General features: G+C 45.4%; 41 protein-coding genes (2 of these 41 cut by a window edge). 2 read left to right on the plus strand and 39 right to left on the minus strand.

The genetic code is table 11. The features are described 5' to 3' along the window. The 21 genes from ACX9NY_RS08780 to ACX9NY_RS08880 all read right to left on the minus strand — a co-directional run. On the minus strand, positions 1-1,556 hold the 5' portion of the coding sequence (locus ACX9NY_RS08780) for a glycoside hydrolase family 3 N-terminal domain-containing protein (protein WP_472478177.1). The gene continues 706 nt to the left of window position 1, outside the view; only the first 1,556 of its 2,262 coding nucleotides appear in the window; it begins with the start codon at positions 1,554-1,556; its stop codon lies off the left edge, out of view. A 98-nt stretch (positions 1,557-1,654) separates the two neighbouring features. After that, positions 1,655-2,575: a carbohydrate ABC transporter permease gene (locus tag ACX9NY_RS08785; RefSeq protein ID WP_215077816.1), complete on the minus strand. Its 921-nt coding sequence runs from the start codon at positions 2,573-2,575 to the stop codon at positions 1,655-1,657. Between the two features lie 15 nt (positions 2,576-2,590). Further along, positions 2,591-3,532: an ABC transporter permease gene (locus ACX9NY_RS08790; RefSeq protein WP_339243073.1), complete on the minus strand. Its 942-nt coding sequence runs from the start codon at positions 3,530-3,532 to the stop codon at positions 2,591-2,593. Between the two features lie 177 nt (positions 3,533-3,709). Continuing rightward, positions 3,710-5,383: an ABC transporter substrate-binding protein gene (locus tag ACX9NY_RS08795; RefSeq protein WP_472478179.1), complete on the minus strand. Its 1,674-nt coding sequence runs from the start codon at positions 5,381-5,383 to the stop codon at positions 3,710-3,712. Positions 5,384-5,423: 40 nt separating this feature from the next. Further along, entirely contained in the window at positions 5,424-7,085 is a 1,662-nt protein-coding gene (locus ACX9NY_RS08800; RefSeq protein ID WP_472478181.1) for an ABC transporter substrate-binding protein, read from the minus strand. A 121-nt stretch (positions 7,086-7,206) separates the two neighbouring features. Further along, complete coding sequence (locus tag ACX9NY_RS08805; RefSeq protein WP_472478183.1) at positions 7,207-8,946, minus strand: sensor histidine kinase; 1,740 nt, start codon at positions 8,944-8,946, stop codon at positions 7,207-7,209. After that, complete coding sequence (locus tag ACX9NY_RS08810) at positions 8,928-10,514, minus strand: response regulator (RefSeq protein WP_472478185.1); 1,587 nt, start codon at positions 10,512-10,514, stop codon at positions 8,928-8,930. The genes ACX9NY_RS08805 and ACX9NY_RS08810 overlap by 19 nt, the downstream gene beginning before the upstream one ends. Before the next feature lie 322 nt (positions 10,515-10,836). Next, on the minus strand, positions 10,837-13,149 hold the full coding sequence (locus ACX9NY_RS08815; RefSeq protein ID WP_472478187.1) for a glycoside hydrolase family 95 protein: 2,313 nt from the start codon (positions 13,147-13,149) through the stop codon (positions 10,837-10,839). A gap of 304 nt (positions 13,150-13,453) precedes the next feature. After that, positions 13,454-14,425, minus strand: a complete 972-nt coding sequence (locus tag ACX9NY_RS08820) for a sensor domain-containing diguanylate cyclase (protein WP_339261198.1) — start codon at positions 14,423-14,425, stop codon at positions 13,454-13,456. Further along, positions 14,418-15,050, minus strand: a complete 633-nt coding sequence (locus ACX9NY_RS08825; protein ID WP_339242714.1) for a chemotaxis protein CheC — start codon at positions 15,048-15,050, stop codon at positions 14,418-14,420. The genes ACX9NY_RS08820 and ACX9NY_RS08825 overlap by 8 nt, the downstream gene beginning before the upstream one ends. Then, positions 15,040-15,414, minus strand: a complete 375-nt coding sequence (locus ACX9NY_RS08830; RefSeq protein WP_339261196.1) for a response regulator transcription factor — start codon at positions 15,412-15,414, stop codon at positions 15,040-15,042. The genes ACX9NY_RS08825 and ACX9NY_RS08830 overlap by 11 nt, the downstream gene beginning before the upstream one ends. Positions 15,415-15,706: 292 nt before the next feature. After that, positions 15,707-16,609 (minus strand): carbohydrate ABC transporter permease, encoded by a 903-nt coding sequence (locus tag ACX9NY_RS08835; protein ID WP_339242711.1) that lies wholly within the window; start codon positions 16,607-16,609, stop codon positions 15,707-15,709. A gap of 12 nt (positions 16,610-16,621) precedes the next feature. Next, a complete protein-coding gene (locus ACX9NY_RS08840) occupies positions 16,622-17,524 on the minus strand; it encodes an ABC transporter permease (RefSeq protein WP_339243071.1) in 903 nt (300 codons plus the stop codon). A 174-nt stretch (positions 17,525-17,698) separates the two neighbouring features. Then, positions 17,699-19,354, minus strand: a complete 1,656-nt coding sequence (locus tag ACX9NY_RS08845; protein WP_339242710.1) for an ABC transporter substrate-binding protein — start codon at positions 19,352-19,354, stop codon at positions 17,699-17,701. Between the two features lie 139 nt (positions 19,355-19,493). Further along, positions 19,494-21,035, minus strand: coding sequence for a response regulator transcription factor (locus ACX9NY_RS08850; RefSeq protein ID WP_472478190.1), 1,542 nt, complete (start codon positions 21,033-21,035; stop codon positions 19,494-19,496). Positions 21,036-21,048: 13 nt separating this feature from the next. Next, the gene (locus ACX9NY_RS08855) at positions 21,049-22,830 is read right to left on the minus strand and encodes a sensor histidine kinase (protein WP_472478192.1); all 1,782 of its coding nucleotides are present in this window, start codon (positions 22,828-22,830) and stop codon (positions 21,049-21,051) included. A gap of 4 nt (positions 22,831-22,834) precedes the next feature. Next, a complete protein-coding gene (locus tag ACX9NY_RS08860) occupies positions 22,835-23,950 on the minus strand; it encodes a response regulator transcription factor (RefSeq protein ID WP_339242705.1) in 1,116 nt (371 codons plus the stop codon). A 383-nt stretch (positions 23,951-24,333) separates the two neighbouring features. Then, a complete protein-coding gene (locus ACX9NY_RS08865; RefSeq protein ID WP_472478195.1) occupies positions 24,334-25,173 on the minus strand; it encodes a formylglycine-generating enzyme family protein in 840 nt (279 codons plus the stop codon). 134 nt (positions 25,174-25,307) lie between these two features. After that, positions 25,308-25,943: a glycoside hydrolase family 11 protein gene (locus ACX9NY_RS08870; protein ID WP_339242701.1), complete on the minus strand. Its 636-nt coding sequence runs from the start codon at positions 25,941-25,943 to the stop codon at positions 25,308-25,310. 73 nt (positions 25,944-26,016) lie between these two features. After that, entirely contained in the window at positions 26,017-26,790 is a 774-nt protein-coding gene (locus ACX9NY_RS08875; protein ID WP_472478198.1) for an alpha/beta hydrolase, read from the minus strand. A gap of 40 nt (positions 26,791-26,830) precedes the next feature. Next, positions 26,831-28,114, minus strand: a complete 1,284-nt coding sequence (locus ACX9NY_RS08880) for an SGNH/GDSL hydrolase family protein (RefSeq protein ID WP_472478200.1) — start codon at positions 28,112-28,114, stop codon at positions 26,831-26,833. A gap of 291 nt (positions 28,115-28,405) precedes the next feature. On the opposite strand from ACX9NY_RS08880, the gene ACX9NY_RS08885 reads away from it, so the two are divergent. Beyond that, a complete protein-coding gene (locus ACX9NY_RS08885) occupies positions 28,406-29,548 on the plus strand; it encodes a glycosyl hydrolase family 8 (protein WP_472478202.1) in 1,143 nt (380 codons plus the stop codon). A gap of 299 nt (positions 29,549-29,847) precedes the next feature. Here ACX9NY_RS08885 and ACX9NY_RS08890 read toward each other — a convergent pair whose 3' ends face one another. The 15 genes from ACX9NY_RS08890 to ACX9NY_RS08960 form a co-directional block, all read right to left on the minus strand. Continuing rightward, positions 29,848-31,740, minus strand: coding sequence for a beta-L-arabinofuranosidase domain-containing protein (locus tag ACX9NY_RS08890; RefSeq protein WP_339261182.1), 1,893 nt, complete (start codon positions 31,738-31,740; stop codon positions 29,848-29,850). Between the two features lie 17 nt (positions 31,741-31,757). Beyond that, positions 31,758-33,365, minus strand: a complete 1,608-nt coding sequence (locus ACX9NY_RS08895; protein WP_445252974.1) for an ABC transporter substrate-binding protein — start codon at positions 33,363-33,365, stop codon at positions 31,758-31,760. Between the two features lie 67 nt (positions 33,366-33,432). Further along, positions 33,433-34,362, minus strand: a complete 930-nt coding sequence (locus tag ACX9NY_RS08900) for a carbohydrate ABC transporter permease (protein ID WP_253435665.1) — start codon at positions 34,360-34,362, stop codon at positions 33,433-33,435. A 27-nt stretch (positions 34,363-34,389) separates the two neighbouring features. Further along, positions 34,390-35,364 (minus strand): ABC transporter permease, encoded by a 975-nt coding sequence (locus ACX9NY_RS08905; protein WP_253435662.1) that lies wholly within the window; start codon positions 35,362-35,364, stop codon positions 34,390-34,392. Positions 35,365-35,519: 155 nt separating this feature from the next. Further along, the gene (locus ACX9NY_RS08910; RefSeq protein ID WP_472478205.1) at positions 35,520-37,889 is read right to left on the minus strand and encodes a helix-turn-helix domain-containing protein; all 2,370 of its coding nucleotides are present in this window, start codon (positions 37,887-37,889) and stop codon (positions 35,520-35,522) included. Positions 37,890-38,183: 294 nt separating this feature from the next. Next, the gene (locus tag ACX9NY_RS08915; protein ID WP_339261176.1) at positions 38,184-39,887 is read right to left on the minus strand and encodes an RICIN domain-containing protein; all 1,704 of its coding nucleotides are present in this window, start codon (positions 39,885-39,887) and stop codon (positions 38,184-38,186) included. A gap of 275 nt (positions 39,888-40,162) precedes the next feature. Further along, the gene (locus ACX9NY_RS08920; protein WP_339242688.1) at positions 40,163-41,110 is read right to left on the minus strand and encodes a carbohydrate ABC transporter permease; all 948 of its coding nucleotides are present in this window, start codon (positions 41,108-41,110) and stop codon (positions 40,163-40,165) included. A 17-nt stretch (positions 41,111-41,127) separates the two neighbouring features. Continuing rightward, positions 41,128-41,973, minus strand: coding sequence for a carbohydrate ABC transporter permease (locus ACX9NY_RS08925; protein WP_253435651.1), 846 nt, complete (start codon positions 41,971-41,973; stop codon positions 41,128-41,130). Between the two features lie 53 nt (positions 41,974-42,026). Beyond that, positions 42,027-44,603 carry a DUF5696 domain-containing protein gene (locus ACX9NY_RS08930; RefSeq protein WP_472478208.1) on the minus strand — a complete coding sequence of 859 codons (2,577 nt, stop codon included), beginning with the start codon at positions 44,601-44,603 and terminating at the stop codon, positions 42,027-42,029. Positions 44,604-44,620: 17 nt separating this feature from the next. Next, on the minus strand, positions 44,621-45,256 hold the full coding sequence (locus tag ACX9NY_RS08935; protein WP_339261173.1) for a YIP1 family protein: 636 nt from the start codon (positions 45,254-45,256) through the stop codon (positions 44,621-44,623). Next, positions 45,240-46,703, minus strand: a complete 1,464-nt coding sequence (locus tag ACX9NY_RS08940; protein WP_339261171.1) for a hypothetical protein — start codon at positions 46,701-46,703, stop codon at positions 45,240-45,242. Before ACX9NY_RS08940 ends, ACX9NY_RS08935 begins: the two co-directional genes overlap by 17 nt. Before the next feature lie 15 nt (positions 46,704-46,718). Continuing rightward, positions 46,719-47,594 (minus strand): carbohydrate ABC transporter permease, encoded by an 876-nt coding sequence (locus ACX9NY_RS08945; protein WP_278295182.1) that lies wholly within the window; start codon positions 47,592-47,594, stop codon positions 46,719-46,721. Positions 47,595-47,596: 2 nt separating this feature from the next. Then, positions 47,597-48,553, minus strand: a complete 957-nt coding sequence (locus ACX9NY_RS08950; RefSeq protein ID WP_339242679.1) for a carbohydrate ABC transporter permease — start codon at positions 48,551-48,553, stop codon at positions 47,597-47,599. A gap of 19 nt (positions 48,554-48,572) precedes the next feature. After that, positions 48,573-51,470, minus strand: a complete 2,898-nt coding sequence (locus ACX9NY_RS08955) for an extracellular solute-binding protein (RefSeq protein ID WP_472478211.1) — start codon at positions 51,468-51,470, stop codon at positions 48,573-48,575. A gap of 104 nt (positions 51,471-51,574) precedes the next feature. Next, positions 51,575-52,930 (minus strand): ABC transporter substrate-binding protein, encoded by a 1,356-nt coding sequence (locus ACX9NY_RS08960; RefSeq protein WP_339242676.1) that lies wholly within the window; start codon positions 52,928-52,930, stop codon positions 51,575-51,577. Between the two features lie 275 nt (positions 52,931-53,205). Between ACX9NY_RS08960 and ACX9NY_RS08965 the strand changes: the two genes are divergently transcribed. Next, positions 53,206-53,973: a response regulator transcription factor gene (locus ACX9NY_RS08965; RefSeq protein ID WP_472478213.1), complete on the plus strand. Its 768-nt coding sequence runs from the start codon at positions 53,206-53,208 to the stop codon at positions 53,971-53,973. 112 nt (positions 53,974-54,085) lie between these two features. On the opposite strand, the gene ACX9NY_RS08970 is transcribed toward ACX9NY_RS08965, so the two are convergent. The 3 genes in view from ACX9NY_RS08970 to ACX9NY_RS08980 are tightly spaced (at most 48 nt apart) and all read right to left on the minus strand, a layout consistent with a single transcriptional unit that may run on beyond the window. Continuing rightward, positions 54,086-55,711, minus strand: coding sequence for a response regulator (locus ACX9NY_RS08970; protein ID WP_339242673.1), 1,626 nt, complete (start codon positions 55,709-55,711; stop codon positions 54,086-54,088). Then, positions 55,696-57,462 carry a sensor histidine kinase gene (locus tag ACX9NY_RS08975; RefSeq protein ID WP_339243067.1) on the minus strand — a complete coding sequence of 589 codons (1,767 nt, stop codon included), beginning with the start codon at positions 57,460-57,462 and terminating at the stop codon, positions 55,696-55,698. Before ACX9NY_RS08975 ends, ACX9NY_RS08970 begins: the two co-directional genes overlap by 16 nt. A 48-nt stretch (positions 57,463-57,510) precedes the next feature. Further along, positions 57,511-57,671, minus strand: the 3' portion of a protein-coding gene (locus ACX9NY_RS08980) for an extracellular solute-binding protein (protein WP_472478215.1). Its footprint extends 1,519 nt past the window's final position; 161 of the gene's 1,680 nt are visible here — the last part of the coding sequence; the start codon falls outside the window, past its right edge — the gene reads right to left on this strand; its stop codon occupies positions 57,511-57,513.

The raw sequence follows: 57,671 nt of genomic DNA on the forward strand, positions 1-57,671 counted from the left end.
AGGATGATATCAACACCTGCGGAAACGGCGCGTTCTACCGATGTATTCTCCCCAAAATGCTCCGCAATGGCATTCATGGTGAATGCATCGGAAATGATGAGACCTTTATATCCCAGTTCTTCGCGAAGAAGTCCTGTCAGTACTTTTTTCGATAAGGTAGCTGGAATCGGCACACGTTCACCGTCTTTGAGCGAAGTGACATGTTCGTTATCGATGGCAGGAAAAGCAATATGCGCGGTCATAATCATCTCTACCCCGTTTTCAATCGCAGCTCGAAATGGTTTTAATTCAACCGCATCCAATCGCTCGCGATGATGAGTTAGTACAGGCATTCCGAGATGGGAGTCTACCTGCGTATCTCCGTGACCCGGAAAATGCTTCACTGCCGCCATCACCCCGGATTGCTGCAAGCCCTTTATCGTTGCGAGACCTAGCCGCGTTACCAAATCTGGCTCCGAGCCAAACGAGCGTATACCAATAATGGGGTTATCCGGATTACTGTTGATATCCAGCACTGGCGCAAAGTTAATCTGAATTCCCAGTGCCTTCAGTTCCTCCCCAGTCAGCTGACCAGCCGCTTCGGCAAGCGCTGCATCTCCAGTTGCGCCCAACGCCATCTGACCTGGCAGATTCGTACCGCCTGGTATTCGCTTAATCACACCACCTTCTTGGTCGATACTAAGAAATAGCGGAATGTCACCTGCTTCTCTTTGCATATCATGTGTGAACGTTGTAAGCTGCCTTGCGTCAACAATATTTTTGTCAAAAAGAATAAGTCCGCCCAAGTCTTGATCATGGATACTGCGTTTCAGCCCCTCATTAACGCTCGTCGTCGCTTTACCATTCCATTGCCTAACATCGGGCATAAGCATCTGACCCACTTGCTCACTTACCGTCATATAAGATATCAGCTTATCCCAATCTTGCGCCCGAATGGCTGCTTCGCGTTCGAAGCGAATGACTCTCGCCATGAATACGGCATATTCAGCGCGCGTGAGTGCTTGATTTGGACGGAAAGTGGCATCCGAATAACCACCGACCAAGCCGTTGGAACTCATAATAAGAATAGGCGCTGCCGCCCAATGCTTGTCCGTATCGGTCCATTTTGCGGGCTTCTTACCTTCCGAGAGTGAATATGCCCTTGTAAGGAAGGCCGCAGTCTCTGCGCGGCTAAGCGGTGCATCCGGACGGAAGGTTCCGTTAGGGAAACCACTCGCAAGTCCATTTTTAGCAGCTATCATGATTTCTCGATGGAAAGGGTGTGTCGTTGGAACATCCGAATAGGTTGTGCCATCCACTGCTCTCTGAAGCTGATCTGGATAAAGCTCCCGTACCATAAAAGTGACGGCTTGTGCCCGTGTCACAAGTGCCTCAGGCTTGAAGATCCCATTACCATATCCGGCTACTGTTCCCCGTTTCGCCATATACGTGATGCCATCCTCTGCCCACTTTGAATACTTAAGATCAACAAAATTTTCTTCCGCAGCTGCCGTCCCCACCCCTATAAGCACAGTTCCGAGGACGGCACCAATCATCGTCATCCATTTTACATGCATTTGTTTCACTCCTGTTGTTATTCTATGGATGAATAGACGCGAATACGGTATCGTTTGTTGCGTTGACATAATTCAATGAAATGATATGCAGATCATGACTATCCCTTCACGCCACCAATCGTCATGCCCTGTACAAAGTATTTCTGCAAGAACGGATACACCATCAGAATAGGAACACTCGCAATAATGGTCATCGTCGCTCGAATTGATGTTGGCGTAACCGCCGTTGCATTGCTCTCGGCAGACTGATAAGCATCACTTGCTGATGAAGTCGCTGAGGTCGTTGAAGTTTGCAGAATCTTCATTAATTCGTATTGCAACGTGCTTAATTCTTTATTGGAAGAGTTGTAGAGGAATACATCGAACCAGGAATTCCATTGCCCAACGGCTACAAAGAGTGATACGGTTGCCATTGCGGGAATCGTTAGTGGCAGGACAACACGGATAAATGTCGTGAACTCCCCTGCCCCATCTATACGGGCTGACTCCAGAATGCCTTCCGGAAGACCTTCAATAAAAGAACGGATGACGATCATATTGAATACACCGATTACACCCGGAATGATATACACCCAGAAAGAACCGATCAATCCAAGGTCTCGAATCAGCAGATAACCGGGGATCAAGCCCCCGCTGAAGTACATGGTGAACACAAAAAACATTGTAACGAACTTACGAAGCACAAATTCCTGACGACTAACCGTATAAGCAAGCATGGCTGTACAGAAGACGGAGACCACGGTTCCAATGACCGTACGCAGGGCCGAGATCAGCGTTGCGTGATAGATATCGGATTCGCCAAAAATGTATTTGTAATTGTCCAGTGTCCATACACGGGGCCATAGATATATTCCCCCCCGAATGGCATCGTTCGCATTATTGAAGGATACCGCAATCATATTAACAAAGGGATAGATCGTCACAATCATCAGACATACCATGAAGATCATGTTAATGGTGTCAAACGCTCGATCCCCGGTGCTGCTATTCCGCAAGCGGGATGTGTTTCCTTTTCGCATGGTATAGGCCTCCTTTTAGAATAGTCTGCTCTCTCCCATTTTTTTCGCTATATAGTTCGCAGAGAAAAGGAAGACAAAACTGACCACAGTTTTGAATATGCCGGCTGCTGTACCCAAGGAAAAGTTCCCCATCCCTAATCCATATTTCAGTACAAAGATGTCCAGATTCTCCGAATAATCCATGTTCATCCCGTTACCTAGCAGATATTGCGGCTCGAATCCGGATTCCAGAATACTTCCCATGTTCATGATCAACAAGATCACAATAACCGGTTTCAAACCAGGCAGCGTGATATATAACATCCGTTTGAAGCGACTGGCTCCATCGATCTCGGCAGCTTCATATTGCGCTGGATCAATTGCCGTAATCGCTGCCAGATAGATAATAGTGTTCCACCCGACATCCTTCCACACCTCGGTTGCCCCAAGAATACCCCAGAAGTATTCACCTTTTCCCATCCATAGTACCGGACTATCAATCAGGTGAAGCTTCATCAGGAGCAGGTTGATAATTCCGTCTGGTGACAGTACGGTTAATACAATGCTGGAGGCAACAACCCACGAGATAAAGTGAGGCAGATAACTAACGGTTTGCACAAAGCGTTTAAATATGACATTTTTCAGTTCATTCAACAAGAGGGCCAGTGTAATTGCTGTCACAAATCCCAATACCAGTTTAATGGAACTCATGACAAGTGTGTTGCGCAGCACCCGGTAGAAGGTATTGTCTTCAAATAACGTACTAAAATGCTGCCAGCCTACCCACTGCTGATCCGAGAAGGATCTCGCCGGTTTGAAATTCTGAAAAGCCATGGTCCATCCCCATAACGGCAGGTACTTGAAGATAAAAGCCCAGATGACAAAAGGTATACACATCCAGGCCAGTGTTCGTTGTTGCACAAGACGTTTGAAGAATGAATGTGCTCTGGTTCCCTTCGGATTCGAGGCTGGCGGCATCGAGTTAAGGGAGACATTAGGTTTCTCCACGGTGAACCTGCTCCTTTCCTATGCTGTTCATCATGCGAGGAGAAACCGGAGTTTATGTTCTTTCGTCTTCTCCTGCGCATGTACAGTTTGTTTTAACGAGTTTGTTCAAAAAAAGGAATTCTTGAACACGTACTTAAAGTGTTCGTATCACCATTTTCCTGCGACTCGATCCTTCACAACTTTGGTAATGGTCGCTTCATAACCAGCTTTGTCCAATTTGTTCAATTCAGCCATATAGGCATCCCACAGCTTATCAAAATTCGAGGGTGCTCCCAAGATCATTTCCGGCAAGTATTTACGTTGCAAATCATCCGATTTGGTCGTGAAGATCTGTTCAGGTGATCCTTGCTCCAATGCGATGGACCAAGCCGGGAACCAAGGCCGCTCTTCCGGTTTGTTGAACAATTCACTAAAAGTTTGGATACCGTAGGCTTCAAGGAATTTCTTGTCTCCCTCGGTGTAAGATGCAGCGGCCACTTCCGGCTGGTTGCCAGGGCTATAAGCGTTACCATCGGTTAGTGTAGATTCACCGCCATATTTCGGCCAATCTGTACCAAAGTAGGTGAACCCGAATTTACGGCTGAGCTCCAGATCATCATGAGCCTTGCGTTGATCTTCATTTGCATAATAAAAGCGACCCTTTTCATCCACACTGTACGTCTCGTCCTTGATGCCCCATTGCACCAGAACCTGATTCTCTTCCTTCAGCAAATTATCAAAGTATTTGATGATACGAACAGGGTCTTTGGCGTTCACCGAGATACCGGTTGCATAGTTGTTAACGAAGCCGGGAGGATCAACATATTGATCCTTAATTCCTTCATCAAACACGATCGGAAGTGGTGCATAGCGCTTCTCATCAATGCCTGCCGAGAGCAGGTTTTTCGACGCATCCCCAATCTGCCAGCCATAATTGAAGTATCCTAACACACGACCCGAAGTCAGTTTGGCCAAATACTGGTCTTTGTTCATCGTAAAGGATTCCGGATCCAGCATCCCTTGAGCATTAATCTCATTTAACTTCTGAATCCATTTTTTCTGAGCATCTGTTCCGGCGACGACTTTCGCCTCATGGGTAGTCATGTCCACCATGACACTGCCATCGTTCGGATAACCGGCGAGATGCATCGCTGGATTCTGCAAGGTGAAGAAGTTATTGGCCACACCTGCAAGTGACACAAATCCGATCGTCTCTGCACCATCAACTGTTGGATGTTTTTCCTTGTAATCCTGAATCAGATCAAAATATTCATCCAGTGTAGTGATCTTAGGATAATTAAACTCTTTGAGCACAGAGCGCTGAATCCAGAAGGCTCCCCCACCAACATTTGGACTACCTGAATACTCACCCTGATTAGCCGTATAAGGCAGCGCATAGATTTTTCCGTCTTCTGCATTTTTCATTTTATCGAAGTATGGTCCATATACCCGTTTGATATTAGGGCCGTATTCCTCAATCAGATCATCCAGCGGAATATAGGCCCCGGCATCCAATAACTTGGACATCTCACCACTGGAGCTAATGACATCAGGATAGTCTCCACTGGCGATCATGACACCGGCTTTTGTCGCACTATCACCTACCAGATATTCCAACTTCCAGTCCACACCTGTTTGTTCTTGCAACACTTTACCGATTGTTGTTTCGCTTGCCAGAGTATCCTTCTTGCCTGGAGAGAACATGTAATACGAGAACGTGACTGGACTGTTCTCATCATCACCTGTGGCTGAAGGTGATGACGAATTGTTCTGATTGCACCCAGCCAGCAAAACGGTCACTAATACAGCTAAACTTGCTATTCTAACTTTCGTTTTTAACATGTGAATATCCCCCGTTCCTTATCGTCTCTATGGATTGCACTCACCATTTGCCAGCTACACGATCCTTCACTGCCTGTGTTATCGTAGCTTCGTATGTTTTCTTGTCCAGTTGATTCAATTGACTCATATACTCATTCCATGTGTTCTCGAAAGTGGAAGGCGCATCCATAATCATTTTGGGTAAATATTTCTTCTGGAGATCTTCTGCCTTGGTGATGAAAATCTGTTCAGGAGAACCTTGCTCCAGTGCAATGGACCATGCAGGAGACCAAGGACGCTCATCCGGCGTGCTGAATAGTTCTGTGAATGTCTCCACACCATATTTCTCTAACAACAGCTTGTCACCGTCCGTGTAACTAAAGGTAGCCACTTCTGGTTGATTGCCTGGTCCATAGGCGTTGCCATCCTCCAGTACAGAGTTATTGCCGTAACGAGGCCAGCTGTAATTAAAATAGTCAAAGCCGAACTTACGACTTAATTCGGGATCTTCATGTGCCTTGCGTTGGTCATCATTTTTGAAATAAAAGCGACCTTCGTCATTCACACTATACGTCTCGTCCTCAATGCCCCATTGCACCAGAATCTGGTTTTCTTCCTTGAGCAAATTATCAAAATATTTAATAATTCGCACGGGATCTTTGGCATTGACGGTAATTCCAACACCATAATTGTTCACAAAACCTGGCGGGTCCACATACTGGTCTTTGACACTGTCATCAAATACGATCGGTAGAGATACGTAACGTTTTTCGTCAATACCAGCCTTCTTGAGGTTGTTCGTTGCGTCTCCAACCTGCCAGGAGTAACTGAAATATCCCAGAACCCGACCTGACGTCAACTTGGCGAGATACTGATCCTGGTTCATTGTGAAGGATTCGGGATCAAACATCCCCTGTGCGTTAACCTCGCTCAGCTTCTGAATCCATTGTTTCTGATAATCAGATCCGGCTACCAGTTTGGCTTCATGGCTCTGCATATCCACCATGACACTGCCATCGTTTGGATATCCAGCCAGATGCATGGCCGGATTTAGCAGGGTGAAGAAGCTGCCCGACTCACCCGCAAGTGTGGCGAAGCCGATGGTTTCTTTTCCATCGATCTGCGGATGCTTTTGCTTGTATTGCTCAATCAAGTCAAAATATTCGTCCAGCGTTTTGATCTTGGGATAGTTAAACTCTTTGAGCACAGCCCGCTGAATGTAGAAGCCGGTCTGGAAGTTAGGCTCTGACACATAACCAATGTTGGCTGTGTATGGCAAGAAATAGATCTTTCCATCCTCCTGTCTGAATTTGTCCATATAAGGCCCGTATACCCGCTTGATGTTAGGCCCGTATTGATCGATCAGTTCATCCAGTGGGATAAAAGATCCTGCATCCATCAACTTGGCCATTTCACCACTGGAGTCGATGATGTCGGGGTAATCCCCACTCGCAATCATGACACCTGCCTTGGTTGCACCGTCGCCGACCAGATATTCCATCTTCCAGTCAACACCTGTTTGTTCCTGTAACTTCTTGCCAATGGTCGTGCTGCTTGCCAGAATATCCTTCTTGCCACCGCCAAACGTGAAATATTTAAAGGTGACCGGGGTGTTGTCATTACTATCAGGATAAGAGGCTTCCGGACTGGCTTTATTGCAACCTCCCAGCGTTACAGCCAGTAAAATGGCCAGACCTGTTATAATGTTTCTTTTTCTAAACATGTAGCAATTGCCCCCTTCAAGTATTGTTTGTGTCTTTAAGCCTTCTCAATATATCAAGATAGCGCTTTCAAAGTTACCCATGAAAGTGTACCTCCTACTTTGAAAAGTATATCCCTCATATTTAGTCGCCTGGCATGGCTGATGGATCAAGTGGAAGCTTAATTTGGATACGTGTCCCTTCTCCTTCCCCTGTCTGGATGTCAAATGTAAAGTGATTTTTATAACAAAGTTTTAAGCGACTATACGCATTTTTCATGCCAACATGCTCTCCCATATCCGTGTTCTGATTCAGATAGCTCAGCAATTCTTCCAATCTAGCTTGTGACATCCCTATTCCGTTATCCGTTAGTCGGATAAGTAGGTGGTCAATTTCAGTTGAAACGAAGAGTTGAATGATGCCTACACCCGGAGATGATTCAATACCATGAATACTTGCATTTTCCACAAAGGGGAGAATTACCATCTTGGGGATTCGGTACATCAGTACCGCAGGATCAGCTTCAATGCTGTATTGGAGTTTGTCGCCAAAGCGATATTTCTGGATTTGCAAAAAACTCTCGATGAGTTCGAGTTCTTCCTTCACTGTCACATCATTCTGATTCCAACTGATCGACTTGCGAAACATCTTGGCCATGTTATGCACAATTTTGGCGGTCTCTTTCTCGCCCTTAATGAGGCTCCGCATCCGTACCGACTCCAGGGTATTGAACAAAAAATGAGGGTTGATCTGGCTATGGAGTGCATGAAGCTGAGCTTGCTGCTGTTTTAACTCTAGGTCTTTCTTCTGAATGTCAGCTAGATATACCTCATGAATCAAGTTATGGATCGTCTCGGTCATTCGATTGAATTCCATCGTGAGCTGACCGATCTCATCTCTTGCATCTTCAGGAGGAATCGTTTGAAAATTCTGTGTTTTCACTTTTTTCATATGTTTTAGAATCCGCACCAGTCTGACATGGATGGATCTGGACATGGCCGCGATGATGATGGAAGGCAAGACAAAATTAATGCAAGCAAGCCAAACCACGAAGGAACGGGACTTCCGTACCTCCTTCAGCACAATTTCTTCATCCATAACGCCATGCAGGGACCACCCTTCCAGATAGTTAATGCTTGTATACGTAAGTTCAAAGGGAATCATTTTGTTCGGAAACTGGATCTCACTGTAACGTTTCCCTATCAGAGATGCTTCTGCTGTATAATCATTTGAAAATTGGATGTGTCCTCCTGGATCAACTAAATACACTTTTCCGTCGAATCCGCTGTTGTGAAAATACTGCTTGATCGTCTCCATGTTGAGGTCAATTTTAAGTAACTGCTCTCTCCCCCCAGTGTCCAGATTGTCGAGCCTTTGTACCAGACTTAACATTTGATCAGATGAGATCAGAGCCGGATAAGGAGCGGAATATGTCTGAAATTGAACGTACCACTTAGAGCTTCGGACCACGTCATTTAAACGATCAATATAACCGGAAGATAGAATAGTAGGATTATCGGTATACACTTGATACCAGCGAATCCCCTGATTCAATTGACCGGAGAATTGCCCTTTCAGGTACGAATTATAAGCGTCAATGTACTCAAAATGACTTCGAAACGAACGCGAGATGGTGTCATTGAACACAGGATCCGTATATAACGAATAAGAGAGACCGACGCCCTGATCAATGGTTACACGCAGGTCGTTCTTCAGATTGTTCAAGGCCATGCCGGCATCACGAGTTTTCTGACTACGAATATTGGCGGATGTAACATTGTAGAACACCACATTGGTAACAACAATGGGAATAAACACGGACAGGACATACATCAGCAGTAGCTTATCTCGAAGCTTCATGTAATTCAGGTTCCATCTTGGCATTGTGCACCTCGCTGTTCATTTCCCATAAGAAGATTGCGATACTCTGTAGGCGATAACTTAACGAGCTTCTCAAACTGGGTTACAAAATAATCTGCATTCTGAAATCCCACGCGTGCAGCGACCTCGTACATTCTCAGATCCGTCTGCCGCAGTAACTTCTTCGCCTCATGAATCCGCAGGTTCAGCAGATAGTCATTGAAGTACTGATTGTAGCTTTTGCGGAATAACCGCCCAAGATAAACGGGATTCATGTAGAAGAGCGCAGCAATGCTTTTGAGATTGATGTTCTCGGTATAATTAGCATCAATATACCGTTTGATCCTGCTGATATCCCCTTTGGATCGCTCCATTCGCAAATGAGACACATAATGCTCGGCTTCCTCCAGCGCCATGAGAAAAGCATTCTTCAGTAGTCTTAAATTCCACCCTTCATGACTTTGTTGTGCCAGCTCCTTTAGCTGTTGCAGCCCTTCATCAGTACCATCCATTTCGTGGACTACAGCGAGAATACCCGTTATATAATGCAACAGAGAACCAGCTACAGCCTGAGGAGAAAATCGATTCATATGAAACAATTTGAATTTCTCTTCTACAATGTTTTGGTAAGCTGCCCTATCCCCCTCTTCCAGGCTCAAGATTAATTGATCTACCTCCTCCTGGTATACATTAAAAACAAACAGTGGTTTGTCTTTGATCTCCGTATAGCGCACGACACCACCAGTTTCTGCATATTTATGCTTGGCTGCTTCTTTAGCCGCCATAAGGGATTGTGGGATATCTCCAATCTCTTTGACGAGTGTTCCTGCGTAAAGACCGATGTCCAGATTAAGCTTTTTGCTCAGTGTTATATGAATAGAATGCAGCTTATCCTGTAACGCCATGCCACCTTGATCAGGTTTAGACCACAACATTAATAATGCAAACATGCCGTGCTGTTGCTCACTGATGAACATTTGGCATAAGTTACTCTCGAGAGATTGTACTGCTTCACGTACCTGTTCAATGGTAATTTTAATTTCATCTAATCCGGTCTGAAGTTCAATCAAAGTCATGAGCAGATTGGAATTATGATTGATTCCGAGCATCTCGGCATATCGAGGTTCATCCTGCTTCTGTACATGACCTTTGATCAGATCCTCCAACATGATGTTACTGGCCTGCCCCTCGGCCATGAGTATATGTTTTCTTTTGTTGCAAATGAGATTAGCCGACTTCTGCAACGTCGCCGTCAGTTCTTCATCATCAATAGGCTTCAGAATATAGTCATGAACACCGTACCTGATTGCCTGCTGTGCATATTTGAAGTCATGATAACCACTGATGATAATGAACACAGGTTCCAGATGAGGCATTTTCTCTACGGCACGAATAAGTTCCAGTCCATCCAGAATCGGCATACGAATATCGGTTATAATCACATCTGGCTGCAGGCGTTCAATCAGATCCAGTGCCTCTAGACCGTTCTCTGCCTCTCCGATAATCTCCATATCAAGATCATTCCAGCTTATGAGCTCATACAGCCCTTTTCGTACATACATCTCGTCATCTACCAGTAGTACTGATAACATCCTTTTGTCCCCTTTCTTCCAACGAAAATACCCCCGCCAGAAACTACTCTCCTCCCATCTGGAAGCGGTTTCATTAATTATACTCAAATATGTAATATGCTTACATTTTATAGGTTGCAATCTGTAATTTCATTGCATAGATCGCTATATTTATTGCGCGAAAGGACTATTAAAAACATCGATTTCACACCAAAAAGCCGTTGATTCGGCTTGAATCACTGGCTTTATCTTAGCTCAGAAAAGAAAAAGAGCGAATTCACCCGACAATTCTGTCGGGCGATATTCGCTCATGTAAATCGGTAACTTATTAATGATCATTCTATTAAATCCAGGTGTTTCCTTTCAATTCAATGATAGAATTGGGGCCAGGAAAGTTTAATTCTATCTTTTGGTCCAGATAGGACACGGTTACTCTTGTCTCTTCAATAGAACGAATTCTGGTATTTAACAGACGACCATTTTCCCATTCCAGATCTAATTCAAATCCGCCACGAGCCCGAATACCATGAATATATCCTGTTGGCCAGGCTGCGGGCAAAGCAGGTAACAATCGGAGTACTCCGTCATGGCTCTGGAGAAGCATCTCTGCTATACCTGCAGTACCTCCAAAGTTCCCATCAATTTGGAATGGAGGATGATCACAAAACAGATTGGGTAACGTGGAGGAACGTAGAAGTTCCACGATGTTATCGTGTGCAAGTTCCGACTCCTCTAATCGTGCCCACATGTTGAGAATCCACGCCCTGCTCCATCCGGTGTGTCCACCACCGTGTTCCAATCTTCTGTCGAGTGTTACGCGAGCTGCCTTAGCCAGATCAGGCGTGGCTTGCGCCGTAATTTGCGTTCCCGGATGCAAAGCGAATAAATGGGAAATATGTCTGTGGCCAGGTTCCAATTCATCATAATCGTTACTCCACTCTTGGATTTGGCCATGTTTTCCAATGGAGGTTTCCGGTATTTTGGTTAGCGCATTACGGAGCTGTTCTCCGAATTCCTGATCTTCTTGCAATATCCGGGTGCTCTCAATGCAGCGCGTGAAGAGTTCTCTAATAATCTGATTGTCCATCGAAGCACCAAAGCATAAAGCCCCCGATTCTCCATTATCTAAGATATAGCGATTCTCCGGTGAGGAGGAAGGACATATTACCCAATTGCCGGAAGGATCTTCTATCAGATAATCCAGAATAAACATAGCCGCATCTTTCATCGTGGCGTAAACTTTTTGAAGAAACTGAACATCCTGATTGTATTCATAATGGTCCCACAGATGTAATGAAAGCCACGCTCCTCCCATGGTCCAAAACGTCGATGTCATGCATACATCCTGCGGAGCAGCGTCAGCCCAAATATCCGAATTGTGGTGGGCGACGAACCCCCTGCATCCGTACATGATTCTAGCAGTTTCCTTTCCTCGAACATGCAGTCGCTCTATAAAATCAAACAAGGGAACGTGACATTCAGAAAGATTACAGCTCTCTGCGAGCCAGTAGTTCATCTGTGCATTAATATTAATCGTATATTTGCTATCCCATACAGGAAGCATGTCTTTGTTCCATATCCCTTGGAGATTTGCCGGTAAAGAACCTGGACGGCTGCTTGAGATAAGCAGATAACGACCAAATTGAAAGTATAGACTTATCAGTTCCGGATCATGTTTACCAGTTCTAAGCCGTTCAAGGCGCTGATCGATTGGAAGTTCGGAACAGATAACATCTGTATGATCATCTTCAAGATGTATATCCATCTTTTCGAATAAGGATTGATAATCCGAGACATGATCGGCGAGCAGTTCGTTATATGACTTTGTGGAAGCGGATTCAATTCTTCGGAGGCACTCTGCTTCGAGTTGTTCCTTGGGTATTCGGAAATCTGTGCAGGCCGAGATTAGAATAGTCGCTGAGTTACCATCCTTAAGAGAAAGCTGTCCGCTTGAATAATGAACCTGCCCCCCTTCAGATATAAGGCGAATCCCGCAACAAAATCGAATTCCTTCTTCTCCCCCACTTCTTCCTCGGATAATCAAGTTATTCGTTCCACGCTTCTCGATCCGATCCAGATAGGATTGGAAACCAACAGGATGTTTGAGAATATTGGACCATGATGATGATTCCAGAACAGTTCCCCTGCCAAAAATAGTGGAGAAAGATAACTTTCCAGGTACGCTGGATTTGAGATGAACAACGAGCACTTGATCCGGGTAGCTAGCAAAATAATCACGGCTGTATATGGATTGATCTACGGTATAATGCACGTTTACCTTACCATGTTCCAGATCGAGATGTCTTTGATAATCATTCGCTTCTTGTCCACTGTGATCCATAGCGATGTAAAAGTCGCCTAATGGCTCGTAATGTCTTTGCCCGTCAGGAACACCTACCAGAGTATCTGCTGCGAGTTCTTCTGCTTCACTAATCTTGCCATCAAAAATCAGGTTTCTGATCTGAGATAAAGATTCAAGGGCTTGAGGATTATTCCGCTGCATCGGGCCACCATACCACAGGCTATCCTCATTAAGCTGAATTCTCTCGATCTGTGTTTTTCCAAAAATCATGCCTCCAAGAGTTCCATTTCCGATAGGCAATGCCTCTTCCCATGTTCTAGCAGGTTGATTAAACCAGATATTTTTGGTCTTCACTTTTAACCCTCCAACGAAGTATAATTCCTCACATTTCTTCTCATGTTTAGTATGTTCCGTTCGTATGTTATTTTAAGTGTACTGTAATCTCAAGAGCATTTAAATGAACAAAACTAACTTGAATTATCACAATTTTATCGTAGCGAAAAGTGTTTAATCGTAAATTCCGAAGTAAACAGAAAAAGTGCGACTATCGCACCAACCATTTCGTTCAATCTACGCACCACCAGAAACGTATTTTTTCTTATGTTAATCGTATAGACAAATAAAGTTGCTATTATAGCAACTTTATTAACAGGCATCTTTAGAATTCTTCAACATGTTCAGGTTCATAGATTCCGTAACCATTTTTGCCATTCTTTTTAATCGTGTACATGGCTTGATCGGCATATCTTAGAAGTTCAGAAGGCTCTTGTCCATGGGTTGGAAACAGGCTAATGCCTATACTTATGGATAGATTAATATGGTTTCCAGCAATTTTAAAATGCGTACTGAATGCAGCATCCAACTTTTTGGCAATTGTTATAGCCTCTTGATCATTCTGTAGATGGCTTAAGATAGTGAATTCATCCCCGCCGAGCCGGGCCACCATGTCTGTGCTCGGGATCGTTTCTCTGAAACGTTTTGCCATCTCCATCAACACTTGATCCCCAACATCGTGTCCATATGTATCATTCACTTGCTTGAATCCATCGGCATCCACAAACATGACAGCAAGTTTGCTATCGTGTCTTTGTGCATTGCTAATTGACCAGGCAAGACGGTCATTATAAGCAAGACGATTAGGCAGACCGGTAAGCACATCATGCAAAGACAGATGTTTGCTCATTCTCGCGGACTTTTTAATTGTGGTATATTCCGTCTCAAGTTCTTTAATCAGATTTTTAAGTTTATACACACGGGTATTTGTATTCGTCATGTCAGTAATCTGAATAAGGGCATAACTGTGATCTTCCAGATAGAGTGGCTCCACGTGCATATTTTGTCTGAATATATATTCATCCTCGCCTTCCCTCGGGAGAATGAATGCCTTATGTAAAGCGCTTGAGCAAAATCTGCTCTGACCGTGATACAGCGCATTTTGCAAAATATTCTGATACATGTTCGACTTAAACCGTGGGCAGACTTCAAGCAGATTCAGTCCTATAACCTCTTCCGCATTTTTGCCAGTAAAGCGTTCCAACCAGCCATTCCAAAGAACAACTTTCAATTGTCTATCGACAATGAGCATGCCTATATTGGCTTTTTTCAGTGCTTGTGATAGAAGATTATTCATGGCCAGCTCCTAGCAATGCATCAATTTTGTCTAGCAAAATGGAGATGGAGCTCATACTCAACGCAATAATAATTATTCCTTTCACGTCCGTTTCGGCGAGCAAAAACGATGTATGGAGAACAAGTACATATACTTCGTTTTGAAGTAGTATTTCCGGATCAGAGTGAGTGCCATGAATTAATTCAATATCCGGCAGTACATATTCAAGTTTTAACTCAAGGAAATTGCCAAATTCTCCAATGATGGCATTGAGAAGGACATTGCTGACTTCTTTCAACACATCCAGATCGGTATCCATCAAGCGGAAGTTTTCAGGTATGGTCTCAGTGAGCTCCCCAAGACACATATTTGCCAGGATTTTAGCCTGCTCCGCGGGAAACATCAAAAAAGCTTTTCCTTGAAACTCATAGCCAAATTGAAGAGAAGACCTGAATAGATGCCCTTCATTGAAAAAAATGTTATATCTCCGATCTTTCCGATCAACATCGGAGAAAGAAATCAGTTCTACATCAGGAATGTTCAATACAATATGCCTGTCAACAATCTCTGATAACATATTGGCAGCTTGTCCCACGTATACGTTCACAAGTTCAGTAAGCAAATCCTTCTGCAATTCATTCAGCATGATTGGTCACCCGAATTAATTCAACCAACGTATTTGCTTTATCAACAGTTAAGGGCTTATTTAAAAAGCCTGAGATTCCTAGACTCTCTACTTCTTCACGTGTCGCCTTCTGGATATCCGCGGATAAAATAATAATATGTACATCCCGATCGATTTCCCGAATCATACGAAGCATTTCTTGTCCATTCAAACCAGGCATTAGCAGATCCGTTATGATAAGATCAGGCTTGAATGCCTGATATAAGTTATATCCTTGCTCTCCATTGCTTGCAATCTGAATCTCGCAATCCGTAATATGATCCATAATTAGCTTTCGGACCAATTTCTGTACAAAGATGGAGTCTTCCACAATTAGTACTTTCATTTTCTTTAGTCTCCTCGTCAACAATGTTAAAGCTTGGGAAATTCAGGTGTTGTAGACAGTTCTTTAATAAGGAGCACTTGCGCTATTGGCACTCCTGCAATTTATAGAAGTAAAACAATTTATAATACAGTAGTGTCAAATAGATTGTCAACAATATTGTTGAACAAAACTTTTTCGTTCTTCTGGTGTAACTCCCCTTTGTGGATAAATGGCTCTAAACAAGTCAAAAACGGCCACGCATGTGGCCGTTCTGGATTATTAATCTTTAACAGAATCTGTTTACCAATCAAGTTTACTCTTTTACCCCGCCAAGCTGCAAGCCATGAACGAAATACTTCTGCAAAAATGGATATACAACCAAGATCGGCAATGCGGCAACAATTGTAATGGCTGCCCGAATAGATACTGGAGTGACCATGTTGCGCGCAGCGCCAAGATCTGCCCCATTGGCAACGGCTGCACTGCTGTTGGAATTCATGGAAGAAGATAATAGTTTCATCAACTCATATTGCAGCGTACTCAGGTTTTGTTTAGAAGAAGCATAGAGGAACGTATCGAACCAAGAGTTCCACTGGCCGACTGCAATGAACAGTGCAACCGTAGCCAACACTGGTTGGCACAGCGGTAGAATAATGGACATGAACGTTCTGAAATCTCCAGCACCATCAATTTTGGCAGATTCGATCAGTCCCTCAGGTAGTGTCTGGATATAGGTTCGAATAACGATCATATTAAAAGCACTGATCAACCCAGGAATAATGTACACCAGAAAGTTGTTTAACAAATGCAAATCTTTCATTAGGAAGTACGTTGGAATAAGACCTGCACTAAAATACATCGTAAGAACAACAATAATGGTAATGGGCTTTCGTAATATATAGTCTTTTCGGCTTAATGTGTAAGCCAGCATGGAGGTTAAGAATAGACTTAATACTGTCCCCAAAACTGTTCTCGCCACAGATATACCAAAGGCGCTGAAGATGGTTCCTCCTGCAAATACTGCTCTGTAGTTTTGATCTGTCCATACCCGAGGCCACAGATAAATCCCACCCCGGATGGTGTCATTACCGGCATTGAACGATACGGCGAGTGTATTCACAAACGGATACAGGGTAACAATCGCGATTGCGATCATCAGTATACCATTTAACGTATGGAAGACAATCGGTTCAAGCCGAGATTTATTGATTCCCATCTCTAGTCCCCCTTATATTAATCGGTCTTCCCCGAGCCGTTTGGAAATAGAATTCGCTGCAAAGATCAGCGTGATACTAACTACTGTCTTGAATATGCCTGCTGCGGTAGCCAAAGAGTAATTTCCGATCTGTAGTCCGTATTTCAGGACAAATATATCTATCGTCTGTGACCAGTCGACAACCACACCATTACCTAACAGATACTGAACTTCGAATCCAGCTTCCAGAATCCAGCCCATATTCATGATCAGCAAAATGATAACAATGGATTTGATTCCGGGTAAGGTCACATACAGCATTTTCTTATATCGGTTCGCACCATCGATCTCTGCTGCTTCATAGAGCGAGGGATCGATCGACGTAATGGCCGCCAGATAAATAATGGCATTCCAGCCTACTTCTTTCCACACATGAGATGCGCCTACAATGCCCCAGAAATATTCCGGAACGCTGAGCCACATGATAGGTTCTTGAATGATGTTTAACTTCATGAGCACCACATTGACAATCCCGCCGTCTACAGACAGTGAACTTGCCACGATGCCTGTCACGATAATCCATGAGAGAAAGTGAGGCAAATACGATATCGTTTGAATCGTTCGTTTATAGAACTTATGCTTGATCTCATTAAGTAAAATGGCAAATATAATGGCTGTCGCAAATCCGAGTACCATATTGATTACACTCATCGCAATGGTATTACGAAGCACGTTAAGAAAAGCATCATCAGTTAGCAAAAACTTGAAATGTTTGAGCCCGACCCATTCCTGCTGGGAGAAATTCTTGGCAGGACTGTAATTCTGAAAGGCCATAACCCAGCCCCAAATGGGATAATACGAGAATACGAGAATGTACGCAACGATGGGCAATGACATGAACATTAGTTGTCTTTGTCCGCGCAACCGTTTTAACATTGGTGTTTTGGCAACGACTGTACGGGTGGTTTGCTCTGGTATGGCTCCAGGCGTGTTCGCCATCTTTCACTCCTCCTATTGGCTTACAGCGACTTTATGCATGATACCCGGAAGGTACTCGCCTGAGTAATTCCTTTGGTTAATACCTTCCGAGTGAATCATTGCCGCATTTTTTTATTTAACAGACCAGTTCTCGATTCTCCATTTCAGTTGTTCATTAATTCGGTCTTCATAAGCTTTAATATCGATTTTCTTGTAAGCGTCTACATATTCAGTCCAAATGTTATCGAATTCATTCGGTTTTGACATGATCGCTTTAGGTAAGAATTTCAATGAAGTGTCTGTCATTTGTTTGTTCGCTACCGCAGCATCAGAGCCTTCTTTCAGATCGACCTGCCATGCTGGATAGTACACTGGATTTTCTGGTGCAGGAGAGAAGAAGTCACTCCACGTTTTGAAGCCATATGCATCCAGAAGCTCTTTATCTTCCGGTTTGAGGTTGTCATAGAATTCCTCAGGTTGGTTGATCGCTCCAATGGCATTGCCATCTTCAAATGTTCCTTCGAGCTTTGGTGCCGCAGCATAGAAACCTTCCGCTTTGTTAACCAATCTCCATGCCGGATCATCCTGCTCTTTACGTTGCTCTGGTGTACGATAGAATCTTCCCTCTTCATTCACCTGATAGTCTACACCTTCTTCACCCCATGACAAGAGTTTCTGGTACTTCTCATCCATAAGCTTATCGAGGAATTTAATGAGTGCGACAGGGTCTTCGGCATCTTTACTGATACCAAAACCATTGTTCAAGTTAATGACCGGACGATCCAGATAATGATCTGTGATACTTGTATCATAGACTAGCGGGAAGCCTACGTATGTCTGACCGATTTTCCCCTGTGCTACGAGTGGGTCTTCGCCGGCTTGGAAATTCCAGTGCTGGTCGAACATACTAAGTACACGTCCCGAAGAAATTTTGGCCAGATATTGATCATAGTTCTGAACGAAGGCTTCTTTATCCAGCAATCCTTCATTGTACAGATTGTTTAGTTCCTTATAATAACGTTTGGAGATATCCTTGTCGGCAAAAACACTCGCCACTCCATTCTCATCTACGACTACGCCCCCATCATTAGGGTGACCCGTAAGATGTTCTGGTGGATTAAGCAAAGGGAACGTCCGCCAGTCAGATGCCAGTGTAGTAAAGCCAATCGTCGGTTGTCCATCAATCGTCGGATTCTTGGCTGCATAATCACGAACCAACTTTGTGAAATCATCCAACGTTTTAGGAGTCGGGTACCCGGCATCCTTCAGTATGGACTTTTGAATCCAGAATGCTGGCCCAGAATAATAGTTACTAATGAACTCCCCTGTATACACTCCATAGTTAGGCAACCAGTAAATGTGTCCGTCACTGGAATCTTTCATCCGGTTCCAGTCTTTACCGAAATGCTTCTTCAGATTAGGTGCATGCTCTTCAATGAGATCCTCGAGCGGAATAACCGCACCGGCTGATACCAGTTTGGTATCTGCTGTGATCAAGTCAGGGAAATCGCCACCGGCAATCATAACGCCGAGCTTCTGTTGAAGATCACCCACAAGAAACTCCATCTCAAGATTGACTCCGAGCTCATCCTGGATCTTCTTGTAGATTCGGTTGTCTTTAGCTGGCGCCTGATTTGGCGTTCCGATAAAGGCCGTAATGTTCAGTACCTCTTTCCCATCCGGTGTAGTTGCTTTCTCATTGTCACCGCTGCATCCTGCAAGTGCCAAACTTAAAGCCAGAACGAGTGATACGGAACCCCAAAGCTTCTTTTTCTTAAGTCCCCCCATGTACTTGCCCTCCTTGGAAGTAGTATGTCTTACTGTTTTTAGTATGAAGAAATGTATGCGGTTTCAAAATATATATATTTAAGGTCCACCCCCCTGTAATTGCAGGTCTTATTCGGGAGAGGTTCTTCTTTTTCAAGTCTCAATTCACATACTTTTGTCTGTATTCTAAAGGTTTCATGGCTGTACGTTTTTCGAAGTGTCTTAGAAAATGCTGGTAACTGCGGTACCCTACCTGCTCTGCGATCGCACTTGATGTCTGATTCGTATGCTGGAGGAGACGTTTCGCTTCTTCCATTCGCAGATCATGTACTACCTCGATTACACCTTTGCCGTACTTTCGCAAAAAGGACTGCCCTAAATGGACTGGGTTCACGTAGAATCGTTCTGCGAGTTCCTGGATCGTAAACGTCTCTCTGTAATGCATCTGCACATATTCAGCAACCGTTGCCTGAATGCCACCAAGCTGTCTTTCCCGGAAAATAGCCAGTTCTGACTTGCATTGCAAACAGAAATGTTCCAGATTGCTAGCAACCTTTTCGATATTTCGTTGGCCCTTCTCCAGGATTCCGCTTGCCAATTCATTCATTAGAGCATTAGATTCTCCTCCTAATTCTCTACACAAGGACAGTCCGCGGAATATAATATGGGTAGAGAAAATATGTACAATCTCTGGCGCAGCCTTCATCTCTATAAACAGTTCAAAGGCACTACGAATGCAGCTTGAGAGTTCCTCTACAGAACCGTTCTCAAGCAACTCGCTAATATGGTCCACCTCTGACAGTGTTTCCGGATCAAACTGCCAATTCTCCAGCTGAATTTCTTCGGCAAACAACAGGCGCTTTTGATTAAAAAACAAATAACGCCCAACTTCCTGAGCGGAGCAGAAGGATTCAGATAAAAGCTCCAGTTTGTTCACCGTTGAACCAACCGCGATATGAATATCTTCACAGCCGTTATTTTGCATGTTGCTCATCAAACGCTGGGCAAAAGCTTTAACTGCTTCAGAAGTCCCCCCGCTATCATTCACTTCTTCACCCCATACCAGTCCCAATGAGTCTCTTGTTCTGTCTAACACATAACAACTAGTTGTTGCGTCAGCCATTTGTTCAGCTACTAAACAGGCTTCCTGAATATCTCCTTGAAGAGCTATCCGCAGGTATGCCCAATGGGACTTGTTCAAACGAGGAAGGGTCTCTGACATCTCCTGCTCCGATATAGTCTGCTTATCCTTAATCAGTGCGGACAAAAACGCTTTGATCCTTTGCTCGTTGGCATGTTCCCGAATACGCTCCTGATTTTCACGTTCCTGCAATTGCATACGGAGACGAACCAGCATATCCTCTGCTTCCATACTGTCAACGGGTTTGGTTAAATAGTTGGAGACACCTAATCGAATGGCTTGTCTGGCATAATTAAAGTCACTGTATCCACTCGTGATGACAAACAGCACAGACTCATGCTCCAATCGTCGTGCTTCTTCTACAAGTTCAAGTCCATTCATGACAGGCATACGAATGTCTGTCACCACGAGATCAGGTTGATCTTCTTGTATCATACGAATGGCTTCCTCACCATTGGCGCACACACCTCTGATTTCAAATCCATGCTTTTCCCAATTGATCAGAAGTTGTAATCCTTCAATGGCATACGGTTCATCATCCACTAGCAATACTTTATACATGAGAGTTTACCTCCTATTTCCTCTGTTCCAACCTGGAGATTGGTATACGGTATCCTGCAATGGTTTGCTCTCCCGGTACACTGCTTAGATCGAATATCGCATTTCCTTCATAAAAGAGTTCCAACCTGCGGTAGACATTACGCAGTCCTACATGTTCACCGTTTCTGGGTCTTTCAGAACGAATATCTCTCAGAAGCTCGGTTAGTCTCCCTGCATCCATGCCGATTCCATTATCGATCACCTGAATTAGCAATTCAGAAGCATTTCGTCTCGCCATTATCTTGATCTGTCTGCCATTTTTTCGCGCCTGCAAGCCATGTTTGCAGGCATTTTCGACGAGCGGTTGAATACTCATTCGCGGAATTAGCAACGAAGCTGCATCAGGGTCAACCTCGAAGGTGTAATCAAACAGCTCTCCAAAGCGAAACTTCTCAATCTGGAGATACAGATTCGTAAATTGCAGCTCTTCTTGCAAAGGAATCAGATTGTCAGAATGACTGAGCAACTGTCTCATCAGCATGGACAGACTTTTAATAATCTCAATGACTTCTGTATATCCATTTTTCGTACTAACGACCAGCAAGGCATTCAAAGTGTTAAATAAAAAATGGGGATTCATCTGACTCTGGAGCATGGACAATTCGGTCCTTACTTGATCCAACTCCAGATCTTTTTGACGGATTTCCAGTTTATATACGTCATTAATCAACGTATGAATTTTACCAATCATGATGTTAAATGTACGAATCAGCCCGCCAATCTCGTCGCGCCCTTCCTGAATTTCAATCAGATCGAATCGTTCATTGCGAACCTTCTCCATATGTCTGGATAACTTGCGAATCCGATAGTGATAGGAACGCAAAATAATGTAAATCAACACAGAGGGGACTACAATACTAATTGCCAGTAATCCCAGAATGGATTTGAAGGCTTCTTGCAACAGGTGGTCAAGGTGACGCGTATCGGCAACGCCAATCAATTTCCAACCCTTAAGGTACGCTAAATTGCCCAATGACTTTTCGAGTGTATAACCAGAATCGCCAGCTTCCTTGGATATTGGTTCGTTATCCTGGTTGGATATGGCGGTTTCGCTGAATTCTCCGCTTGAAACGACAGTACGGTTGTTGCTATCGACCAGACGCAGCTGAAGACTGTCTGATTCACGATTCAAAATGCTATACACCCGGTTAAGTTCCAGATCGATCTTGGAATACTTGTTGTAATTGGCATAGGAAGTGTAGGTATCCATTTTGCCAATCACACTGATCCTTCTTCCCGCGTTAAATCCGGACGGCTCAACATAATCAACAACAAGAATGCCCCCACTGGTGGATTTCAGCTGTTTCAATCCAGGAAGTACATTCTTGTCTTTCATCACAATATAATGACTGCCCGTCTGAATGGTATCATTATCCGTATAGATACGTACCTCCAGAATATTCGCTGACATATACCGTGTTAATTTATCTCGCAGAAATGCATGATACACATTGTAATAATCGACGGGGGAAGAATAGGTCCGATCCAATGCCTCGTAGAGCGAATCGTCTGCTGCAATAATTCGGCTAAGAGCAACGCTCTCATCAATCATGCCAAGCAGTTCCCCCGCAGCCCTATCGATGGATTTGCGCAGATTTTCCTGTTCTCTAATTTTGATATCCGCAGAGGTTCGTTGATAGAAGAAGATATTAATCGTTATTACAGGAAGGAGAATACTTAGTACATAAATAAGCAGAAATTTTGATCGGAGAGGAATATCATTAACCTTACGGAACATCCAGAATTTATGACGCATATGATCACCCTTGATTTTTGTTTTTGTAGACGGATGGAAGCTCCCCTGTATGTGCTCTGAATTTTTGGGTGAAATATTCAGCATCATGATATCCCAGACTGAATGCAATGTCAGTAATCTTCATATTGGTACGTCGCAGGAGTTTACGGGCCTCCTCAACACGAAGCTGGTGCACATAGTCACTGAAACTGACTCCCATCTCCCGCTTGAACTGTTGACCGAGATAGGCAGAATTCACGTGAATACGATTAGCTACATCTTGTAATTTAATTTTACTTCGATAGTGTTGTTTCAATTCATTCAGCGCTTCTGCAACAAGCCCTCCTGTACCCGATTTTTGCTTCGATTCAGACTGGGAAAGTTGCGCGGACAGTCGAACACACAGGTCTTGTAATGTGCCAGAAGTCCAACTCGCTGCCTCGTGCCATTCTTTTTCACATAGTATTTCTCTGCAAACCTCTCTCTTTCCATATTTCCGTAGCAACTCCCCATGGATATATCGGATGACATGATGTATCCACTCCAATGAAACTTCTGCTTTCTCACTTTTCTTTAGCAATGCCCTCACTGCATCATCGATGGAATATGTGTTTCCTGCTTCAATCAACGCCAAGATCTCTTTGGAGATGTTCATCATTTGCTCTAAATTATATTCTTCGCTTATTTGATATTCATGAAGATGATTTTCATAGGCTTCATCTGTAACCATAATTCCATTCTGCTGTTGTCGTTCATTTCTACGTTTGTCCAGAGGTTCTATCATTTCCATAAGGATTTGATGAATTTCCTCGGGAACAAGAGGTTTAAGCACATACTGATCGACCTGATACCGTATGGCTTGCTTGGCATAATTAAAATCGGAGTATCCTGTAACGATAACGATTTTGGAGGTATAAGCGAGATCTTCTCGCAAGGTGTGAATCAGACCGAGACCATCCATAACAGGCATTTGAATATCAGTAACGACAAGATCCGGTTCAACGGAGTTGAACAAAGCAAGTGCTTCCTCCCCATCGGTTGCCGTCCCACAGAGTTCATATCCACAAGCTCGCCAGTCGATCATCGTTCTCCATCCTTCTAGCATAAACGGCTCATCATCAGCGACAATGACCTTGTACATTAGCTCACCTCTCTTTTGTCCGTGATCAGCTGCATGTATTTTATCTATATCTATGGGTAGATTCCATTTGTTCCGAAAACGCTAAACAGCAGAACAACAGCAGGATTGTTGTCTGCTCGCACAACTTGGAGAATTTCAGGATCTGAAGATGTATGCAATTGTATAATAAATTACATTTTTACCAATCTAACCACCATTAATCGATAACTTAGAATTGTATCTATCAGTCGTATTATAAGAACGCTCCGATTATAACGAAGCGCCGGGAATGACAATACAAGTGTAACGCTTACATTTTTGTGCAACAACCTGATAAACTATAGGTTTTCACCCGATAAATTATAGGTCGAGCTCAGAAGTAATCCACTAACAGGCAAGAGAATTTATTCTCCGCGCACAATACGGAATCCTTGATCAGGCCCAAAACCATTTGCATCAAATTTGCCTCGGAATGCTATTTCATTGTTATTGACACCGCCCATCCAGCCTCCGCCTTTCACAACTCGCCAAGTTTGATTGGGTCCCTCCGGATCGCTGTACCACTCCCAGCACCATTCTCTCACATTCCCAGACATATCATAGATTCCTAACTCATTCGCCTTCTGAGTTCCGACTTTTTTGGTTTGGTTACGATTACTCTCAATAGCGGGCCAGCTCCAATCACCTGTCAGAATATTTTCGCCGGCATTTATCCAGTACCAAGCAACTTCATCCGGATTATTACTTCCGCTGTATGTGTAATCTAAGCTCTTTTGGCCTCCGCTTGCAGCGTACTCCCATTCTGCTTCTGTAGGTAAACGGTAACCGTTGGCACCTTCGTTGATCGTTACATTCCATTTGATATTGTCGTTTTCATTGTGATTATTCGTATCCAGATTGTCCTTGTCTATATTGTAATAAGGTTTCAGGTTTTCTTTTATACTTTTTTGATTACAGTATTCGACTGCGTCATACCAGCTGACCATTTCAACTGGCAGATCATCTCCCTTGAAGCCAGACGGGTTTTCCCCCATAATTTCCATCCATTCTTTTTGAGTCACTTCATATTTGCCAATATAAAAGGAGTCCAGCGTTTCATTTTTATTAGTAAAACTCGACTTACTGCTCTTGAAAGCCCCTCCTTCGACGAAAACCATGTCATCGTTTAATTGAGAATTACCGGCTGAACAAGCACTCAGACTAACAACCATGGCAATTAAAGTTAACCATACTAGCTTCCTCATTCAATTATTCTCCTTTGCTAAGCTTGAATCCGGCAACGTCGAGGTCCGTTAATCTGCTGAATAACGGTTCCTCAACGCTTCCGGAAAATTGAAATCAAATGCAAGTGCAGACGTTGAATTACATTACATCATTTTTACCAAACCGTTACGTTTGCACTTCCGCTGCTTTGATAACCCTCTGTAGCCATTACCTGATAGGACCAACTATTTCCAAGGTACATCCCTTTGCTCGCCCACGCATTCACATGATTGCTGAAAGTAATGGTAGAATTGACACCAGTCGGTCTCTTGGACTGTCTAACACTCCAATACTGAGGGAAAGTCTGCGTACCATCAATGGAAGGTGCATTGTATCTCATCGTTGTATAGATGTCATATGTGCCACCATCACTGTTCACCGTGCCCTTATACGTTCCGGTCGGACGATACGTTCCCCAGCTATCCACCACGTAATATTCAATTAAAGCGTTTCTAGTCCATCCATAGAAGGTGAGATAGCCATTACCTGAAGGAGCGAACACACCGGCATTGTAATTGACTACCCGATTAGGTGTGCCATATGTCCACCCTTTCCCGACAACAAAGTTCCCGGTATTTTGCCAATTCACGCTGTAATTCCCGCCAGATCCATTCACGGCGTTGACCGTTCCTCCACCATCTGTCCAATTTTGCCAATAATCTGTTGCAGCACTGGATGTTGCTGCGAATACACCAAAACTCATGGAAGCTGCAAGAACAACAGTCATTAATTTTTTACCGAATTTGAACATAAAATGATACCTCCTGATATTTTAATAGATTTGGTTGACACTACAATCCGATATGAATGATCTTCAGCAGATTTCACTTGAAAAGTCGTTGCGAAAACAGATACAGATCGTTCTTCCATACGGGCCAATCATGTCCTCCACTTTCCTCATGCCAAATGTGAGGTACTCCGTGTTGTGCCAGATATCGGTGAACTCCAAGACTAATCTCTATAAGATTGTCCTGCTCACCACAAGAGATCCACAACAGCGAGAGTAATGAAGGCGCTTTCGAAAGATCGGGAACAAGCAGCTCCGGACTTCTGGTGTTTGGGGCTGCAGAGAAAGCACCGATCCATGCAAAATGGTCCAGATTGCTTAATCCGATATTTAAGGCTTGACCTCCACCCATGGATAAACCAGCGATTGCCCTTTTATCCCGGCTTGTATGCACAGGATAGTTGGACTCCATGTAAGGGATCAAATCGTGAAGCAGATCGGATTCAAATCGTTCAAATGCCTTGATTTTTTTAGGTTCAAACAAGTCTCCTTCGGCCCGGTCGTTCGACATCGCGCGACCATTGGGGAAAACAATAACCATTGGCTCAAGCAAGTTATTGTTGTACAGATTATCAAGAATAATTTGGGGAGAACCATGAGTATGCCATTCGGTTTCGTCTCCACCAATCCCATGCAAAAGAAAAAGTACAGGATACATTCTTGTCGAAGAAAACTCTGGTGGGGTATACACCATCGCTTTACGGGCATTGCCAACCGCCCTGGAAGGGTACTCTATCGTCTCCATGACTCCACGTGGTATATTCTCCCGATATTGGTCATATCCCGTTACTGCTGATGAGATCAATTTCATTCTCTTTTCCTCCGAACATATGAATGACTATCCGTCTTAATTAATCCACATAGCCAAAACCCAGAATGGTGAAGCATTTATGTTCATGACCTTCTGCCATGTCGATCTCGATGGAGTGCTCCCTAACTTGTTCTTCGTCAAGCAGAAGTAATGCATGGCAATGGGTCCAGTTGATCTTACGCGGATCGACTTTTTGGACCAATACCCCATCTACCCTGATATCTGCAGTTCCGAATTCGTCGCTACCCGAATCCTTAAAGATCAGAATGAGACGTTTGCACTGCAAACTTATGTTGAAGCTGCTCTGAGACCCTCTTCCCTCTCCCGGACGCATCCAGTTGTTGGGGAACTGGGGTGTACCATAGTCATGAGCATCCATCTCAGCCATCTGCAGATCCGTGTCCGTTTTGCAAAAAGAGCCTTCATCGATAAGGGCAATGTTATTGCCGTTTTTCCGATCCAACAGCTTCACATGAACAAAATCATCTCCAATTAGCGGAGCTTTTTTATTATCATGATCTTGCTCATCCCATTCAGAATGATTCGTCACATCGAACAAATATTCCAAACAATCGGCCATAATCCGATGCCCTATGTTGGTCGGATGATATATATCATGGAAAAATTGCTTTTTGGAAATAATGTTACCCTCATCTATTGTCATGTTGAACTGATCTACGACAGCATCTTTCACACTTACCATTGGCAGATCATAATGCCAGCCAACCGGGGCGAGACGATCCTGCAGATTCCAGTCATTTTCAAATACACTGAATAACAAGATGACTGCTGGCTTGTTATCGGCAGCAAGTGCTTTGAGCACCAGACTCTCGTAACAATTCCCTTGAGTTTCATCATCTGCGTCATTCACTGCGAATTCGATTATGACAATATCCGGCTGAACCGTACCTCCACGTAACACATCACGATCATAACGTACAATCCCCAATTCCGAAGGAGTTCCACCTACGCCTGCTTTAATCAGATGAATCGGACTATCTTTTGAAAGCGCAAACATAAACTTGAACCATTCATACGACCGATAAGCGTAACTTTGAAGATGAATAGGTATTGCACCAGCACCTTGGGTAATGGAGCCTCCAATATAAGCAATAACAACAGGTTCGCCGTTTTTTGCCTTCTCAATGGCTCGTTTTAATCTGACATTAATCCCTTTGTTCAGAAGAGACCGGCCAATCATGTCGCGATATCCTTGTGATTCAAAGTCAATTGCGGGCTTGACTGACGAAGCTGTCACTCCCACTGGATCACGCGGTGCAGTGAATTCCGTGTTTTCACCTGCATCTTCTGAATCCCGGAGCATAAATCACCATCACATCCTTTCGGCTAGATTCTGATCATCCCTCAAACCAAATTTAAAGGACCACAGCTTGTATTATGATTAGATCAGGTGTGATCCTTCTCCCAAAGTGTATCGCTTACATAATTTTACAACAACCTGACAAAGTATAGGATTTCAACCACTATATCATTTTAAGTTAAGTACAATAACATGCGGATCAGAACACCTATAATTTTTCATGTAAACGCTTTAATTTGTATACTATTTCCATGTTATAATTTTGAAAAACCGCATTGATGAAGGAGGAAACGCATGAATATCACAGGTCAAGGCGCGTTGGATACGGGTATGTATACGAATCTGTTTTTGAAGCTAGGCTACGATCAGAATGAGATTACGACCAGATTGGATGAAACATGGAACGCGCTGTTTTATGGCGATGAAAATACTCGAATATATTATCCCATGGGTGAGGACAAGGGATATTTGCTAGATACCGGTAATCTCGATGTTCGATCTGAGGGCATGTCCTATGGCATGATGATGGCTGTTCAGATGGACAAGAAGGACGAATTTGATCGACTCTGGAATTTCTCCCACACCTTCATGCAGCATACCGAGGGTCAATACAAAGATTACTTCGCTTGGCATTGCAAGCCTGACGGTACCCGGCTCTCGCAAGGACCTGCTCCTGATGGCGAGGAGTTTTTTGCCATGGCGCTGTTTTTCGCCGCCAACCGCTGGGGGGATGGTACTGAACCTTATGATTACAAGGCACAAGCCCGCAAGATCCTTCGTGCCTGTATACATCAAGGTGAAAACGGCGAAGGTGACCCCATGTGGGACCCGGAAACAAAACTGATCAAATTCATTCCGGAAACACCGTTTAGCGATCCGTCCTACCATCTGCCTCATTTTTATGAACTATTCGCGAAATATGCGGATGAAGAAGATCAGGCTTTTTGGAAAGAAGCGGCGACCTCTAGTCGGTCTTACCTACATACAGCCTGCCATCCCGTCACCGGACTTTCATCAGAATATGCGAACTTTGACGGCTCTCCTGCCCCAATACAGCCACATGGGGATTTCAGGCATTTTTACAGTGATGCCTATCGTACTGCTGCCAATATTGCGCTGGACTGGGAATGGTTCCGCAAGGATCCATGGCAGATCGAACAATCCAATCGGATTCAGTCCTTCTTTAGTGATATTGAAATGTCTGATTATCGTCGTTATACCATTGAGGGTGAGCCTTTTGACGAACCTTCACTGCATCCTGTTGGTTTGCTGGCTACCAATGCCATGGCTTCACTGGCTGCAGATGGTCCGCATGCTGCCTCATTTGTTCGCAAATTTTGGAACACGCCTCTGCGTCAGGGAGAACGGCGTTATTACGACAATTGCCTGTATTTTTTCAGCATGCTGGCTCTAAGCGGAAGATATCGCATGTACTAAGCGGATGTGTCCGTGCCATTGCACCTGTCCTGCGGACGTTGAACAATGGTTGAGGCCAGGCTAAATTCAGCGACCATCGCCCTCGGAAAGCGGATCTTCTGGCGCTGCAAAGAATTCTAAGATAAATCTGAGCATCTGCATCGTCCCGAGCTGATGCAATGATATGTAGATCCTCTCATGAGACTTATCACACAAAAAAACGTTCCCGGCTCGCATCTGATAGCTGCGAATCGGGAACGTTTTTTTGTGCCAATATAGGCAACATCATCATCATTTCTCTCTCTGTACGACATGCCTCTTTAGGAATTAAATGCGTCTTCATGGTTGCTGGTTGTCTCGTACTCATAAGCTGCGCTCCCCGTCTCGGCCACGGAGAATGGTCGAGCAGGAGAAGCGTCATTCCCCAGATCCAGGTAAACGCTGTATCTTGTTTCTTCCACCCGAAACAGTGGAATGAAGTTCAGGACTTCTCCTTGCTCACTTTCTGCAACGAATGCCAGTTCCTCCCCGGGAAGTCTGACGATCTTCTCATGCAGATTGCCTGCCGTCATTCCCTTCACTCTTCTGTAATCCCCCAGCTGTGCCAGCAAAATGTTACCATACATCATCGCGGCTTTGCTATCCGAACCTTGCAGTGGAACCAGATGCAGCTTGGCATCAATCTCAATCTCGATGATATCCCGATCATGAAATTCTCGCTCAATGACGATGTAACCATTCTTATGTTGCACATCTGGGGCACTGGCGTTGATTTTCACCGCTGCGACAGACTTCTCTTTCAGGTACAATGCCAATATCACGGGTCTTACCGTCTTGATCACCAGGGTAGACACAAGCGTATCGGGATATTTGCTGCACTGCTCAATGCGGGTGTGCTCGCTCCACTCTACGGTTGACGAGATGAATGCATTTAACAGCAATCTGTTTCCGCTTCTGAACCAGATGTTTTTCTGCAGCTCGCTCATCGCCTCGATACCGGAACCCGTACAACACCAGAAGGAATCATAGGCACTGCTGAAATTTTTGGTTACACCGCTTCCCATTGGCTGGTGGTATTGAGACAGCCCTGTCTGACTGCTGGCACTATTCAATATGGCATTATATTTAAGTAATTCCATATGTTCCAGATATTCAACTCCATCGGACCATGAATGCAATCGCTCCAGTATGCGTTCGGTGTTGTGTGCACAACAGCTCTCACTCTCTCCACCTGTCAGTGCATCTTCCAACCTTCCGAAATGGCCCCAATGTTCCGATTTCTCGGAAACTCCGCCTTGGACAGGAGCGAAAGCCTTTGAACTGTTATTGCCATTGGCAAATGTTCTTCCTTTCAAAAATTTGTAGAAATGTATTGCTGCCTCTCTGTATTGGCTCTCGCCAGTGATCTCATGACGGTGCATTGCTGCTATGATCATGGGAAGATGCGTGTTGGCGTGCAGATCTGCAAGCATATCCTGACCATTAACAAGCGGATCTATAAAATAGTCTCTGTCGAACAAATGTGCAAGCTCCAGTATTTTCGCATCTCCGGTAAGTTCATGGAGTGAGTAAAGGGCATCTCCCATTCCTCCGAACTCATTCGCCGGATTCAGCCTTGTGCAGCGGAGAATGCCATCGATTTGCCAAAAAGAGAGCTTTGCAAACCGTCCGGATATATAATGGGCCATATTCACTCCAAGCTGCAAAGCCTTCATATTCCCCAGATATATATGACAGTCGATGAGTCCTTGCATTACTTTGTGAAGGGTATAGTACGGTGCCCAGACCTTTGGACTATGCTCGCTTTCCAACTGGTCAAGCTGATCCTCCTCGAAGGCGCTTAAGTATCCGTTCGGACGTGCACAGGATTCCAGGATATCCACTATCTCGTTGGCCTTCGACGTCAGTTCCCGATGCTGATTGGCAAAAGCCAATTTGGCACATGCCGAGAGATAATGTCCTGTAAAATGTCCTCTTAGGCCGCAATCTTCGGCTTCCCATCCATTCAGAGGCTCTGCACACGATGGTTTTCCTGCATTGATTCTGAACGTGTGCATAAGTCGTTCGATACGAAATGACATCAAATAGGTTTGCACAAGCTGCTGCCGATGTGCAAAATCTCCTTTTGTCAACCTGACTTCATTCAGGCCAAAGTTGGTGAACAAAGGGACACCTCGTTTCAATGTATATCTGATTTGTTCCACCTGATGCATGCAATGGGACACCTCAACTATTTGGAAATAGAAGAAGCATCATAGGAAGACTGCATGATTTCCAGATAACGATTGATGTTCAGTCCCTCCAGTCCTTTCACATAATCTTCCCAATCCTTATCGAGACTTTTCGCTCCCGTAATGAATTGCAGCGCATTTTGATCGATATAGTCTTTAAGATTAGTCTGCATCATGCTTGTTTCATCCGCCAGAGACGGGTCAACCCAGAGTGCCCAGTGAGGGAAAACGTCCGTTGGCTCTTTTCCTTCCATCAATAATGTAGCCTCATACAGTCGCCGTTCATAACCGTCATTGGCGTAGATGTCCTTGCCCTGTACTTCGGCGTCACGATAGGCACGGTGATGATTGTACTGACTCAATGCTGCCCAGCTGTCATTGCGAGGTTCTTCTCCGGAAGGAAGCGGAATGGCTTTGTAGAGCGGCTCTATCTGATCATTGAGCGCCACTTCGCCTTCCTGTGGTTTACGCCAGCTTGTGCCCTCTTCTCCCAGATAAGATGCCATGGTCCCTTCTTGGGTGTAGAAATAATCCAGCAGCTTAATGGCTGCAATCTGTGTTTCCTCGCTGGCCTTGTTCGTCAGTACAAAAGACGCTCCGGGATCGATTGGATAGTTATACGTAGCATAGGTTGCATTCGGTCCCTTCAGTGGAGGGATGGGATTGTAATCATTTCCGTAAGGTGAACCTTCGGCAGTGGTTACAAATAACGATGGATGCATCGCTGCTCCTGCACCGAGAAGCTGTGCATCGGCATTATCACCGATCTTTTTGAAAGCACCCACGTTCTGCGTAAAGGCCCCCGGATCGATCAGCCCTTCATCATACAGGGATTTGATATACGCAAGTCCTTCTTTCCACTCCGGCTTATTCGCAACGGTCTCCACTTTCCCTTGGTTAACGATGAGATAATTCCGATCATCGTCATAGATAAAACCGTTCATTAAATAAGGGATAATGTGCACCCCAAAATTCTCGGTAGAACCACTTAGGGGCACTTCATCTGCCTTACCATTTCCGTTTGGATCTTTGGTTTTAAATGCCCGAAGCATTTCCTTAAACTCTTCTGTCGTTGCAGGCTCGGTCAAACCTAATTGTTCCATCCATTTGGTGTTGACCCACATCTTGTTCGGGTATGAACAGTGAAAACATTCATTCAAACCTGTCAGACCATAGATATTTCCATCTGGAGCGGTATTCATGGCCCGATAATAGTCATTGCTTTCAAGCACTTTTTTAATATTCGGGGCATGTTTCTCAATCAGATCATTCAGCGGTAATATTACCCCCTGTTGGCCAAACTTCAACAAGTCTGTCTGGGAGAACCGATCTACCCACGGTATTAACAGATACAAGTCCGGATAATCGCCGGAAGCCAGTGAAATCTGTCTTTTCTCGGCTGCACCATCGAATGGAACCGTGGTCCAGTTGAATTGGATATCAAATTTCTCTTCCATTTTCTTCGTGAATTTATTGGTGGACAGATTGGTGTCCGAGCCTTGGTGTGCAAACACATTAATGGCTGTCTTGCCTGACGAATCGCCGCCTTCTCCGTTCCCCTTTTCAGAACTGGAACATCCGGCAAGAACCAACGAGGTAAATAGCATACAGGCAAGAATGATGAAACCCGCTTTTTTCAATACAATCCTCTCCCTTATGAATAATAAAATGAACCTATCCTTTGACAGAACCAATCAACATGCCTTGCACGAAATATCGTTGTACAAAAGGATAGATAATCAGAACCGGCAGGCTGGCCATGACAATTAATGAGTATTTCATGAGTTCAGCCATCTGTTGCTGTTTGATCATTTCTGAAGCGTCCATATTTCCCGTACTGCTGTTCAGAATAAGAATGCTGCGCAATATCAGCTGTAGCGGGTAGAGCGATTGTGATTTCAAATAAATGAGAGCGTCAAAGTATGCATTCCATTGACCAACTGCGTACATAAGCGACAACACGGCAATGATTGGTTTCGCGAGCGGCAGGATGACACTGAAGATAAAACGGATGTCACTGCACCCATCGATGTCTGCTGCTTCGGACAGCTCTTCCGGTATTGAATTCTGGAAAAATGTACGTGCAATGATGACTTGCCAGACCCAGATAGCATTAGGAATCAGCAGCGCCCAGCGGGTATCAATCAGCCCCATCGTTTTGACCACCAGGTAGGTAGGAATCAAGCCGCCCGAAAACAGCATGGTGAAGGTGATAAACATCATTAGTGAGCTGCGACCAACAAATGTCTTTTTGGATAACGGATACGCAATCATGATGGTCAGAGCCACGCTGATCAACGTACCGCAGGCTGTGTAGAAAAGGGAATTGGCATACCCCGTAAGGACTTGATCATTGCGTAATACAGACTTGTAACCATCGAATGTCAGGTCAATGGGCCACAACCAGACTTTTCCTGAGGAGACGGCAGCAGGGCTGCTAAGCGAAGAACTCACAATGTATATCAAGGGATACAACACGGCGATCAGCACCACCGTCAGCATGAAATAAACAACCGTTATAAATACGCGATCTCCCCAAGATTCGCGGATTGTACTGCTGCTCCTGATTCGGGAACGACCGGTATCTGTTTGTGTGTTAGACATGAATTAGTTCTCCTCCTTTCGCTCCCGTTACCATAAGCTTGTGTTGGACAGTCGCTTGGCGACCGCGTTTACGATTAATAGCAAAACCAGGTTAATTACCGAGTTGAACAAGCCAACCGCAGTAGCGAAGCTGTAATTGGCATTCAGCAATCCTATTTTATAGACATACGTGGAGATGATTTCCGAGGCAGACAGGTTGAGCGGATTTTGCAGCAAATATATTTTTTCGAATCCGACAGCCATGATGTTGCCTACACTCAGAATCAGAATGATGACGGCTGCCGGAAGTAGTCCAGGCAGATCAACATTAATGATTTTCTGCATTCGGTTGGCTCCGTCCACTTTGGCTGCTTCGTACAGGGATGGATCAACACCCGCGAGAGCGGCCAGATATATGACAGCGGAGTATCCCATTCCCTGCCACACATCGGAGAATACGTAGATGGAACGAAACAGTCCGGGCTCTCCGAGAAAATTCACCGCTTCAAAACCAAGAGCACCTGCGATTGTATTGACAATACCCAACCGAGGAGACAGAAAGAGCATAATGATGGAGACCATTACTACGGTAGAGATGAAATATGGAGCATACGTCACCATTTGCACGATTTTTTTGAATCGTATGTTTTTGATTTCATTCAGCGCGAGTGCCAGTAATATAGGAATCGGGAAACCGACAATCAGGCTGTAAAACGAAATGTAAAGCGTGTTCTTGATGAGTGTGATGAATGCCGGATTTTGAAAAAGCAATTCAAAATACTTGGTTCCGGCCCACGGACTGCCCCAGATTCCCTTGATGACGTTGTAATCTTTAAACGCCAGCACCGCATTCACCATCGGTACATACTTGAAAATAATAAAGTAAGCAATTGGTGGCAGGATTAACAGATACAGCTGCCAATGTCGCCTCCAGCTTCTGGATAATGCTCGCTGCAAGGCAGACGATTTACTTGTCTTTTCTACGGACTTCGATTCACTTGTCATTGTTGTTCTCAGAATCATCCCCCCATTCAAGGCTCCCATTCATAATGAGCTTCATCACAATTGGTAGCGCTTACTTTCGGGGTAATCATAAGATTTTCTCTGGGGAGGCGTAAAGGTACAGTTACACTGAAAACGTACATAATACGAATATATATCTCTGTAAACAGCCTACATTAACCGCTATGACCATCCATTTTCCGAAACACGCTTGGCGAAATGCCGCGTACCCGCTTGAACGCTCGTCGGAATGAATGCGCACTGTTATACCCGGTAGCCTCGGCTATCTCGTCAATGGTGCGACCAGTGGACTGCAACAGGTTGGAAGCCGCTTCAATGCGCACATGTTCTACGTAATCAGATAGATTTTCTCCCGTATGTTCTTTGAACAGTTGGGATATATACTTCTCCGACTTGCTCATGTACTCGGCAATTCGATAGATCGTCAAGTTTGCATCCGCATAACTTTGTTGAATAAATTCAATCATTTCGATCACCGTATCCGCATGTGCCCCTGCTCTTCTAGTCTGGAAGTCACCGCAAATGTCTTCTGTCAGTTGCTTAAACTTTCCACGCAGCACAGCGATCGTTTCGGTCATCTGAATAGAGGTCACCCGATTTTTATATTCCTCCAGCAGGGAGGCATCCAGCTTGAATTTTGGCTCGTCCAGCTTCAGGAAGGTCCCTTTCAACTCCATGATGAACTGCTGCGTCATCTCGTAGGACAGTTCCCGCTCCTCCAGATTGCGAAGAAATAATTGCTCCAGAATACGTATCGCCTCTTCTGGCTCCCCGGCTTTGATTGTGTTCAGCAGGCGCTGTTCGGACTCAATCGGATAATAGAACATTTCATTTTCCTTCATCGTATCTTCAAATCTCACCAAATGATCTGTTCCCATATGAATGCCATAATCCAGGGCTTGTTTCGCTTCGTCAAATGAGCGACCTGCATCATTCCAGACCTCATACGCTGCACCTGTACCAATTGTTGTAGATATCCGATGTTCCCTGTAGATCACTTTCATTAAAGTATTCAGCTCTTGTTCACATCTTCGCATCGCTTCATTCAGTGGATTTGCATCCAATGGGCAAGCAAAAGCAATCTGGTCCGTTCCCCAATCCGTAATCAGTACCTGGGCATTCCACTCTACAAGTACCTGCTTGACGAGAAGCCTCGCGACGCCCAGTTCATGAATTGTCTCTTCACTGTCCGGATTAGCATAGCCGTTTACTCTCACCAAACCTGCTAAGCCCTTGCTGCTATGAAGTGAAATGTGTGCCTGTGATGAGATGACTTCAAGCTCCGTGGAGGTATAGAATTCCCCGGTTAACAACCGTTTGATAAAACCGTCTCTCAATAATGGAATCTGCTCATTCATGGCATTTGTAAGGGAGTCATTATTTGCAATCAGATTGTTAATATGGCTTGCCAAGAAATCATATTCATTCCCCCGTCTGCCGGGAGAATCGGTGATGTGTTCCCGGAAAGTGGCCAACAGTTTGTACACGGGGGCACTATTCCGATAAGCCAGAACCAACCCGAACAGCAATCCCAAGGCAATCGTTGCCAAAGTAAAGGCCAGTGTGACTTGTTTAATCTGGTCCGCTTTGGTCATGAGTGCTTTCTCGGGAATGCCTGCCATGTAATTCCATCCATTTTGACTGGATTGAATCGATATCAACAGTCGATCATCACTTCCAGGCTGAACGCTCTGCACATTCTGTACATTCTTCGCATTCTGCTCCGTTTCGGCAGCTTTACCTTCGACCCGCTGACTTTGTGCCACTTGCTCAGCCTCGGCCTGATCAATGCCTAGCGAGAAAATGATCTGTCCTTCTGCATCGGTGACGAGAGTCCAGCCGCCATATTGATCCACAATATTTTGAGTCAGGCTCGCCATCTTATCCTGATCAATCATGACACCAATCGTCGCTTGCGGTTTGTTGAAGCTGTTCAGAGGAAGAGATTGCAGAAATGTGATGGCCGGAACATCTGCAAGCACGGTAGCGACAATTTCACGTTTATAGTTTCGAAGCGGTATGATCTCGTTAAAGTGCGGCTGTTTCAAAATTTGGTCATACCACTGTTCAAACGACATACCGTCCAGCTGATTGGCAGCATAATAATGTTCTGGACGATAATATACGGTTCTTGGTGTGATAATGGCATTGTAGTTTGGAATGTGGATGAAGAAATGGGACAAGTATTCATTGGTGCTGCTGTACATGGAGAGGCTGCGCTGCATGCGGTTCATACCATATACATTGTAGAGATCATGCGGCTTCGGACCAGCAATTAAATTTTGCAAATCCGGATTGACTGCAAGCTGTCTGGTAAAGGCTTCGACTTGAAGAAGATTTCGCTCAATAATCTCTTTGCCGAGACTCAGCGACTTGTAGCTGTTCTCAATAGAGCTGGAGCGGGCCGCTTCAATGGAGGCGCGATAAGAGGCATATCCCGCAATTTGAGGAATCATCAGAATGACAAGATAGGAAATGAGGAAACGGCGGAACACGGGTGAAAATTTGGACCATAGGAGCTGCATATGTACCCCCCCTTTTTTTATCAAGCGCTTACATTTCTCTTTGATTAGGTAGCTGTTCCATGATACACCGGGCATTTCTTCTTAGTGAAGGTACAACTTCTTTCTTATGGTACATTTTCGTACTACAGCGTACAATGCTTGCATGAAAATAAATGTCTCTCTGCTATTTGGTGCACAACTATAGTTGCAACTTACCTTCGCACGGCCTGCATGCCAAAGTATTAAAATAAACGCAAAAGAACCTCCCCAAGACCAGGAATGGCTTGAGAAGGTTCTGTTTAACGTTTTGTTTTTTTAATTGCTGACGGCAACAAATTTCCATTGTTGATTTGTTGCACCCGTGTAGGTGTTCTGCTGCAATTTGGCACCATCCGACGTGGAAGCGTTGGCGACTTCAATCGCTTTGTTGCTGTTCACGTTGATGATACTCCAGTATCCGTTTCCAAGGTCATTCACTTTGAAATGCTGAGCGGTAGTGTTCAGGTTGCTCATGAGCTGGACCACTTCCCCATTGGTGTTGGTACCGTTGCGAATGTCGATGACTTTGTCTGGTGAGTTCACACTTGTCAGTGTATAGTTGCCGCTGCCGATCGAGGTCAAAACCCACTTCTGAGGGTTGCCACCCAGATCGCTCCACTGCTGGAGTTGAAGATTGTTCTCGTTTAGACCACCAGGTACATCAATGACCTTGTTGGAATGCCGGGCTACAATTTTGTAGGTTGCACCGGATACCAGCCCTGTTGTTGGTCCACCTGATCCACTGCCCGGGTAAGTCTGGGCACGTTCATGGTACCAGTTAAACAGGAATCGTCCCATGGCACTCCGTGAAGCATCCCCGTCCCACTTCAGGCCGGCCGTTGGATCAGCAAAAGAGCTTCGTGGTCCTTCACTTAGAATGAATCCGTTCATATGTGCTGCAATGCTGACGTTACCTGCTGCGTTGAAGATCGTTTTGGTATTGGTACCGAAACCTTCATTGCTGCCATTGAACAGGTTCCAATAAGCAGAATCGCCAGGTTTGTTTTTGAACCAAGTTACCTCGGTAATGTTAATTGGATATTTATCAGCGGCTGCCTTCACGTTGGTATTCCACTGGTCTTGCAGGATAGAGAAATTGTCATATGCGCCATAACCAGGGTACCAGTGAACCGCATATCCATAGTTGTTGAGCGGGTCAGTCAATGGATGACTTGCCGTTAAGCTGTAAAATTGGTTGTATCCCAGACCTGCCGCCCAGATGACATTGTCCGCACCTTTGCTGCGAATTGTTGAAATCATGGAATTTTGGAAATTACGCAGGTCATTCCAGTGATCCACAAAGTCATTTTCCCCGTTGTATCCACCCCAATGTCCATTGGCATAGGATTTCACAGGTTCGTTGATCAGTTCGAAGTGAACGTTGTCTGCACTTTTGATCTCCGGGCGTGAAGCGAGATAACCCCAGATTTCATTGAATTTTTGCAGGTTGGCAGGTGTTGTTGCCTGATCATCCTTTAATGTGAAGTCGAGTCCCAGGACCACATATACGCCTTTGCTCTTGGCATATTGGATATACGGAATAATGACATTTTGCGTAACGGTCTGCACACCGGCAAAGTTATATGTACCAGCAGCCACATCTCCCATATCCTGACGGTCGATAAACAGACGTACCTGATTCATATTCCAGCCATGATTGCTTCCGTATTTCGGGCTGGTATCCGCAAATGTATCGGTAATGTCCTTCAGATAAGCCAGAGTAGCTGCATGACGGTTATTACCGTGTAGATTGAGGTAATAATTGCTATCCTGATATGTCCAGTAGGCGCCTGAAGGTTGATGCCAACCGTTCAGAAGCACAGGCTGATTGTTGCTGTTCACCAGGTTTTTGCCGTTAACGTGAAGCTTACCCATCGGCATGCCCACCCATGCCTCGGCTCGGTTACCTCCCCATGGAACAATGGTGATCAATAAAGCAAGAATGATTAAAAGTTTGAAAGATGTCAAAATCTTCTTCACTATAATTCCTCCTCTTCTGATGTAATGCCTTGCTATACTGCGAAGTAACGCTGTCATCGCATTCCTAAACCAGCATATCGCTCAGGTCGGAGCCCGCTCCCGCAACCCATTCCATACCAGCAAGGGAATTCTGCGGAGCGAAGGGTTGCGGTTCTGAAGTGAACAGTTTTGCAAAAGATCGCAGCAAGCCCCCTTTTTACAAGTGGAATGTTCCATGGAATCCCTCCTTCCTTATCCAGGCTGATCGCCGCGCCAAAGGTACAGGTGAATTGAACTTAACCGACGATTCCTGTACGCTCAACACTCTCTACGAAATATCGTTGTACAAACAGATAGATGACGATCAAAGGCAGAATCGCAAGAAGAATTCCTGTATCCTGAATCATGCTCAGATAGAACGGATCAGCTTGGGAGGCTGCACCGTCAGTAACCTGCTGAGCCAGATTATAAGGAAGAGATGACAACTGGGTCGACATGACTTTACTCGAAGTCAGATAAGTTGTCGTATAGAAGCTGTCATTCCACTGCCATACGAACGAAAACAACATGACCGTAACCATGGACGGAATCGCATTGGGTAACATAATGGTTGAGAATGTTCGGCCGATGCCCGCACCGTCCACATAGGCCGCCTCCTCCACTTCCTTCGGAATACCTCTGAAGAATTGCCGGAAAATGAAGATGTATAAACCAGCCTTGAGTGAATTGGCTGTAATCGCGGTCAGAATAAACGGCCAATAGGTGTTCAGCAGATTAACCGGTTTGCCTGTGATAAGCGTCATAAGTCCCATCAGATCAAAGCTCTTCAGATTCAGGTATACCGGAATCAGAATGGTCGTCGGTGGAACAAGAATGGTCAGGATTACCCCGGCAAACAGCCAGTTGCTTCCCTTGAACTTCAGTCTGGCGAATCCGTACCCTGCAAGCGCACAGGATGCAGTGGTCAGCAGTGTGGTTGTTGCAGATAATGCAAATGTATTAAACAGCGTTGCCCAGTAATCCATGACGCGGATAGCCTGCTTGAAATTGTCGATGGAGAAGTTCTGCGGGATCCACACGACCACTGCGGAATACAGATCGCCTTTATCCTTGATAGACGTTGACACCTTCTGGAATATGGGAAACAGGATAACGAAGGACAGCCCGGTAATCAGGACAAACCGGATCATGGCCCACAGCCAGCCTTTCCAATGCTCCAGCGATAATAATCGTGAAGTTGTCACGTAGAGCACCCCCCTTTCTAATCTTGATAGAAGACACGCTTCGAGAAGATGATGGATACGATAACGAGAATGATGGCAATGGCCAGGAAGTAGACCCATGCCATGGCGGAGCTTAAACCAAAGTCGAACTTGACGAAGCCGGTATCCCGGATCAGTTCTGTCATGGCGTTATTGGCAAACGAATCGATTATTGTATAGATCGCATTGACAAAAATCAGCGGGCTGACCATCGGAAATGTAATTTTCCAGAATGCTTCATAACCCGTAGCTCCTTCCATCTTCGAAGCCTCATACAGCTGAGGGGAGATTGTCTGGATGCCTGCCAAAAAGATCAAAATCTGTACACCGGATTGACTGACGATCTGATAGATCCGATCTACGGCGCTGCTCAGGTACGTAACGATCCAGTCGCTTACTCCGGCATTAACCATCAGATTTTCGAGTTCAAATGTCCCGAGTGAACTGCCGCCTGTACTGCTCTGGTTCACCGCTTCAATCAGACTGGTGCTCTCCAGCGTCATAATTACTCCCGATGCCAGAATAACGGGCAGGAAGAAGATCGACCGGGCAACAGCCCGGCCCCTGAACTTCTGATTCAGGATGACAGCGAGGAACAGACTGAATATAACGATCAGAGGTACGTTGATGAGTACGTCTGTGATTGCCTCGATTAACGCACGGTTGAAGCTCGTATTGACGGTTAGCGCCTGAATGTAATTAGCGACACCGGTGAACTGAATCGCTATGCCTTCCGCGTTGGCCTGAATTGTACTCATGCTGTATCGCAGAGAGGCTAACAGCGGAATGAAGAAAAATAACACAAAACCTATGAGCCAGGGGAGCACGTAAATTACGCCCCACATGGCTTTCTGCTGAGCATACGTACGACTTCCCCATTTCCATTTCAGGAGCGTCTTCAGAGCTGCTCACCACCAGTCACATAGCTTTGGGCTTCCACTGTAACGTTGTCAACATCTACAGGGAAGTCGTTATAATTGACGATTACGAATCCGCCGCCTTCATACATGGTCCGGAACACGCCTTCTTCAATGGATTCATGAGACATCATGGAACGTCCCGTAAATGACTGGTTTACGTCGTTGACCTCATTGTAGATGTCAGCAGCCAGATCCATCCATTGTTCGTAATTCGCCGCATAGAGTTGATCATAATCTGTTTCTTTCACAACATGGTTTGGTGCATTGAACCAGGCAAAGTAAGGGCTCGCTCCATATTCAATCAACTTCAATACATACTGTCTTGCGTCCGTATAAGTAGAAAGATTGTATGGCATGCCTGTATAACTAATGCTGCCGTGTACAACGAGCTGATAGAATGGAATCTCTTCATCCTCCAGCTTGAAACGGCTGCTATTCATTGGAGCATCTGTCAACCCGGTTACATATGGCAGTGCGTAAGCGTTTCCGCCTTCCGCAACGACAGGGCCTACCTGCTGTTTGATCTGTTCAAGTGCTTTCTTGACAGAGCCCAGTGCTTCCGTTCGATCCACCAACTTTTTCGGATTCATGTCGCTGTTCAGCTGAGCGGCCAGGTCATTCAGACTCAACGAAAGTTCATCTTTTTGAAGAGACTTGAGTTCATCCAGCATCTCTGCCGTCACGTTCTCCAGCAAGTTGGGCGACAGCACATAGGAAGGTGAACGATCCCTGTCACGACGCTGTATGGCCTGGTTCATCGGATACATAACCGCCGGTTCCTGGGTTAAGGTTCGGGAAGCTTCTTTAGACGGTTTAAATCCTTTTTTGGATAACACATTTATCAGAGCAATATCCGGATAAAAGCCGATGCCTGCTTCTTTGGTGAATGCACTGAATTCCCGCAATCCCTTTTTGCCACCCACGGCACCGTCCACGTGAATGGAATCGGGCATCCTATGATAAAGCCCTCCGTTAAACCACCCGGCATAGCGAACCTGTATATTGGATACCTTCTTCTCCTTCAAGGTGGTGAGAATGTTTTTGGCTTCATCAAACGTCGTCAGAGCCTCCGTTGAATCGTACGGTATGCCCAACATATGCTGGCTTGTTGTCATGGCACCGAACAGTTGCAGATAAAACGGAACATCATTCTGATCCTTACTGGCGCTCAGCTCGGGAAGTCCGCCATTTTGCATCAGATAATCCCGATAAAGAGAGGCAAGCCCGGAGTACGAGGCCTTATCCGCCCCTACAAAAGCGTATCGAACGGCGAAGTCGGACACGGTCGGATTCTTCTGAAATTTCGGAAGTGTACGAACCATATCGCTTGCCTGAAGTGTCACATCGCTCTTGTTCACAACATAGAAGCTTGGATATACGTTGTTATAACTGTTTAGCTTGCCGCTGATATCGGCATTCACAACGGCAACGGCATCCCCTTCCTCAACAATACCCAGGAACGCCCCCTCTTTCCGAATAAGTCCAAACACCGGCAATCGGGCTTTGGCTTCATTCGAGCTTGCTTCCCGCAGTTTCATCGTCATATCCGGTCCGTAAATATCTTGTTGATAGGCAGGATACTGCAACTTCCCATTATTAAAATGGATAAGAGCCCCCGATCCGTCCGGCACCAGCATGGAGCCTTCTTCATTCAATCCTCCGGCACCAAAATACTCCAGTATGGATATGTTATTGATCGGATATTCCTCCGGAAAATGAATGCCTGATGAAGGAACACGAACTAACAGATCCTCTCCATCCAGCTCATATTCCATCGTGATCATGAACAACCGCGGTCCGCTACGTTCCTGTTCAATGCCGAACTCGGCATGATCCTGAGCCAGGTCCTCTGGTGTGTAACCAGCTGTGTCAAAAGCTTTCAACGCTCGGGACAACTGAAGTCCCTGCATCGCCTTATCAATCCGGACGTAAGTACCTTCTTCTTTGTCCTCTGCATATCCGACCTTCAAGGCCCGCTGCCCGGTCTTATCCAACTGTGCAAGCAGCTTTTGCTCAAAACGCTCTTTGCTGATCTTCATCGGCAAATCTTCAATGGATCGCTCGGTGCTGCCAAACTGGTAATTCACCCGTACGCCGTTTGGCAGTGACTCGAAGCTGATCTGCTTGTGTGCGGCACTGTCCGTGAAAGAATTCACCGTGCTGCTCTGACCCAGACTATTGAAGAAACTGAGCTTGGTTTGTGAAGACAACAGGTCTTTGTTTATCCCTGCGGCAATTCCATCCTGTTCACGATCTGCAGGATTGCTGCGCCAGATCTGCCCGCTCTGCATGTGAATCACTGCAATCTCGGCAGTCTCTTCGTGAATGAACAGCTGAAGCTGATCATTCTGTGCAATGCCAATCATGCCTGGAAGGCGGGTATTACTGAAAGATGATTTCAGTTTTTCTCCGGGAGGCAGGGAGGGAACGTCCGTTTGATCTGCGGCAGATACCGCCTGGTTGGTCAGTGGTGCTGACGAGAACTGACATCCGCTGAGCAGTAGACTGCCCGCGAGCAGCATCCCTGTTATTTTTTTGGCTACGGCATATTTCATCACATTCTCCTCCTCCCTTAGCCCCGAAGCACTAATTCCTGATAGATGGTTACGACAAACGATACAATCTGCTGTACAAGGCTAAAGAACAAGAGGCACAGAAATGCCATAAAGGCCATAGCTACAAGTGTCAATAGCATCGTGAGTATCGTTTTGGCTGGTGTGTACTGATGAACCGTCATATTTCCCACAAATAACAGGTACACCGTCCAGGCGACGGCGAGTGCATTGGAGAAATAATAAAAGGCAGTTTCTTGTGCAGAGATCACAAGACTCAGCCAGATCCAAGGAAAATGGATTAGGAAAAGAGGCACCAGTGCAAAACAGGTTGACATAAAAATTTCAGAAAACTTGCCTTCCCCGTCCATCAAGGTGGTTAACGACCAGTTAGCCACACACCAGAAGAGGACCGGCACGATCACATATACCATTTCGAGCAGACTGTTCAGGTATTTGGGATTACTGAGATTAATCAGAAAACCGCTGTATTGGGCATGTAAAATTTTGGTGATGACCAGCAGTACCAGAATCATGAAAGCAATCAACAGTGAGTTCCTCTGGTTGCGCTCATATTTTAATTCCCAGTATCCATCAAACGGATGGAAGATCAGATGCAGCGGGTACTGATATAACTGTTTACTTGATGCCTGCATTCGTTGTCCTCCTTTTCTGCCTGCGAACGATGATGACGGTAACAAACGCAGCGACAGCCAAGAATAAACCGGACATCATCCATGAAAAATGCTCACGCATCAGCTCTTTGCGATACAAAAGAAAAGCTTTGGAATAACCTTTAGGTTCCATACTGCGCTTAAAGTATTTCGCAGATTCGCCGTATTCCTTCTGACGAAGCAGCGCTTTGCCGATTCCCGCATAAGCATATTCCAGATTGGCGTTCATCTCGGCAACTTTAGCAAACAGTACACTGGACTGCTCCTCGTCACCGTTATAATAACTGCGAACTGCTTCATGGAGCGTGCGTCCATATTCAGTTGTCTGAAAGACGGTGATTTCGCCAAGCGCTTTATCCAGAACCAACATCCGGTCTCCCGCACGTTCCAGCGCAACAGGTGTATTAAACTGGCCAAGGCGGTTTCCGATGCCGCCAAAAATATGGAGCAGATACCCGTCTCCATTGTAGGTGAAGATTCGGCCCTTGCTGGAATCCAGTACGGAATACATGTCACTGTCCCCCACGTCCACATCAATCAGACGGGATGGCCCGGCTTCCTGGGTATACACCATATCACCTTGCGGGGTCTGATAGCCTTCTCTGCGCAAAATGTCTGTGCCCTGTGCATTCAGCTTCTTGACCGGATCTTTGCCCCGATCCCCGCTAGTCGCGTAGATGAAGCCTTCTTCATCCATATCCAGATTGGTAAATTCCGTCGGAGTGAACATAACCATCTGACTGCGCTGCTCACGTGTGGCGAAGCGTTTCCATAGATACTCCACCGGGTCTACCTGAACTCTGTTTGCTCCAATAAACGATGAGAACGTACCGTCGGCGCTGAACTCCATGAATCCATCAAATACGCCTTCGGCCATGACGTAGATACGTTCCCCCTTGTCCATAACAACACGCATAGGTTTGAATTGAAAATCCGCTTTTAACAGGTCCGATTTGGGCTCTGCGACAATCTTGACCAGCGTGCCTTTTTCATCCAAATGTACGACTCGATGATTATCCGAATCGGCGACCAGCAGATGGCCTTGATCGCTAACGTACAACCCCTGCGGATTTTTAAAATGATCTTCCTTGCCTTCCTGCTTAAATGAATCAATCGTCCGTACCAGCTTGAGGTTGCGATCCATCTCTATAATGCGGCCATTGCCCGAATCAAGCACAAAGACGTGCTGATTGGCGGTAACATGCATGTCGCTCGGCTCTTTCATAGGAATCGTGTTCAGCTTCTTACCGGTGATAATGGTTGTTGCCTCATATGCCGCTGGTGCCGGAACTGCGTCACCCCAGAAGGAGTAATGATACGCATCCGTTTTACCGTCTGCACTCACATATGATGCCTCTTGAACGAACAACAGGAGGCAGATCATGCCCATGATGATCGATTTGCGTTTTTTCCATGTGCTTCTCCGCACCTCGCTGCCTCCTTTCTACTCTTTCATGCCTGAAGTGGCCATCGTTTGCATGACACTGCTCTGGGAGATGATAAACAGCGTGATTGGTACAATCATCAGCAGCAAGGCCACAGCCGCACCAACACCTGCACGAGCAATCCCTCCCTGTACAATCTGACTGAGCGCATAATGCAGCGTTTTCAGATTTTCACTGTAGATGAAGCTCCCGCCGTCCGTCCCCCATAACGCAGGGAACTGCAGGATCATGAGCGTGAGCCATGCCGGCTTTACATTCGGCATCACAATGCTCCAAAAAATGCGATATTCATTGGCTCCGTCGATTTTGGCTGCTTCCAGCAGCGCATCGGGAATCTGCTCCATGAACTGTTTCATCAGGAACAGTCCCAGGGAGAAAGCAAGCGATGGCACGATAATGGAAGCGTGTGTGTTAATCCATCCTAGCCAAGACATGACCATGTAGTTTGGAATCGCCGTGACATGCGGTGAGAACATCAGAGACAGAATTACAATCGTGAACAACACTTTCGAACCTGGAAAACGATATTTCGCCAGCGGATAAGCCGCGGCGGATGCAAGAAGAATGTGCCCTGCCGTCCCCAGGATTGTAATGAGCAGGGTATTAGCAATATAACGGGATAACGGCACCCATGAATTGCCCATAAGGTTGATCAGATCGGCAAAATTCTCTGTTGTCGGGTTATTCACCCAGAATCGCGGCGGAAAAATAAACAGCTCATCCAGCGGTTTGAATGCATTGTTGACAGCATAGATCAGCGGAAGCACCATAAATGATCCAAACACGGCCAGCAGTGCAAATAACATCAGGCTGACGGTAAATGACCGATTCAGCCTTTTTGGCATGCCAAACACGGCACGTACTTTGCTGGTCATTGTCATTCACCTATCTTTCTAAGCATTTTTTGCGTCAAAACGTTCGTACCAAGCATCAACGCAAACAGCACGGTTGCAATGGCAGAAGCGTATCCCATCTCAAAACGGATTGTACCGAAGTCCATCAGATGTGTGACGACGGTGTGAGCTGCATAGTTGACACTTGGGAAACCGGCCAATGCAATCGATATCTCGGCCACTGCGAATGAAGCCGTAATCTGCATCACCGCACCAAACATCAGTTGCGGTCTCATCGAAGGCAGGGTGATGTACCAGAGTTCCTGCCAGCGATTCTTGATCCCGTCCACGGTGCCTGCTTCAACCAGAGAACGATCAATGGTCTGAAGTCCTGCAATAAAGGCCAGGAAGCTGGTTCCAAGGCTGAGCCACAACTGTACAATAATGACAATCGCGAGCACGTACTTCTCATCTGCAAGCCATTGGATCGGCTCTAGTGTGACGCCAAGGCGCATCAGGAAGCCGTTCATATACCCGTAACTGTCACCAGAGAAGATGATCAGCCAGATGAAGAAGACATTTCCCGATATGGAGGGCGCATAGAACACCAGCGTCATGACCGCTCGAATTTTGGGAGATAACTCGTTGATGATCCATGCAAACAAAAAGCAGGCGATATAACTGAGCGGACCCGTGATTACGGCAAAAAGCAGTGTGTTTTTGAGCGCGATCAGGAATACGTCGTCATTCAGGAAAAGCCGGGAATAATTTTGCCACCCGACAAATCGCGGCAGCTCCAGCATGTTGAAGTGAAAAAAGCTGAGCCCCAGTGAAATGCCGACCGGGATGACAGTAAACATGAAAAAAATCAGCATAAACGGTGCCATCAACACATAATAATGCCTGCTGAGATACAGATCCCTTCTCAAAAGGGACCACCAGCCGACCTGGCGGGTATGGACGGCAGGAGCGGCGGCTGTCTTGGTTGTTTTAGCTTGCAACCGTTACCCTCCCTTTCCTCTATTTCAGATTAAATTCCTTACGCTTCAACTCAATTTCATCATCAATGTACAGAACATAGTCCGATAAGGCTTCACGCGGATTTTCATTCGCATTGACCACCTTACGGAAAGCGTTATCCAGATGCCGTCCCGTGAAATAACCTCCAGGAAGCTGCGGGATCCCCTGTACCCATTTCCATTGCTTCTCCAGATTTTCATAATCCTTGACGGGCCAAGGAAGCTGTTTCAAAGCTTCAATGTTGGCTGTTGGGTAACGAGCTGCCGCCCCCATGAGGCCTTCCATTTCTCGTCCGTATTCAATCTGGGTCTGCTCGTCAGTCCACCATTTCATGAACTTCCATGAAGCTTCCTTGTTGCTGGCGTTCTCAAGCATCATTACCGCGCTTGTTGCGCTGGCCACCTCATGCCTGATGGAACCGTCCGGAAGCTGCGTACCAGGAACAATGGTAAAGTCCCAGAGATTGCGAATTTCCGGAGCCAAAACTGTCAACATGTTATAGGTTGTATAGTCCGCAATTCCAATCGGCATCTCACCGGTACGGAAGCGGTTTGGAAAGTCCGCTTTAAGCGGGAATTTATAATTGGTATAGAATTGTGTCCAGCGTTTAAACGCATCCATCGAAATTTCCGAATCAAGGGCACTCTTCTTCTGATCTTCCGTATAGAAGGTGCCATCATTCTGGTACAACAGCATCGCAAAGGTTGAGTTCGGCACAAGGTTTGCGTTGTTCAGTGTATCCTCGATGGGCAGATAAAACTCCATATTGTGCTTTTGCAACACAGCAATGGCGTTATACACGTCCTGCCACGTTTTCGGCGGTTCCAGTCCCAATTCGTTCAGGATATCCTTGCGGTAAAAGAGCATCGGAAAATGTTGCTGTTCTGGGAGGGCATACACACCGTCGTTATACCGGTATGGTGTCAACCCGCTTTCACGGAACCGACCCGCAATTTCCTCGAAGTCGGGGAATTTGCTCAAATCCGCTGCCGCACTTCTCATCGCATAGTTTACAGGGATGTCTTCACCCATTTGCATGGCAATGTCGGGTCCTTCACCTGCAAGCGTTGCGGGAAGCAATATGTTGGGCGGCACGAGACGCAGCTGCACGGATACATCCGTATCCGGAGTAAACGAATCATCGATCATGCCTTTCAATACCTGAGCCTGATCCCGTCCAGTCGTGATCCATACAGTAATGGAATCCTTTTTTTGCTCCACGTTACCGATGCTGTCGTAATCTTCGGTATACGAAGCCACGTATGCACCCAGCTCATGTTTCACCTGCTGAATGGCCGTCGCTTCCGCATCTGGCAAGGCTTCACCCGGCGGAGACACGACGAGGTAATCCAGAGTGATCGGCTGTTCACGTACTGACAATATCCAGGTACCCAGGCCACCTACGTTAATTTTGAACGTATCCAGTCGTTTAGGAACGGTCTCCGGCTTGGCCGCCATATCTTCAAGCTGCATGACCATGGCGTGAAGCACGGCAACTTTATCACTTTGCTCACCCGTTGCCTTTTCCAGATAATCCGCTACAGAACGGAGCGTGTCTGCCTGTCGTTCAAAGACTTCCGTCATCTCCGGGATGCGTTGTTCCAACTGATAATCCCGAAGCGGATCGGGGCTGTTGGAGGTGATCATCAGGATTTTGCGATACATCTCATTCAATTCCAGCACGCTGGATTCCACGGTACGAAGCAGAGGAGCGATGTCGCCTAGCGTTACCGTCATTCGAATCCGGTGTTTCCCTTTATCCAGATGAAACTGGTAAGGCTGATTTTCTGCCGCCCCCAGCACCTGAGTTTGCCAGGATGGGCTGTAGTTGAAACGAATGCGTTTCATTTCTTTAAACGGAACTTCGCCGTTGATCGTCAGACTGCGGGTTGCGTAAATACCGCGCAATTGATCCTGTTTTACCTTTAACGCGATTTGATACAATCCGTCTTCAGGCACGTCGATTTCCCATTCGATCCATTCACCCGGCAGCTTCCAGTTGATGCCCCCGATCGCATTCATGCGAATTTTGGACACATCATAAGGTTCTAGCGATGGGCTCGAACGATCCGAGATGGGTGCCAGTGTAGGTGAAGACTTGCTGACTGCTTGTTCCCCTTGTACTTTCAGCATGACTGGAGCCGCTGGTTTCAGCCCCTGTGAGGCATAAGTTGCCTCAAGCTCTGCATAGGTCGGGATCTCCCCTTCCTGATACAGCTCAATATAATCAATCGCCATACTTTCTCTTAATGAAGTGAGCGATAACTGCGGGTTTCCTTTTTCAAAATAAAACTGAAAGGGCTCCTCGAAATAGCCTCCGCTATCCTTGAAGGAAGTCAACTGCCACTCGGGCTGTTCCACTTGTCTTGGCCTGAGATCGTTATCCCGATCGTCACGACGAACGTTATCCTCGCGATTCCCCCACACCCTGTCAAACAAGAGAACATCGGCCCCTCTAAAAGGAACCTCCCCATTCACCTCGAGTCTGCGTTCAATACCCGAGCTTTTACCCTCTACAGGGTAATAGTGAATGCGAATATTGTACAAACCGCTCATTTGAACGGGAACATCCCAACGAATGGTTCCAGTTTCCGGCGTAATTACAGCGCTCCCATCCAGTCCGGCATAACCTTGCACGACCTCGAATTCTCCGTCAGTTGCCTGAACATAAGATTCGCCTTCAATGCGTATTGTTTTCTCGGGTTTAGCCGAATTGTCATGAGTAGTCAGATAATGGTCATAACTGAATGAATCCTCGGTTGCCGATACTGCGTCAAAGTCCTCAAGCGCATGTACCGTCCCCGGATAACGATCCCGCGATGGATATAGCGTCCATATGGAGAGTACCAGGGCCAGGACAAGCACCAAGATTAGTCCCTTTTTCTTACGTGACCGCATGTTCGAATGTATCCCCTTTCCTCTAAGGTTGCGAGAACTGGACGATTGACTAACCCGGACAGACCGCACCATCACTGGTGCGTTCTGCCCGTGTGTCATGATGCTTATTTGTATACCTCATCAATCGCAGCCTGGAAAGGTGCCTTGTATTTCTCAATCAGCGTAGATACAGATACTCCTTCTTTGAGCTCTCCATCAAAGTCCCAGAAAGGCAAGGACGGGAATGTGTTATGGTCGAGAACCAGCATGCCTTCTGCAACCTCTCTGGCGTTGTTGATATCTGCTTCATCGGTCAGATGTGTCTCCAGTGTGGATTGGCCCGGATACTCATAGATCGAATCGATCTCATTAATTTTCTCCCAGATGTACATCAGTTGTTCCGGATTCTCTACTGCTTTAGGAATCGTTATAGCCTGGTAACGGGACTCTCCAGAGTGATACGCTGATGCACTTGGACCTTTAGGGAATGGTACAAAACCGATATCGTAATCCTTCATGTCTGTCATAATGCCTTCAACCTCGTACATGGCACCTGAATACATCAACGTATTGCCTTGACGGAAGAACGTGGACGGCTCAGTCCAGTCGCCGCCTTCAGAAGCTCTGCCGACCTTTTCCGTAGCCAGTTTGGACAGGAAATTCAGCGCTTCCTTCGTTTTGGGATCTTCCAGGTTCTGCTTATCCTCTAGGGTCAGGGAAGCTTCATTGGAATACAGAATCGGTTCAAGCAATCCCGTCTGAGCGAGTCCCCAAGTGTCCAGCTTGCCATCGTTGTTGCGATCCTTGTTCGCTTGTTTGGCAACGCTGAGGAATGTATCCCAGTTCCATTCATCAGCATCCACATATTCCTGTAATGGCTTCAAGCCCAGCTCCTGCATGAGGGTACGATTATAGAAAATTCCGTTGATAAAAGAAGACTGGTCCTCGGTAAAGCCGTAACCTTTGCCTTCATATTGCATATATTCCTTTGTTGTTTTCTGATTGAATACTTTGTCGTTTTTAATATAATCATCCACTGGCCACAAGAGATCCTGTTTGGTCAATGCGGGAATGGCATAGTTTTTGCCCAATCTCACCAAATCACCAAGTGGTTCCCCTGCCATCAGCGAAGCAACTACCTTCTCCTGATATTCGCCGAAATCAATGGAAACGTATTCAATATTAAAGTTGTGTTTTTTCTTCAGCGCTTCGAGATTCTCAAGGCGTTGAATGTTGTCCGGGTTGTTCCCCTGTATTTCCATGTCCCACCAAGCAACAACTTTGATCGTTCTGCCGCCCATGTCAAAGTCCATTTCTGGCGTAGAGTTTTCATTCTTTGGCTCGGTTTCTACGGGTGTTTGTTCCTCCTGTGGTGTTGTCTTTTCCGGCTCGGGTTGAGCGGTAGGTGCAGAACTGCATGCAGCAATCACCAACAAAACCGCGAATACCAGGCTCAGTAGCATGAACTTGTTTTTTCTCATCGTCTTCCCCCCTGATTGTCTTTTGCTCTCACAGTGTATCGCCCAAATGAAAGCGCAAACAACCTGCCAAAATACAGGTGTTTACCCCGGCTGAATATAGATTTCCGTGATTTTGTGCGTACAAATTGCATTCTGGGTTCCAATTGGTAAAGAAATGCACTCTCTACAAAAATATGCACATTGTATGCGCTTTCTTTTATTACCATAATGAAATTAAGTCATCATTGAGTTTAATCTGGCGGATTACAATTCAGCAGAAGGTGAGGTATTGCTTCATGTATGATATTTTACTTGTGGATTTCAGCCGTCGTTTGTGCGGAGAGTTGCAACAGATGTTGCTACGGAGCAAAGCTCAATATACTATCGCAAATTGTGTGTTCTCATCGTCCGAAGCTTTGACCGCATTGTCAGAACGAGACTTTTCCCTTGTTATGGTACATACAGAGAGGTTCGATACCGCGGGGCTCTGGTTATGCAACGAGATTCGAAAGAAAAGTCAGATCCCCATCCTCCTGATGGGTGGAAGAGATCACTTCAGGTTCGTACGCAAAGCCCTTACGTATCAGGTGAATGATTATCTACCGAATCCTGTTAGTCCCTCTTCTTTACTTAACAGTCTGCACGGACTTCGATCCCACCTTGAAACCGATCCGGCACACAAAACGTCGTCGTTCTTCAAAACGCCTGTTCAAATGAATGGTAAACCCATGCACTCCAGTCATGTGATTCGTATCGTCAAAGCCTATGTACGGGATCATCTGAGTGATGAAATCACGCTGAAGAAGATCTCTGATATGCTTCATTTTAACTGTGCCTACCTTGGGCAGAAGTTCAAACTGGAAGAGAAGATGTCTTTCAATGATTATATGCTCCAGCAACGTATGGAAAAGGCCCAGCAACTGCTGTCTTCCACGAATCTGCGAATATATGAGATAGCGATTGAGGTAGGTTATAAGGATATTGATTGGTTCTATAAAAAATTCAAAGCGTACGCCGGATCGAGTCCTAATGCTTATAGACGACAAAAAATCCACACGGCCTAGGGTGGATTGCCGATGTGCTATGTTTGTTAAATAACTACAGAAAAACGCAGGAGATGTTCTCCCTGCGTTTTTCTGTAGTTATTTGAGCTAGTCAATTCCTGAGAATTCACAATTAACGTACCAAAAGGGATTCCCGGTATTCTTGGGGGGTCATTCCCGTTATTTTCTTAAAAAGTCGGGTAAACGAATGTGCTGCCTCGTATCCCACTTGGAGTGCGACCTCACGTACCATAAAATTCGGGTTCTGAAGCAATTCTTTGGCTCTTCTTATTCGGCAGTCGTCAATGAACTCGGACAGGTTAATTCCCATTTCCTGCTTAAAGAATCGGGATAGATAGGATGGATTGAAATGATGAAGTTCAGCCAATCTTACTAAAGAAAGATCTTTCTCAAGGTTATCCTTGATGTAACTGCATAAAGAATGAATGACAACGTTAGCGCGTTCCTGTTCATTGGACCTCTTGTACCGGACTAATTCATCGGCAGCACGATACAAAAATTGAACTGCATCCTTCATGCATGTATACTCCCCTAAATGCAGCAAACTTCGTTGATCAGGAATCTTCTGTTGAAGACCCCACCGATTGATTGTCGAATGTAATAATAAAGCCAGATTATAGTAGGTTTCCATTGCACGTTCCATCGTAATCTCCTGCTGCAACAATTCGCCTGCAAGTTCCTCAAATATATCGTAAAAAGGCTGAATTCGCCCCGTTTCCAAATATCCTGACATAATCTCAATCCGGTTTGAGATACGCATGGATTCTTTGGGTACATCAGATGAGAGGTCATTGCGATGATCCGTGAGCACCATGGATACGCCATCCCCTATTTTCATCCACTGGAGTAATCTCAGACGTTCATATTGTTTGGTTAACTCGGACCATTCGCAGCTTTGACTGCTTAATGAGAATGCAATGGATACGCCAAGAGATACCATGCAAGCTTCCTGTACCAGTTCCAGTGTGCCTTCTAGAAACCGTACAAGTTTATCATTGGACATCTCTTCTTCCTGCTTGGGCTGAATCAACCAGATTGTATCTCCATAATGGTCCGTTACGCTGACGTACGCTGTTCGATCATGCATTAGAGAAGAACCGATAATGCGAACAGATTCCTGGACTTCTGTGAGGTCCGAACCTTTTTCTGGCGGATTATTGAACCGACCCAGTATGAGATAAATCGGCGAGTTTATCTGTAATCTGATATCTCTTTTGAATAATTCGTCCTGCATATCATTAGTAGAAGCCATAACTGCTGTACAATCTTGAAGCAGCTTCCGCAAGTACTCTTTTTGTTGAATCCGTGCAAGCTGAGAGTTGACTTGATGAGAATGTTCCAACAATTCAAGCATGCTGTGACTTTGCCGGATCTCTTCCATCACATCTTCGACAACAGACATCACCTTGTCATAACCTTCCGTTTTGAGCAAGTAACGTACATTGGCCATCTGAAAAGCTTGATAGGCATAATCAAAATCGCTATGTCCTGTCAGAAAAATGACGCGACAATTCGGCCAACTGGCTTGAATTCGCTCTGTCAGTTCCAAGCCACTCATGCCCGGCATGCGAATGTCTGTTAGAACAATATCAATTCTAGAACGCTGCATCCAGGACAATGCTTCTGTAGCAGAGTATGCCTTACATACATCAAGCTGGTCGGGTATATGTCTGGCGAAAGTTTCATAGAGACTATCCGTAATAATCTCCTCGTCATCTACAATCAAAAGTCGATACATTCGTTCTCTCCTTCTTTCCACTGGATTCGAATTGTGACTTTTAATCCTTGCAATTTACTTCTGGATAGGAAAAGGCCACTTCCTTCTCCATACGTCAGGACCAGACGTCGATGGATATTTATTAACGCGGTCATTTCATCCGTACCTCCGTCCTTATGCAAGCGTTGCTGAAGAGCTTCAATATGTTGCTCATCCAACTCGCTTCCATTATCTTCTACGGTAATCTCGGCATATGAACCTTCCATAGTAAACCCGATAATTAGAAGACCGGAGGCCGTATTCTTTTCAAGGCTGTGTTCATATGCATTCTCAATAATCGGTTGAATAATGAGTCTGGGAACGTGAATATGTTCCATCTCAGCAGGGAGTGACCCAAAATCAACTTTGATTCGTCTGGAGAATCGTAATTGTTGAATCTCTGTATAGATTCGTGAATGCTCCACTTCCACTTTCAACTTCACATGATCGGTTTCATTCCGGGTGATGAACCTGAAATATTCGCCAAGCATATTAGTAAACTGCTCAATACGCTCTGTTTCCCCTGTTCTTGCCAGTGAATTCAGAATAAAGAAGCTATTGTACAGAAAATGAGGATTAATCTGGGATTGGAGCTGTTTCAACTCGGCCCGCTGCATCATCAGTGTTTTCTTGAAATCCCGGTCGATCAGGGATTGAAGATTTTCAATCATGAGGTTGAAACGGGTGTAGAGGAAGCCGAATTCGTCCTTTCGATTATGCGCGATGGGAACATCAAGCATGCCTCCCTCCATTTTTTTGAATCTTTTCACCAACAACAGTAACGGAATATGAATCAACTTGTAGCTAGAATACAGATACGCCGTGATGGCAACAAATGATGTAATTGCAAACAGCCAAGCCCAATGATAGAACTTGCTAAGCGGTTTGGTGACAATGGCCTCGGGTAGATATGTAGCTACGGATAAGCCAAGGGAGTCCATATGCAACTGACTCACATGATACATGGTGTCCCCCACCTTCATCCGAAAGCCATCCAGTGTTCCCTTTATACTGTGCTCACGGTAATTCGCGAGAATAACACTAGCTTGATGGTTATCTGTGATGGCATGCCCCGTTTTGTCCTCAATCAGGAAAGTCGAACTCTCCGGGTACAGATTAAGTCGTGTGAGTTCATTTTGAAAATGATTTGTGTCCAGCTCCACTTGAATGACAAAAAGCGGGGGCTCTCCCCTCGTGCCGGTTAACCTGACGGCACTGAGGTTCAGAGTGTCCTCCTTCACCGTGAAACGTGTCCCTTTTCCTTGCATGCTTGAACCGAAGTATAGGTAAGAACTTTTATTGAAATCGTCGATGCCTTGGATCGCGGATATACTTTTGCCGACAGAAGGGATATGTACATGAACGTTTTTGATATAAGCAGTGCTGTTCTTAAATGAAGCAAGTCGTTCGGTCAGGTAATTTAATGTATCACGCCGCTCAACCTGATCCATCATATCCCAGAGAATCGCCAGACGATTCAATTTTCGATCCTCAACGATATCAAACTGCTGTAATTCCATCCATTCCATCTCTCTGTTCAATTCCACGACATATTGGTTCAACCGTCTCTCCGTTGACAACGATATTTCCTGGCTTGCATTGTCATAACTCCAATGATACAGATACACTCCAAGAAGAATAAGTGGAAGCACGAATACCAGATAGGTAATTATTAATCGCGCAAATATACTATTAAGCCATGATCTAGCAGGGATCTTGATCAATACGTTCACCTCCAATGCCAAAGGCTGAGTTGGTTCCTTGTATGAATAAAGTGAACATTAGTATTCCTTTGGCTTGCTGGTGCGAAACCACGCGTTAACTTCCAATGTGATCTGATCTCCCCCCAGCTTGCGCCAGTTCTCTACGAATTGATCGAACTCATCGATCGACCTGCCTAGAATAATGTTCATATAGGCTTCAAGCTGAAGATCTCGAAGAA

The organism is Paenibacillus sp. CB74, assembly GCF_055687625.1.

Excerpts from the sequence above, each read along its gene's own strand:
- ACX9NY_RS08805 (WP_472478183.1), bottom strand. The coding sequence starts at position 8,946 with ATGCCAAGATGGAACCTGAATTACATGAAGCTTCGAGATAAGCTACTG.
- ACX9NY_RS08870 (WP_339242701.1), bottom strand. The coding sequence starts at position 25,943 with ATGTTCAAATTCGGTAAAAAATTAATGACTGTTGTTCTTGCAGCTTCC.
- ACX9NY_RS08820 (WP_339261198.1), bottom strand. The coding sequence starts at position 14,425 with ATGAATAATCTTCTATCACAAGCACTGAAAAAAGCCAATATAGGCATG.
- ACX9NY_RS08865 (WP_472478195.1), bottom strand. The coding sequence starts at position 25,173 with ATGAGGAAGCTAGTATGGTTAACTTTAATTGCCATGGTTGTTAGTCTG.
- ACX9NY_RS08785 (WP_215077816.1), bottom strand. The coding sequence starts at position 2,575 with ATGCGAAAAGGAAACACATCCCGCTTGCGGAATAGCAGCACCGGGGAT.
- ACX9NY_RS08795 (WP_472478179.1), bottom strand. The coding sequence starts at position 5,383 with ATGTTAAAAACGAAAGTTAGAATAGCAAGTTTAGCTGTATTAGTGACC.
- ACX9NY_RS08965 (WP_472478213.1), top strand. The coding sequence starts at position 53,206 with ATGTATGATATTTTACTTGTGGATTTCAGCCGTCGTTTGTGCGGAGAG.
- ACX9NY_RS08855 (WP_472478192.1), bottom strand. The coding sequence starts at position 22,830 with ATGCGTCATAAATTCTGGATGTTCCGTAAGGTTAATGATATTCCTCTC.
- ACX9NY_RS08850 (WP_472478190.1), bottom strand. The coding sequence starts at position 21,035 with ATGTATAAAGTATTGCTAGTGGATGATGAACCGTATGCCATTGAAGGA.
- ACX9NY_RS08900 (WP_253435665.1), bottom strand. The coding sequence starts at position 34,362 with ATGTCTAACACACAAACAGATACCGGTCGTTCCCGAATCAGGAGCAGC.
- ACX9NY_RS08905 (WP_253435662.1), bottom strand. The coding sequence starts at position 35,364 with ATGATTCTGAGAACAACAATGACAAGTGAATCGAAGTCCGTAGAAAAG.
- ACX9NY_RS08945 (WP_278295182.1), bottom strand. The coding sequence starts at position 47,594 with ATGACCAGCAAAGTACGTGCCGTGTTTGGCATGCCAAAAAGGCTGAAT.
- ACX9NY_RS08880 (WP_472478200.1), bottom strand. The coding sequence starts at position 28,114 with ATGCTCCGGGATTCAGAAGATGCAGGTGAAAACACGGAATTCACTGCA.
- ACX9NY_RS08925 (WP_253435651.1), bottom strand. The coding sequence starts at position 41,973 with ATGTGGGGCGTAATTTACGTGCTCCCCTGGCTCATAGGTTTTGTGTTA.
- ACX9NY_RS08845 (WP_339242710.1), bottom strand. The coding sequence starts at position 19,354 with ATGGGGGGACTTAAGAAAAAGAAGCTTTGGGGTTCCGTATCACTCGTT.
- ACX9NY_RS08960 (WP_339242676.1), bottom strand. The coding sequence starts at position 52,930 with ATGAGAAAAAACAAGTTCATGCTACTGAGCCTGGTATTCGCGGTTTTG.
- ACX9NY_RS08955 (WP_472478211.1), bottom strand. The coding sequence starts at position 51,470 with ATGCGGTCACGTAAGAAAAAGGGACTAATCTTGGTGCTTGTCCTGGCC.
- ACX9NY_RS08970 (WP_339242673.1), bottom strand. The coding sequence starts at position 55,711 with ATGTATCGACTTTTGATTGTAGATGACGAGGAGATTATTACGGATAGT.
- ACX9NY_RS08810 (WP_472478185.1), bottom strand. The coding sequence starts at position 10,514 with ATGTTATCAGTACTACTGGTAGATGACGAGATGTATGTACGAAAAGGG.
- ACX9NY_RS08790 (WP_339243073.1), bottom strand. The coding sequence starts at position 3,532 with ATGCCGCCAGCCTCGAATCCGAAGGGAACCAGAGCACATTCATTCTTC.
- ACX9NY_RS08890 (WP_339261182.1), bottom strand. The coding sequence starts at position 31,740 with ATGCATCAGGTGGAACAAATCAGATATACATTGAAACGAGGTGTCCCT.
- ACX9NY_RS08830 (WP_339261196.1), bottom strand. The coding sequence starts at position 15,414 with ATGAAAGTACTAATTGTGGAAGACTCCATCTTTGTACAGAAATTGGTC.
- ACX9NY_RS08910 (WP_472478205.1), bottom strand. The coding sequence starts at position 37,889 with ATGCAGCTCCTATGGTCCAAATTTTCACCCGTGTTCCGCCGTTTCCTC.
- ACX9NY_RS08895 (WP_445252974.1), bottom strand. The coding sequence starts at position 33,365 with ATGCTATTTACCTCGTTGGTTCTTGCCGGATGTTCCAGTTCTGAAAAG.
- ACX9NY_RS08800 (WP_472478181.1), bottom strand. The coding sequence starts at position 7,085 with ATGTTTAGAAAAAGAAACATTATAACAGGTCTGGCCATTTTACTGGCT.
- ACX9NY_RS08875 (WP_472478198.1), bottom strand. The coding sequence starts at position 26,790 with ATGAAATTGATCTCATCAGCAGTAACGGGATATGACCAATATCGGGAG.
- ACX9NY_RS08860 (WP_339242705.1), bottom strand. The coding sequence starts at position 23,950 with ATGTACAAGGTCATTGTCGCTGATGATGAGCCGTTTATGCTAGAAGGA.
- ACX9NY_RS08885 (WP_472478202.1), top strand. The coding sequence starts at position 28,406 with ATGAATATCACAGGTCAAGGCGCGTTGGATACGGGTATGTATACGAAT.
- ACX9NY_RS08840 (WP_339243071.1), bottom strand. The coding sequence starts at position 17,524 with ATGTTAAAACGGTTGCGCGGACAAAGACAACTAATGTTCATGTCATTG.
- ACX9NY_RS08935 (WP_339261173.1), bottom strand. The coding sequence starts at position 45,256 with ATGCAGGCATCAAGTAAACAGTTATATCAGTACCCGCTGCATCTGATC.
- ACX9NY_RS08930 (WP_472478208.1), bottom strand. The coding sequence starts at position 44,603 with ATGAAATATGCCGTAGCCAAAAAAATAACAGGGATGCTGCTCGCGGGC.
- ACX9NY_RS08835 (WP_339242711.1), bottom strand. The coding sequence starts at position 16,609 with ATGGGAATCAATAAATCTCGGCTTGAACCGATTGTCTTCCATACGTTA.
- ACX9NY_RS08825 (WP_339242714.1), bottom strand. The coding sequence starts at position 15,050 with ATGCTGAATGAATTGCAGAAGGATTTGCTTACTGAACTTGTGAACGTA.